The organism is Micromonospora sp. NPDC049047, assembly GCF_040649135.1.
Taxonomy (GTDB): domain Bacteria; phylum Actinomycetota; class Actinomycetes; order Mycobacteriales; family Micromonosporaceae; genus Micromonospora.
The window spans coordinates 475,679-524,344 of sequence record NZ_JBEZEY010000003.1; the positions used below are offsets into that span (position 1 = coordinate 475,679).

39 protein-coding genes, 2 tRNA genes and 1 pseudogene are annotated in these 48,666 nt (G+C 69.2%); 20 read left to right on the forward strand and 22 right to left on the reverse strand.

Annotated elements, in window-relative coordinates; all coding sequences use genetic code 11:
• Positions 1 to 55 precede the first annotated feature (55 nt).
• Positions 56 to 187 (forward strand): annotated as a pseudogene (locus tag AB0B86_RS07900) (haloacid dehalogenase); the annotation flags it as partial.
• A 220-nt stretch (positions 188 to 407) separates the two neighbouring features.
• Here AB0B86_RS07900 and AB0B86_RS07905 read toward each other — a convergent pair.
• The 3 genes from AB0B86_RS07905 to AB0B86_RS07915 all read right to left on the reverse strand — a co-directional run bounded on the left by AB0B86_RS07905 (position 408) and on the right by AB0B86_RS07915 (position 2,872).
• On the reverse strand, positions 408 to 1,649 hold the full coding sequence (locus AB0B86_RS07905; RefSeq protein WP_357416663.1) for a hypothetical protein: 1,242 nt from the start codon (positions 1,647 to 1,649) through the stop codon (positions 408 to 410).
• A 684-nt stretch (positions 1,650 to 2,333) separates the two neighbouring features.
• Positions 2,334 to 2,654, reverse strand: a complete 321-nt coding sequence (locus tag AB0B86_RS07910) for a hypothetical protein (protein ID WP_357416664.1) — start codon at positions 2,652 to 2,654, stop codon at positions 2,334 to 2,336.
• Positions 2,651 to 2,872, reverse strand: coding sequence for a hypothetical protein (locus tag AB0B86_RS07915; RefSeq protein WP_355004433.1), 222 nt, complete (start codon positions 2,870 to 2,872; stop codon positions 2,651 to 2,653). Before AB0B86_RS07915 ends, AB0B86_RS07910 begins: the two co-directional genes overlap by 4 nt.
• A 434-nt stretch (positions 2,873 to 3,306) precedes the next feature.
• Between AB0B86_RS07915 and AB0B86_RS07920 the strand changes: the two genes are divergently transcribed.
• Positions 3,307 to 4,518: a helix-turn-helix transcriptional regulator gene (locus AB0B86_RS07920; protein WP_357416668.1), complete on the forward strand. Its 1,212-nt coding sequence runs from the start codon at positions 3,307 to 3,309 to the stop codon at positions 4,516 to 4,518.
• 639 nt (positions 4,519 to 5,157) lie between these two features.
• Here AB0B86_RS07920 and AB0B86_RS07925 read toward each other — a convergent pair.
• Positions 5,158 to 6,348, reverse strand: coding sequence for a low temperature requirement protein A (locus tag AB0B86_RS07925; RefSeq protein ID WP_357416671.1), 1,191 nt, complete (start codon positions 6,346 to 6,348; stop codon positions 5,158 to 5,160).
• A gap of 53 nt (positions 6,349 to 6,401) precedes the next feature.
• A complete protein-coding gene (locus tag AB0B86_RS07930) occupies positions 6,402 to 6,554 on the reverse strand; it encodes a hypothetical protein (protein WP_357416673.1) in 153 nt (50 codons plus the stop codon).
• A gap of 137 nt (positions 6,555 to 6,691) precedes the next feature.
• Between AB0B86_RS07930 and AB0B86_RS07935 the strand changes: the two genes are divergently transcribed.
• Positions 6,692 to 7,234 carry a YbhB/YbcL family Raf kinase inhibitor-like protein gene (locus AB0B86_RS07935; RefSeq protein ID WP_357410046.1) on the forward strand — a complete coding sequence of 181 codons (543 nt, stop codon included), beginning with the start codon at positions 6,692 to 6,694 and terminating at the stop codon, positions 7,232 to 7,234.
• Positions 7,235 to 7,296: 62 nt separating this feature from the next.
• On the opposite strand, the gene AB0B86_RS07940 is transcribed toward AB0B86_RS07935, so the two are convergent.
• Positions 7,297 to 8,007, reverse strand: a complete 711-nt coding sequence (locus AB0B86_RS07940) for a class I SAM-dependent methyltransferase (protein WP_357410044.1) — start codon at positions 8,005 to 8,007, stop codon at positions 7,297 to 7,299.
• 212 nt (positions 8,008 to 8,219) lie between these two features.
• On the opposite strand from AB0B86_RS07940, the gene AB0B86_RS07945 reads away from it, so the two are divergent.
• Complete coding sequence (locus AB0B86_RS07945; RefSeq protein ID WP_357416676.1) at positions 8,220 to 10,055, forward strand: hypothetical protein; 1,836 nt, start codon at positions 8,220 to 8,222, stop codon at positions 10,053 to 10,055.
• Positions 10,056 to 10,067: 12 nt separating this feature from the next.
• On the opposite strand, the gene AB0B86_RS07950 is transcribed toward AB0B86_RS07945, so the two are convergent.
• The gene (locus tag AB0B86_RS07950) at positions 10,068 to 10,844 is read right to left on the reverse strand and encodes a hypothetical protein (RefSeq protein WP_357416678.1); all 777 of its coding nucleotides are present in this window, start codon (positions 10,842 to 10,844) and stop codon (positions 10,068 to 10,070) included.
• Positions 10,845 to 11,174: 330 nt separating this feature from the next.
• On the opposite strand from AB0B86_RS07950, the gene AB0B86_RS07955 reads away from it, so the two are divergent.
• Positions 11,175 to 12,704: a peptide deformylase gene (locus AB0B86_RS07955; RefSeq protein WP_357410038.1), complete on the forward strand. Its 1,530-nt coding sequence runs from the start codon at positions 11,175 to 11,177 to the stop codon at positions 12,702 to 12,704.
• A 68-nt stretch (positions 12,705 to 12,772) separates the two neighbouring features.
• On the opposite strand, the gene AB0B86_RS07960 is transcribed toward AB0B86_RS07955, so the two are convergent.
• A complete protein-coding gene (locus AB0B86_RS07960; RefSeq protein ID WP_357410036.1) occupies positions 12,773 to 13,888 on the reverse strand; it encodes a globin domain-containing protein in 1,116 nt (371 codons plus the stop codon).
• 145 nt (positions 13,889 to 14,033) lie between these two features.
• Here AB0B86_RS07960 and AB0B86_RS07965 point away from each other — a divergent pair, with 145 nt between their 5' ends.
• On the forward strand, positions 14,034 to 14,804 hold the full coding sequence (locus tag AB0B86_RS07965; protein ID WP_357416682.1) for a CPBP family intramembrane glutamic endopeptidase: 771 nt from the start codon (positions 14,034 to 14,036) through the stop codon (positions 14,802 to 14,804).
• A 4-nt stretch (positions 14,805 to 14,808) separates the two neighbouring features.
• Here AB0B86_RS07965 and AB0B86_RS07970 read toward each other — a convergent pair whose 3' ends face one another.
• A complete protein-coding gene (locus AB0B86_RS07970) occupies positions 14,809 to 16,200 on the reverse strand; it encodes a hypothetical protein (protein ID WP_357416684.1) in 1,392 nt (463 codons plus the stop codon).
• A gap of 263 nt (positions 16,201 to 16,463) precedes the next feature.
• Between AB0B86_RS07970 and AB0B86_RS07975 the strand changes: the two genes are divergently transcribed.
• Together AB0B86_RS07975 and AB0B86_RS07980 are read left to right on the forward strand one after the other, a co-directional pair.
• Positions 16,464 to 16,554: transfer RNA gene (locus tag AB0B86_RS07975), tRNA-Ser, on the forward strand.
• A 35-nt stretch (positions 16,555 to 16,589) separates the two neighbouring features.
• Positions 16,590 to 16,662, forward strand: a tRNA-Arg gene (locus tag AB0B86_RS07980).
• 554 nt (positions 16,663 to 17,216) lie between these two features.
• Here AB0B86_RS07980 and AB0B86_RS07985 read toward each other — a convergent pair.
• Both AB0B86_RS07985 and AB0B86_RS07990 read right to left on the reverse strand, forming a co-directional pair.
• Positions 17,217 to 17,876: a dihydrofolate reductase family protein gene (locus AB0B86_RS07985; RefSeq protein ID WP_357410028.1), complete on the reverse strand. Its 660-nt coding sequence runs from the start codon at positions 17,874 to 17,876 to the stop codon at positions 17,217 to 17,219.
• 58 nt (positions 17,877 to 17,934) lie between these two features.
• The gene (locus AB0B86_RS07990; RefSeq protein ID WP_357410026.1) at positions 17,935 to 18,678 is read right to left on the reverse strand and encodes an AraC family transcriptional regulator; all 744 of its coding nucleotides are present in this window, start codon (positions 18,676 to 18,678) and stop codon (positions 17,935 to 17,937) included.
• 60 nt (positions 18,679 to 18,738) lie between these two features.
• On the opposite strand from AB0B86_RS07990, the gene AB0B86_RS07995 reads away from it, so the two are divergent.
• Positions 18,739 to 18,918, forward strand: coding sequence for a DUF4241 domain-containing protein (locus AB0B86_RS07995; RefSeq protein ID WP_357410024.1), 180 nt, complete (start codon positions 18,739 to 18,741; stop codon positions 18,916 to 18,918).
• Between the two features lie 161 nt (positions 18,919 to 19,079).
• Positions 19,080 to 20,033: a hypothetical protein gene (locus tag AB0B86_RS08000; RefSeq protein ID WP_357410022.1), complete on the forward strand. Its 954-nt coding sequence runs from the start codon at positions 19,080 to 19,082 to the stop codon at positions 20,031 to 20,033.
• Positions 20,034 to 20,091: 58 nt separating this feature from the next.
• Here AB0B86_RS08000 and AB0B86_RS08005 read toward each other — a convergent pair whose 3' ends face one another.
• Positions 20,092 to 20,550: a hypothetical protein gene (locus tag AB0B86_RS08005; protein WP_357410020.1), complete on the reverse strand. Its 459-nt coding sequence runs from the start codon at positions 20,548 to 20,550 to the stop codon at positions 20,092 to 20,094.
• Positions 20,551 to 20,553: 3 nt separating this feature from the next.
• Positions 20,554 to 22,989, reverse strand: coding sequence for a molybdopterin-dependent oxidoreductase (locus AB0B86_RS08010; protein WP_357410018.1), 2,436 nt, complete (start codon positions 22,987 to 22,989; stop codon positions 20,554 to 20,556).
• Between the two features lie 672 nt (positions 22,990 to 23,661).
• Here AB0B86_RS08010 and AB0B86_RS08015 point away from each other — a divergent pair.
• On the forward strand, positions 23,662 to 25,206 hold the full coding sequence (locus tag AB0B86_RS08015) for a non-reducing end alpha-L-arabinofuranosidase family hydrolase (protein WP_357410016.1): 1,545 nt from the start codon (positions 23,662 to 23,664) through the stop codon (positions 25,204 to 25,206).
• A gap of 132 nt (positions 25,207 to 25,338) precedes the next feature.
• On the opposite strand, the gene AB0B86_RS08020 is transcribed toward AB0B86_RS08015, so the two are convergent.
• Together AB0B86_RS08020 and AB0B86_RS08025 are read right to left on the reverse strand one after the other, a co-directional pair.
• Positions 25,339 to 26,397 carry a hypothetical protein gene (locus AB0B86_RS08020; RefSeq protein WP_357410014.1) on the reverse strand — a complete coding sequence of 353 codons (1,059 nt, stop codon included), beginning with the start codon at positions 26,395 to 26,397 and terminating at the stop codon, positions 25,339 to 25,341.
• A gap of 121 nt (positions 26,398 to 26,518) precedes the next feature.
• The gene (locus AB0B86_RS08025; RefSeq protein WP_357410012.1) at positions 26,519 to 27,001 is read right to left on the reverse strand and encodes a class I SAM-dependent methyltransferase; all 483 of its coding nucleotides are present in this window, start codon (positions 26,999 to 27,001) and stop codon (positions 26,519 to 26,521) included.
• A gap of 569 nt (positions 27,002 to 27,570) precedes the next feature.
• Between AB0B86_RS08025 and AB0B86_RS08030 the strand changes: the two genes are divergently transcribed.
• Positions 27,571 to 28,326, forward strand: coding sequence for an SDR family NAD(P)-dependent oxidoreductase (locus tag AB0B86_RS08030; RefSeq protein WP_357410010.1), 756 nt, complete (start codon positions 27,571 to 27,573; stop codon positions 28,324 to 28,326).
• Between the two features lie 71 nt (positions 28,327 to 28,397).
• On the opposite strand, the gene AB0B86_RS08035 is transcribed toward AB0B86_RS08030, so the two are convergent.
• Positions 28,398 to 31,628, reverse strand: a complete 3,231-nt coding sequence (locus AB0B86_RS08035) for a S8 family serine peptidase (RefSeq protein WP_357410008.1) — start codon at positions 31,626 to 31,628, stop codon at positions 28,398 to 28,400.
• A 181-nt stretch (positions 31,629 to 31,809) separates the two neighbouring features.
• On the opposite strand from AB0B86_RS08035, the gene AB0B86_RS08040 reads away from it, so the two are divergent.
• The gene (locus AB0B86_RS08040) at positions 31,810 to 32,310 is read left to right on the forward strand and encodes a sigma-70 family RNA polymerase sigma factor (protein WP_357410006.1); all 501 of its coding nucleotides are present in this window, start codon (positions 31,810 to 31,812) and stop codon (positions 32,308 to 32,310) included.
• Positions 32,303 to 33,046, forward strand: coding sequence for a hypothetical protein (locus tag AB0B86_RS08045; protein ID WP_357416688.1), 744 nt, complete (start codon positions 32,303 to 32,305; stop codon positions 33,044 to 33,046). The genes AB0B86_RS08040 and AB0B86_RS08045 overlap by 8 nt, the downstream gene beginning before the upstream one ends.
• 24 nt (positions 33,047 to 33,070) lie before the next feature.
• On the opposite strand, the gene AB0B86_RS08050 is transcribed toward AB0B86_RS08045, so the two are convergent.
• Entirely contained in the window at positions 33,071 to 35,671 is a 2,601-nt protein-coding gene (locus AB0B86_RS08050; protein ID WP_357416691.1) for a hypothetical protein, read from the reverse strand.
• A gap of 534 nt (positions 35,672 to 36,205) precedes the next feature.
• Between AB0B86_RS08050 and AB0B86_RS08055 the strand changes: the two genes are divergently transcribed.
• Positions 36,206 to 37,858, forward strand: a complete 1,653-nt coding sequence (locus AB0B86_RS08055; RefSeq protein ID WP_357416693.1) for a cellulose binding domain-containing protein — start codon at positions 36,206 to 36,208, stop codon at positions 37,856 to 37,858.
• 82 nt (positions 37,859 to 37,940) lie between these two features.
• On the opposite strand, the gene AB0B86_RS08060 is transcribed toward AB0B86_RS08055, so the two are convergent.
• Entirely contained in the window at positions 37,941 to 38,603 is a 663-nt protein-coding gene (locus AB0B86_RS08060; protein ID WP_357413700.1) for a hypothetical protein, read from the reverse strand.
• 20 nt (positions 38,604 to 38,623) lie between these two features.
• Between AB0B86_RS08060 and AB0B86_RS08065 the strand changes: the two genes are divergently transcribed.
• The 4 genes from AB0B86_RS08065 to AB0B86_RS08080 all read left to right on the forward strand — a co-directional run bounded on the left by AB0B86_RS08065 (position 38,624) and on the right by AB0B86_RS08080 (position 44,463).
• A complete protein-coding gene (locus tag AB0B86_RS08065; protein ID WP_357416695.1) occupies positions 38,624 to 39,991 on the forward strand; it encodes a HupE/UreJ family protein in 1,368 nt (455 codons plus the stop codon).
• A 144-nt stretch (positions 39,992 to 40,135) separates the two neighbouring features.
• Positions 40,136 to 42,109 carry a metallophosphoesterase family protein gene (locus AB0B86_RS08070; protein ID WP_357413704.1) on the forward strand — a complete coding sequence of 658 codons (1,974 nt, stop codon included), beginning with the start codon at positions 40,136 to 40,138 and terminating at the stop codon, positions 42,107 to 42,109.
• A 91-nt stretch (positions 42,110 to 42,200) separates the two neighbouring features.
• Entirely contained in the window at positions 42,201 to 43,268 is a 1,068-nt protein-coding gene (locus AB0B86_RS08075) for a DUF916 domain-containing protein (RefSeq protein WP_357413706.1), read from the forward strand.
• 223 nt (positions 43,269 to 43,491) lie between these two features.
• Complete coding sequence (locus AB0B86_RS08080) at positions 43,492 to 44,463, forward strand: NADP-dependent oxidoreductase (protein WP_357413708.1); 972 nt, start codon at positions 43,492 to 43,494, stop codon at positions 44,461 to 44,463.
• A 4-nt stretch (positions 44,464 to 44,467) separates the two neighbouring features.
• On the opposite strand, the gene AB0B86_RS08085 is transcribed toward AB0B86_RS08080, so the two are convergent.
• From AB0B86_RS08085 to AB0B86_RS08100, 4 genes are all read right to left on the reverse strand, one after another.
• Positions 44,468 to 45,061 (reverse strand): HAD family phosphatase, encoded by a 594-nt coding sequence (locus tag AB0B86_RS08085; protein WP_357416699.1) that lies wholly within the window; start codon positions 45,059 to 45,061, stop codon positions 44,468 to 44,470.
• Between the two features lie 105 nt (positions 45,062 to 45,166).
• Positions 45,167 to 46,354: a low temperature requirement protein A gene (locus AB0B86_RS08090; protein WP_357416701.1), complete on the reverse strand. Its 1,188-nt coding sequence runs from the start codon at positions 46,352 to 46,354 to the stop codon at positions 45,167 to 45,169.
• 93 nt (positions 46,355 to 46,447) lie between these two features.
• Positions 46,448 to 47,506, reverse strand: coding sequence for a tryptophan--tRNA ligase (gene trpS, locus AB0B86_RS08095; RefSeq protein ID WP_357416704.1), 1,059 nt, complete (start codon positions 47,504 to 47,506; stop codon positions 46,448 to 46,450).
• 272 nt (positions 47,507 to 47,778) lie between these two features.
• Entirely contained in the window at positions 47,779 to 48,234 is a 456-nt protein-coding gene (locus AB0B86_RS08100; protein WP_357413716.1) for a PRC-barrel domain-containing protein, read from the reverse strand.
• 167 nt (positions 48,235 to 48,401) lie between these two features.
• Here AB0B86_RS08100 and AB0B86_RS08105 point away from each other — a divergent pair, with 167 nt between their 5' ends.
• Positions 48,402 to 48,656: a hypothetical protein gene (locus AB0B86_RS08105; protein ID WP_357413718.1), complete on the forward strand. Its 255-nt coding sequence runs from the start codon at positions 48,402 to 48,404 to the stop codon at positions 48,654 to 48,656.
• Positions 48,657 to 48,666: the final 10 nt, after the last annotated feature.

A 48,666-nucleotide genomic window follows, 5' to 3' on the forward strand; every position in this document is an offset into this window, starting at 1 on the left:
GCCGGTCGTGCACCGGTGGCGTTGAACATCCGCCCGCTGGTGTCTCGGCAGTGCTGCACGGGCGGCGGGTGTGTTAGTGATTGGCTTCGCGAACCGGCCGGCCAAGGTCGACGCGTTCCGGACCAACGGGGCGGACGTGGTGATCACCAGCATGGGGGAAATAGCCAGCGTCCTGATCAAAGGTTGATCGTTTAGAACGGGAAGCTCTCGCCACCTTGGTTGCGGTAGACCGTCCCACTCGCCATTCACTCTTAGAGCCGAGCACGCCGAAACCCGATACAGGGATGCCCGAATGTGTTGTCAAGGTCCGCCGGACCCGCGCCGAGCACTCCGGGCGGAAGCAGCTGGGGGTTGCCGTTGCTGGTACGAGGACTATGAGTGCAGCAATCGGTGTCTAGGAGTCCGTCTTAGTCCCCATGCGCTTGATCTGCTTTCCAGAGGAAGTACATTCCGGAGCCCTCAATCTGCTGTCGGTCGTCATACGCTTTTACGACCTGTGACATTGGGATCGAAGCCGCAGCAGTGCCCACACCGATTAGCCACGGCAGGTTTGCCACATTTCCAACCGCCGCCGCCAATCCGCCGATAAGGGCAGTCGCGGTAAGCTTGCGAATGATCGACTTATCGCTGGCCTTGATCTTTCTTTCAATGTCGGCGACCTCGGGCTTGACTTTGTAGCGCCAAACCATGTCAGCGATTTTCTCCGGGGAATCAGTGTCGGCCTTGCTGATCGTTTCCGCTACGGCCTCCCTCAACAACTGCCGAAACTTTTCAAAGTGTTCGTACTCGTTGTCCCTAAGCTCGATTATCTCCCGCGTGTTGAGGCCTTGCAGGACGGGGATCCGGATTCGAGCAGCAACATCGTCTACCGAGGACTTGCCTGAGTCGGAGTGGTAGTCGAACAACGATGTGGGTCCGTGTGCAGTTAAGGGGGCGCTGATCTCATGCGCAGTTGCGGCATCGAAAACCGCAGCAGTAAGCCACTCTCGGAGGATGCTTTCCGCCGCTGCCACCTTCTTCGGCTTTGTCTTGCCTTCTATGAAAGCGCCTGCGGAACCGGCGAAAAGTGGACTTGTGAGCCGGATGTACCAACTCCGAGGTCCGTCCTGCGTTATGTGGACGCCGCCCTCGCGGCTCGTCTTTACGGCCAAATCCCTTACGGCCTCGTCGTTGACCAGGTGCCCGAGGCCCAGCAACTTGGCATTCTCCTCGACATGGTGCGAGCAGTAGCACTTCTTGCTTTTGAAAATAACGTGGTTGGCGAGGCCGATGGAGCGAAGGTGGGCGAGCAAAAGCACGTCCTGCACTAGCGTCCATTCGAAGTTCAGGTGATCCTTCTTGGACTTTAGATTGTCGAGGCGATGCAAATATCCCCGCGCATACGGGCCTTGTAGGACCACGTAGTCGTAGTAGTGCAGTAGCTTTCCGTAGTTGGTGTCAGCATTTTGGGCCTGGCAGGAGAAGTCGGCGCACATTCCCGGCGCATCGAATTCCAAGCCAGGACCGGCTACGGTCGTTGCATTGGGCGGTACGTCGGAATAGTCCGACCTCTGGCCCTGGTTGGCAAGCTCATGGACTCTTGCAATGGCGGCAGGGTACCTCAGTCGATCCTTGACGGCAGCCTCGTCGCTCGCTTCGTACTCGTCCATCCACTTGTAGAGCCAGTGCTGACCCGTAGGGGCTTCGTCTCGCATACCTGATCACTCCCGCATATGCACTTACGTAGCCTTCGATTGAATCAACTCGCCACAAGCAGCGTGGCGCAGCGGCTGCCCCGGGCCAAGACGGACGCGAGGCGGCAGGCTTGGGAAGCATGTGGGCAGAACCCCTGACGGAGATCCCACGCGGGCCAGCCAACCCGGGTGTCGCTCACGCGAAGTTGAGGAGCCGCCGCGAATCTCGGACGCGAGACATCAAGCGTCTAGCATCTTGGGGATCGTCCATGTCGTCCAGGCTCGTGTCGCATCTCTGTCGCAGGGTGGGCGATGGCTCGAATACCAGCAGGTCAGTGCGGTGAGCATCGTGGTCTTGAAAGCCGGTAAGGCAGCGATGTCTTCGTGGGTTCGAATCCCACACCCTCCGCCTGCTGGTGATCTACGTTGACGCAGCTCAGCCCTCGTTTCCCGATGGGGGCTGAATGCTGCTGGGGGGCTGGTGGGGGTACTACGCGGCGCCGTTGCCGTTGATGGATCGAAGCATGGCGATGGGCTGGGTCTGCTCATCGTGTGCGTTGGCTGCCCCGGCGGGGGACGGCCGTAGCGCCACCCGATGTGTCGGTAGACGACGAAGCGCCCCCAGCCATCACAGCCGAGGGCGCATAGTTGGGCGCTAGATCATGCCTCTTGCAGCTCCCGCAGGTTGCGGTCGGTCGCTACGTACTGCGGCCAGTCGTCAGTGTGGCACTCGGCCGCGTGTAGAGCTGTGCGGATCTGGACCAGCAGGGCGTTGGCGGCGCTCTCGAAGTCAGGGGCCTCGATGCTCGTGGCGAACTCGACCGTGCGGTCAGCGAGACTCGCGGCCATTTGCACCTCGTGCTCCAGCTCGTCCAGGTGCTCCTGGACGGCGTCGAGGAAGTCTTCGTACTGCGCGTCAGTCCCGTGAGGGTCGCTTTCGAGCGTCATCTGGATCGCGATGCGATGCTGCCGCATGATCAACCTTTCTCCCAGCATGTAGCCCGCTTGAGCTGCCCGATCAGGTCTCTCAAGTAGTTCGCCCCCGAGGGGGTGCACTTCACGGTCTTCCAGTGCTTCTCCGGACAGGGGCAGTACATCTTGAAGTAGCTCTTCCCACCGCCGGTGATCCTCCAGTCCTTGCGCTCGGCGTCCTGGAGAACGTCCTCAAGTTCTTTGTACCTGTGCTTGGGGCGTGACACTTGGTAAACGCTCCTTGCCTCTTGAGGTTACATACCCAGAAGATCGACTAACAGGCGCGATCGGTCACAGCCACGTCAACGGGATCAGGCCGAGAGTGAGCACGGTATGGAACAGCTGCGGCGAAACGCCCTACTCGGGTCGTCAATGCGACAGTCCAGGAGTTCATAGGCATAGCGCGAAGCGCCCCCGGCCGGTATGACCGGGGGCGCTTCTGTGTGTCGGTGGTGGCGGTTACCTCCCGCACCCTCCGCCAACCCGAACGCCGAGCTTTGATCCACTCGGCTTCCCGGAAGCCGGGGTGTTCGGTGCTCAGGAATACGCCGACACCAGTGAATGCGAGTGGATCAACTACCGCAGCGAGTAGGCATCGACGGGTGCCCAATCGCGGCGTACGGTCGGGGTACACGGTGTACCCCACACGGCGAGGTGCCTCATGGCGGATCAGCAACCCACCCCCGGTCAGCGCGTCGAGCGGCTGCGTCGAGCCGCCGGCCTCTCCCGCGAACAGCTCGCCGGCCTTGCCGGGCTGTCTCCGACCACCATCAAGTTCGTGGAGAACGGGCGTCGCAGCTTGACGCTGCGGGCCGCCCAGCAGGTCGCACCGCACCTCGGCGTACGTGATCTCGGTGATCTGTTCGGGCCGCAGGTGACCCTGTCCCTGGATGGCCGACCCAGTCATCCCGCGATCGGCGATGTCCGTCGGGCACTGACCGCCTGGCACATCTCGGTCTCGGGTGAGCCGGATTCCCCCGACTATCTGCGCGGTGCTGTCGAGTCCGCCTGGCAGACCTGGCACACCTCTCGGCATCAACGCACCGAGGTGAGCGTCGTCCTTCCCGGGCTGCTCGACGCTACTCAGCGCGCGGCTCGGCTGCACACCGGCGAAAATCGGCGCGACAGCCTCGCTCTGCTCGCCCAGGCGCATCACCTTGCGCAGGCTTACCTCGCCTGGCACGGTGACCGCGAACTGTGTTGGCTGACCGTCGACCGCGGCATGACGGCGGCCCTCGATGCTGACGACCCTCTCGCCATTGCCCAATCCACCTGGTACGCAGCGCACCTGTTGCGGGCCGTCGGCCGGGGTGACGAGGCGTTGGAGCGCTTGCGGGAGGCTCGCGATCTGATTGAGCCCCGGGTCGCCGATGGTGGCAGCGAGTGGGCCGAGATGCTGGCCGACCTGCATCTCTGTACCGCGTTGACGCGGGCTCGCACCGGTGACCAGGGTGCCTGGTCCGACTGGGATTCCGCGCGTCGAGTGGTCGAGCAGGCACTGCCGACTGGTTTCGTCGGCCTTCGCACTCGGGTGTCGCGGCCGTTGGTCGACGTGTACGCGGTGATGTGCGCGGTCGACCTGGGCGATCCTGACGAGGCGCAACGGTGGGCGCATTCACTCGATCCGGCGTCGATCCCGTCGACTGAGCGGCGGGGTCGGCACTACGTGGAGTTGGCTCGCTCTGCCGACCTGGAGGGGGCGCAAGAGGCGACGCTGCACCTGTTGGGCCTCGCTGAGGCCACCTCTCCCGAGACGGTCCGATATTCGCCAGCGGCTCAGGAGTTGGCGGGCCGACTGGCCCGGGAGGCGCTAGCGGCCATCCGTGCCGAAGCGATCCAGTTGGAAAGCAGGATCGCGGTGCCGGAGCTGTAGGGGTACCTCCTGTCGCTGGGTACGCCGCGTACCCTGCCCGTTCTCTGCCGCTGCTTAGCGTGTCCTCACGATTGCAGCGGGTGCGCGATCGCCCTCGGTTGGGGGTGAGCCGTCGCCCCTGAGACGGGAGGGCACCGCGATGATGTGGCCGTTCAACCTGCTCCGTCGGCAAGTCAGGCGATTGGCGGCTTTTGTGCCGATCGGTGCTGCCGGTCCGGCGATCCAACGCGCAGAGCAGGACGCTGCCCGGGAGCGGTTGTTGGCTCAAGCTCGACGCCACTCCGCCGGCCAGGGCGGCGGCGGTGCTGGCCGATGATGGGTGAGGTCCCCATCACGGTCAGAGCGGCCATGGACGCCCGATCGGCACAGGGCCAACGTGCTGTCGCCGTCTTGGCGAGCCGCCTCGCTGACCAGCACATCTCGCGTCGGCCCGAGTGGACATGTCGTAGCTGTGAGCAGGACACGCCCTGGCCCTGCGCTCCGGCCCGAGTACGGCTGTCTGAGGCGTACGGCGGTGACCGGGTCGGCCTGTCCATGTACCTGGGCAGTTTGCACGTGGTGGCGGTAACCGAAATGCCCGCCGTCCCTGCGGCCGAACTGTTCGAGCGCTTCGTTCGATGGGCGCGTTGAGCGGCCCGGTCACTCAGCTCCGCCGATCGTCGCGGATCGCCTGGTCCAGGTCTCATAGCTGAGCAGTGCGGCGAGGCAGGTGGTGAGCAGGGCGAGGGCGGCCAGGCCGGGCAGTTGCCGCCCGACGGGAATCACCAGCAGCGCCGCGGTGGGAGCGACGAACTGTCCCGGTCGTATGCAGCGGACGCTGAGACTCAGGAACGTCGCCCGGCCCGCGAGGAATAGGGCGGTCCCGCCGAACAGGGCGATCGCCGGCATCCAGGCCGAGGTCCCGTAGGACTTCTCGTCCGCCAGGCCGGCGAGGACCTGCTCGACTCCCAGCGCCACGTAGATGGTCCCGGCGAGCAGCGGAAAGTGGGCAAGGGTGTAGGCGTTGGCACCGAGGTGGGCCCGCCGTAGCCCGGACTCCATCCGCAACGCTTCGCCGGCGGCCATCGCGCTTGACGAGTACAGCCAGTACAGGCACACCGTGACGGCCAGCGTGAGGATCGCGGCCAGCAGGATCGGCCCACGGATCCGCTGTACCCCGACGCCGGCGCCTACCGAGATCAGGGACTCGCCGAGCGCAATGATCACCACGAGGCTGTGCCGCTCCGCGAAGTGGCTCGGGCTGCGCACCGGCCACCCGCTCCACACCGAGGAGACCACCCCGCCGCCCATGTCGATGGTGAGGGCCACCGCCCAGAGTAGGAGTTGTGCGGTGCCGCCGAACACGGCGCCGAGGGCGAGGGGGACCCACGACAGCACGGTGGAGAGGGCGTAGAGACGAATAGTCCTGCGCAGCTGTCGGTTGCCCGCCGAGGCCCAGTAAAAGACGGCGATGGCGATGACCCGGAGCGTGACGTAGGCCAGCACCAGGATCAGTCGTTGTCTCGTCGTACCCGGCCCGGTCGCCCAGGCGTCGGGAATGACAAGTGCGACGAGGAAGACGGCTGCCATCGAGACTGTCACGCAGGCACGGACCAGCCCGACGTCGATGCGGACGTGGTTACCCAACCAGGAGTAGACCACCCAGGAGATCCACAGCAGCAGGAGGACGAGGAAGCCCTGCGTGAGGGCCACCGGCGAAGGCCGTTCACTCATGAACGTGGTGACCCGGATGAGCCCGAAGACGAACACCAGATCGAAGAAGATCTCGAAGAGGGTGGTGCGATGCGTCTCCGTTGTCGCCACCGGCCGCGACCGGAAGATCCGCCCCATCGGGTCATCTTTACCGGATGCCCGGTGCCGAGTCCGGACACCCGGCGTCGCGGTCACTCCGGCGGGTCTGCGGGCCGCTGTTCCTCGCGGATCGTCTCTTCGGCCAGTTTTTCGACAGCGCGTCGGCGTTCCCGGGCGAGCGACTGCTCGTCTGGCTTGCGGAGCGCGGTGACGACGGCGACCAGGAAGTCACGCCAGATGCTCAAGAGTCTCCCCCGTGAACGATGCGGCGATGATCATATGCACGCGGGCGATGCACCGACAGGGCCCAACCGGTCGTCGACAGCCCGGGAACGGGGTAAGAAGAGGCTGATATCTCCGCACACCGGAAGGACGCGTTCTGATGACCCTGGAACGACCGATCGCCCCGGACCCGTACGAGCTGCTGCCGACGCTGCCCTCGTTCACGCTGACGAGTGACGACGTGCAGAACGGTGAGCCGATGGACGCCCGGCACGCGCATGGCAGCACCGGGGGTGACAACGTCTCGCCACAGCTGACCTGGTCGGATTTCCCCGCCGAGACGAAGAGCTTCGCGGTGACCTGCTACGACCCCGACGCACCGACCGGCAGCGGGTTCTGGCACTGGGTGTTGGTGAACGTGCCGGTCGAGGTCACGCAGTTGCCGAGCGGTGCCGGTGGCGCGGGCGGTGTCGACCTGGGTGGGGCGTTCGCGGTCCGCAACGACTACGGCGAGCAGGCGTACGGCGGTGCGGCGCCGCCGCCCGGCGACCGCCCGCACCGGTACGTCTTCGCGGTGCACGCCGTGGACGTGGACCGACTGGACCTGACCCCGGACGCCAGCCCCGCCTACGTCGGCTTCAACCTCACGTTCCACACCCTGGCCCGGGCGGTGATCCGCCCGACCTACCAGATCAAGGACTGATCCGTGCCCCGCGATCTCGCGCCCGACCAGGAGGGCGGGTGCGAGATCGCGGGATGGGCGGTTCAGGACGGGACGCGGGCCACGGCGAAGACCGACTGGCCGAACGGAGGGCGGACCAGCTGCTCGGCGGCCTTGGTGGCGGGCAGGACGACAGTGTCGTACACCTTGACCATCGGGCCCTCCTTCGGCATCAGCCGGAAGACCTTGGTGGCCATGAAGTAGCCGATCAGCCCCAGCGCGTTGGCGTAGTGCATCTTCTCGACCGTCAGGCCGGCCTCGGTCATCGCCGCGTGCAGTGTCTTCTTCGTGTAGCGGCGGACGTGCCCGGTGGCGATGTCGGCAGGGCTCATCGCGAACTGGAATGCCGGCACGATGATGATCACGGCACCGCCGGGTCGGACCAGGTCGCGCATGCTGCTGAGCGCGCCCACGTGGTCCTCGATGTGCTCCAGGACGTTGTACGAGACCGCGGCGCTGTAGTCGCCCCGGTCGCTGTGCGGCAGCAGCATCTGCCGGACGTCGATGTTCGGCCGGTCGGCGAGGCGCTCCTTGAGCTGCACCAGCCGGTCCGGGTCCGCCTCGGTCGCGGTGAACCGGGGCAGCAGCTCGGACCACTCGAGCGCGTAGTCACCGAGGCCGCTGCCGATCTCGATGGGGTCGTCGCCGAGGTACGGCACGGCCAGCTCGATGAACCAGCGACGGTGGTTGACAGCGGTCGCCAGGCCTTCCAACACCTCGGACTGAACGCGCTGATCCCCAGTGATTTCTGCCATGCGTCGATTCCTCACGATATGAACTCGACCCGTGCCTGGACCGACAGAGTGAATCATCCGCTGGGACGGCAGAAGAATCGGGGCATCGGGGGTGGCCGAATTGTGGTCGGGGGTGGGTTCGTGATCGGCGGTCGGCGAACCCGGCACATAGTACGGCAGTACCCCGAAACATGTCACGGCAGCGCCATCCGCTGACTACTCTGTGAATTGTCATGACTACTCCTGAGCCGGACTCGCCAAGCGGCAGCGACAGTCCGGTCGGCGCGTCGTCGGTGCAGGAAGAGGCTGGTCGCGCTCGGCCTTCCCGTCGGGGGAGGTGGGTCGATCTCGCCGCCGTGCTGAGCTTCGTGGTGCTCGCCCTGTGGGTGACCGCCCGGCTCTGGTTGGAGCCGGGCAGTGGCGTACGGGACAACCAGTCCGATCAGTCGCAGTTCGAATGGATGATGGCGCACGGTGCGCGAGTCGTCACACACTTTGCGTATCCGTTCCATACCAATCAGATGAACGTGCCGGACGGCGTCAATCTGATGGCCAATACGTCCGTATTATCCATTTCGCTGCCACTGACGCCCGTCACCCTGCTTCTGGGGCCGAGAGTGGCATTCCTGGTCTTTCTCACCGTCGGCATGATTGCCACCGCCACCGCCTGGTATTTCCTGCTCTCCCGGGTCCTGATCGGCGCTCGCGGGCCGGCGTGGCTGGGTGGTGGCTTCTGCGCGTTCGCGCCGGCCATGGTGTCGCACGCCAACGGGCACCCGAACATCGTGTCGCAGTTCGTCGTCCCGTTGATCATCTGGCGGACCCTACGACTCGGTGAACCGGGCCGCTGGCTGCGCAACGGGGTGCTGCTCGCGCTCGTGATCGTCTGGCAGGCCTTCCTCAACCTGGAGATCCTGCTGATGACCGCGATCGGGCTCGGCCTGGTCATCGGCGTACTGGCCCTCACTCGGGCCGAGCTGCGCGCGCGGGCCCGGTCCTTCCTCGCCGGTCTCGCCGTCGCCGCCGGTCTCGCCGCGCTGCTGCTGGCGTACCCCCTGTACGTGCAGTTCTTCGGACCGGACGCGTACTCCGGGCTGTCCCGGCTGATCCGTGGCTACTCAAGTGACCTGGCGTCGTTCGTGGCGTACTCCCGGGAGTCCCTCGCCGGTAGCCCGCGCACCGCCGCGGGCCTGGCCAAGAACCCGACCGAGGAGAACAGCTTCTTCGGCTGGTCGTTGACGGTGCTGGTGATCGCCCTGGTCTGGTGGTTGCGACGCTCGGCCGTGGTGCTCGCGTTGGCCGGGCTCGGGCTGCTCTTCACTGTGCTGTCGCTGGGCCGGGAGGTCCGCTTCGACAACCGGGGTACGGGGGTTCCGGGTCCCTGGGCGGCGCTGGAGAACCTGCCGATCCTGCACTCGGTGGTACCGACCCGGTGGGCGTTGGCGATCACCCCGATCATCGGGCTGCTCCTCGCCTACGGTGCCGAACGCGCCCGCGAACTGGCCGGCGCGCACCCGGCGGCCCGGGGGCAGGTCCGCTTCGTCACCGCAACAGTGCTCACGATGGCGCTGCTGCCGATCGTCCCCACTCCGCTGCCCGTGACCCACCTCGATCCGGTCCCCACGTTCGTGACGAGTGGGGCCTGGCGTCCGTACGTGACGGGTGGGCGCAGCGTGGTGACCCTGCCGTTGCCGGACAGCACCTACGCGGAGCCGCTGCGGTGGGCGGCGGCGACCCGGCTGGACATGCCGCTGGCCCGTGGCTACTTCCTCGGTCCGGACACCCGGCCGAGCGCCGACCCGCCGCGCGTCGCGTTGTTCGGTGCGCCACCCCGACCCACGAGCAGCTTTTTCGCCACCATCCGGCGGACCGACGCGGTGCCGCCGATCACCCCGCAGGCACGGGTCCGAGCGGTTGACGACCTGCGGTTCTGGCGGGCCGGCGTGGTCATCCTCGGGCCGCACGAGAACGAGACAGCGCTGCGTCGGGGAATGACCGAGCTGACCGGGATCCAGCCGGTCCACACCGGTGGGGTGTGGGTGTGGGACGTCCGGTCGTTCACCGACTGAACCGTCGGGGGCCTAGCGGACGCAGCAGCCCTGGCAGACCTTGGGCCGGGGCAGGGTGAAGGCGAGGCAGCAGGTGCGCCGCTGCACGCTCGGCTCACCTGTCGGCCCCGGCACCAGCTCGACCAAATCGGCCAGGTCGAGCGCGCCGAGCAGTGTGTCGATGCTCTGCACCGTCGAGCCGGGCAGGCCGTCGGCGGCCCGCAGGATGCCGTGCGCGATGCCGGAGGCGACCGAGCCGAGCAGCGTCCGGGTGCCCACCCGGACCTCCGTCTGAATCGCCGCGATGAGCGGCATGAGGTGCGCGTCGAGCAGTGCCGCGCGCAGGGCGGCCAGCAGCTCCGCCTCGTCGGCGACGACCCGCACCTGCGGCAGGCCGGCGAGCGCCAACGGGTCGTTCGGCAGCACCGCGACGGTGGTCCGACGGCGCAGGCCCATGGTGAGGAGCTGCCGGTGGTCCTCGAAGTGGATCAGCAGGTCGGCCGGATCGAGCAGTGGGACCCGGCGGGCCGAAGCCCAGCCGAGCACTACCGGCAGCGACGCCCAGTAGCTGTACGACTTCCAGGCCAGCGCGGCACACGCGTGCGGGGTGCCACCCCAGCGGACGGCGGCCCGGCGCAGCAACTCCGGCAGCCGGCTGCCGTCGATCAGCGTGGTGGCGGGGGCCCAGCCGAACTCGTCCTCGACCACCAGGCCCCGGGCCAGCCCGGGAACGTCGTCGGTGCCGAACATGGCCCGCAGCGCCGCGGTGACGGGAGCGAGCGGCGTGGCGACGGCATCCCGCCTCGGCATCACCGCTGTCACCTGAGTCGTCCCCCGTCCGCGTGGCCGGGGAGCGCCCCGGCGGACGACACATGCCGTCCTGAGCTAAGGCTAGCCTAACCAGATGCGCGGGTCTAAGGGAAGCCTCACCTAGGTGCTGGCTGCGAGGCCCCGGTCACTCGCTCAGGTCACTCGCGCGGCGCTCCGCGCTCCGCGTACTACCCGCCCTGGGCGCCCGGAAACGGCTCACACCATCGATGGTCGTCGGTGAATTGTCAAGCGGTGTGTCGAAAAGATGCCAGATGCGTGTGTGACCGTGCACTGAAAGTGAAACTTAATGCCCCGGCCGCGAGGAAGCTGATGACGACCTCACCCCTCGAACGGGCTGCCGACTCCTTCGCGGCCGAACTCGCCAGGCAACGCACCGGGCGCGGGCTGTCCAAGAAACAACTCGCCGTTCTCATGGGGTTCGACCCGTCCTACGTGAGCCACGTCGAAGGGCGCCGACACCGCCCGACCGAGGACTTCGCCCGCCGGGCCGAGGCCGTCCTGGAAGCCAACGGTGCGATCTGGCAGCGCTTCCGGGAGTACGACGACCTGCGGCACGCCCGCGCGGGCCAACCGCACCGCGAGTCGTACCTGCCCGGCCAGTGGCTGCCGCCCGGCACCGGCCTCGTCGTGGAACGGGAACTGGCCGTCCTCACCCACACCGACGACGGTTACCGCTGCATGATCCGCCGGGAGCTGTACAACGCCGGGACCGAGCCGGTCACCCGTTACCTGATCCGGGTCGCCGTCGACCGCTACCCGAACGATCCCGGCCGCTCCAACCGGCACCACCGCGACCACCAACTCACCTTCGCCGAGCTGCAACTACAGGCCCGCCGGGACGACGGCAGCGGCGACCCGGAGCCGATGCACTGGCGAGCCAAACACGATAGGGACGCGTTCAAGGAGATCTGGCTGCTCTTCGAGAACGGGGAACGGCGTTTCCCGCTCTATCCGGGCGACCGGGCCACCATCGAGTACGCGTACTGCGTCGGGCACGAGAAGTGGGGTCCCTGGTTCCAGCGGGCCGTCCGACTACCCACCCGGCAACTCGCCGTACGCCTGGACCTGCCCGCGGCGCTCGACCCGCAGGTCTGGGGCGAGGAAACCTCGCTCTCCGCGGAGGAGGGCCCGCTGCGGACCGCTCCACAGCGCCACGACGAGGGTGACCGGGCGATCTACGAGTGGCAGACCGACGACCCACCGCTGAACGCCCGCTACCGGATGCAGTGGCGGTTCCGGGCCCAACCGGAACCCGAACCGGACAGTGGCCCAGGCGGTGTCCGGGTGCGCCCGAGCGACCGGATGCGCGGCCTCGGCATCGTGCAGCGCGGCGACGACCTGCTCCGCCAGCGCGTCCGACAGTTCGACCTGCCGGGCGAGGAGCCGGTCGCACGGGATGTGGTCGACCGGCTCACCATGGCCCTGGCCCGACTCGACGAACTGCACCCGTTCAACAAGGGGGTGGGCGTCGCCGCCCCACAGCTCGGCATCGGCCGGGCGGCGGCCGTGGTGCGGCCCCCCGACCGGTCGGCCGAACCGGTAGTGCTGCTCAACCCCCGAGTGGTCGACGCCGCCCCGGACACCGACGAGCAGTACGAGGGCTGCCTGTCCTTCTTCGATCACCGAGGTCTGGTGCCCCGGCCGCTGCGACTGGACGTGGAGCACGCCCAGTGGGACGGCAGCCGGATCATCACCTCGTTCGAGTTCGGCATGGCTCGGCTCGTCGCACACGAGATCGACCACCTGGAGGGCCGGCTCTACGTCGACCGGATGGCACCGGGCGTGCCGCTGGTGCCGGTCGAGGAATACCGCGAGACCGGGCGCCCCTGGCGCTACTGACCAAGAAGGGACCGGGGCGCGTGCCCCAGGGGGCAGGGGCACGCGCCCCGGTGTGGGGGGAGGAACGTCTAGAGGTCACCGAAGGTGTCGTAACGGATGTGCGGCGGCGGCACCTCGTCCGCGGCGAGGACCCGCAGCGCGGACCGGACCATCCGGGCCGAGCCGGAGACGTAGCAGTCGTGCGTGGTCCACGGGCCGTACCGGGCCACCACGTCCGGGATGTCGCCAAGCTCACCGTCGAAGTCCGGGTCGTCGCTGCACGCCGCGGTGACCGACAACCACGGGTGCGCGGCCACCAACTCCTGCAACCCGGCCAGGCCGTACAGGTCCGCCGCCTGCTGGGCGCCGTAGAAGACATGCACCCACCGGGTGCGGTTGAAGGTGGCCAACTCCTCGACAAGTGCCTTGATCGGTGCCAGGCCGACACCGCCGGCCACGCAGAGGATGTCCCTTTCCGAGGCGCGGTCCAGGGTCATCGACCCCATCGGCGCCGCCAGGCGAAGCAGGTCACCAGGCCGCACCCGACGCACCAACGCACCGGACACCCATCCAGCCCCCGGCGACCGGACGTGGAACTCCAGCACGTTGTCGTCATTGGGGGCGTTCGCCACCGAGTAGTTCCGCCACTCCCGAGGGTGGTGGCGCGGCACCTCCAGGCTGACGTACTGGCCGGCCTGCCACCGCAGTGGGTGCTGCAACGCCTGGCAGGTCAACACGGCGGTGTCCGGGCCGTGACGCTCGTGGGTAAGCACCTCCGCGTGCCAGAACGGCGGCCCGTCGTCAGCCGCCGCCCCGGCCACCATCAGGGCGGCGACCGCCTCGTACGCCTCCCGCCACGCCTGGTCGTACTCCAGGTTCCAGCCGTCGCCGGCGATGCGGCGCAGCGCGTCGAGCAACGCGGTGCCCATCGTCGCGTAGTGCCGTTCGTCGACGTGGTACTTGCGGTGGTCGCGCCCCAACGCCCGGAGGAACTCGGCGAAGCTCTCCGGGTCGTCGACAGTGTGGATCGCCGTGACTATCGCTTCCAGCAGCCGATCGCCCTGGCCGGTCATCTGCACCGGGAAGAGGTTCCGCAGGGCGGGGTCGAGCAGGAACATTCGGGCGTAGAAGTGGTCGGTCAGTCGGGCCCGATCGTCCTCGACCAAGGTCCAGCTCTCCTTCAGCAGCCGTGCGAGGTTGTCCACGGGGCGCTTCTCCTCCAGTCGGCAGCGGATCGGGCGCCCATAGAATCTCCACGGAGAGTGTCGACTGGTCGCACAGAATGTGCGATCGGCTCATGCTGGCCGGTCGGTCGTGCCACCGATGTCCCTCGTCGGGCAGAGTGGTGCGGTGACAGTTGAGCTGACCCGGCCGGTGTCCCGCCGTCTGCTGGGCACCGAAACGCTGCTGGTCCTCGGCCTGTCCCTCGGCCAGTCGGCGGTCTACGCGGTCGTCTCGATCATCGCGAAGCTGACCGCCGAGGGTCCGCTCTCCAAACAGACCGCCTCGCTCAACACCTCGGCATCGCCGCGACCCTGGCTGGACCTCACCTACCAGCTCCTGGGCATCGTGTTCGCGCTGCTGCCGGTGCTGCTCGCCGTACACCTGCTCAGCCGTGACCCCGGCGACCCGGCGCGGACCCTCGGCGTGGACGCCCGGCGACCCGGCCAGGACCTCGCCCGGGGCACCGGTCTGGCCGCGCTCATCGGCCTACCCGGCCTGGCCCTGTTCTTCGTCGCGGCCCAGCTCGGCCTCAACGCCACGCTGGTGCCGGCCGCGCTACCGCCGGTCTGGTGGGCGGTCCCCGTGCTGATCCTCGCCGCCGTGCAGAACGCCGTGCTGGAAGAGGTGATCGTGGTCGGCTACCTGGTCACCCGGCTGCGCCAGCTCCAGTGGCGGCTCGCCGCGATCATCGCGGCCAGCGCCCTGCTACGCGGCTCGTACCACCTCTACCAGGGCTTCGGCGCGTTCGTCGGCAACGCGGTGATGGGCGTGATCTTCAGCCTCTTCTACCTACGCACCCGGCGGGTGCTGCCGCTGATCATCGCGCACACCCTGCTCGACGTTGTCGCCTTCGTCGGCTACGCGTCGCTGCCCCGAGAGTGGTTCGACTGGCTCTGACCGGTCAGCGCCGGACGGCGCGGTAGACAGCCACCGTTCGAGCGGCCAGCCGGTCGGCCGCCGCCGCGTCGCCAAGCGTCGCCGCCAGCACCGCCGCGCCCGGTAGCAGCCGAGCCACCAGCCGCAACGCGACCGAGCCGCCGGCCTGCGCGGTCAGCGGCGCGGCCAGCCGCCAGGCGGCCTCCGCCGCCCGGGGCCAGGCCCCCTCGACCGGATCGTGCGCCGCCTGCGCCGCGCTCAGGGCCGCCCGGGCGCTCACCGCGTCCGGGTGCACCTGGGTCAGCACCAGCAGCTCGACGGCCCGGTCGGGATGCGCCGGATCCTTGCCGTACACCGCCGCCAGGTGCAACACCAGGTTCGCCTGCGTCCACAACACCGAGGCCAACTCGGCGAGCGGCGCGAAGAAACCAGCAAGCGCCGCGGCAGCCCCACCCGCGCCCGCTGCCCGCACGTACCGCCGGGTCACCAGCCGAGCCAGGCCGTCCGCCGGGGCGTCCGGATACCGGCCCCGCAGCCGCGCGGCCCACTCGGCCGCGCCAGGTCCGAGCGACCGCACCGCAGCCAGCGCCAGCAACTCCGGCGCGAAACCCGGGTGATCGAGTACGCGCGCCGCGACCGCAAGCAGCTCCGATTCCGGGGTACGCCCCGAAGTTGGCACCGGGTCGCTGACCTGCGCTCGGACCGCCACGGGCTGCGGTGTTGGGGCGGCTTCCTCGGACGTGGCGTTCCGGCGTGGGGTCCCCGCGTGCTCGGCCGTCGAGGCGGTCTGCCTGGCCGGGACGGCGGGTGGGGTGGCCGCCTTCTCAGTAGGTGTGACCTTCCTGGTGGAGGCTGCTTTCCTGGTGGGAGCCGCTTTCCTGGTCGGCGTGGCCTTCTTGGCCGGCGCGGCTTCCTGGCTCGGCGCGGTCGTCGTGCTGGCCGGGGTTGGTGCCTGGCTGGCCGGGCTGGCCGTCGTGCTGGTCGCAGTGGGTGCGGCTGCGGCGGTTGGCTTCGTGGCCTTCCGGGCGGTGGCCTTGCGAGGGGTGGCCTTGCGAGGGGTGGCGCGAGTCGTCGGTGTGCCTGTCGACGGTGCGGTGGATGGTTGCCGGCCGCCGGCGGGTGCGTCGGCCCGCTCGGTGGCCGGTGCGGGCTCCTCCGACGGGCCGGACTTGTCGACGGCGGGTGCGGCCTCTTCGGGTGGGCCGGCCTGGTCGGCGGCGGGGGCGGCCTTCCTGGGTGGGTCGGCCCGGTCGGGGGCGGATGCGGCGTCGTCGGGTGGGGCGCTCGGCGAGGGTTCCGAGCGGAGCGGCTGCCGAGGCAGCGGGCGATCCGGCTCCGGAGGCTGGAAGATCACCGCCGGGGCGGCCTTGGCCCGCCGAGGGCGCGGGCTCGCCGGAGCGGCGGCCGATGGTGGCACCGGTTCCCCGGGCTGCTCCGCGGCGGGCGGCGGGGTGAAGGTGGGCCGCGGGGAGCGCCTGCGCGCTCTTCCAGCAGGCTCTCGACGGCTCGACTCGCTGGGCGGCTGCTCCTGCATATCGATGGAGCGTAGTCCCGATCACGCCGCCGCACAGCGCTGAAACCCGGGGACGGGCAGCCCCTGGTCGGCGTACCCCGGAAGTCGTTTTGCTCCCAGTGGGTGGCGACCTGTATCCTCGGGCGCGGTGGTCTGCTGATCACCGGGGAGACTTCGCCTAGTCTGGTCTATGGCGCCGCACTGCTAATGCGGTTGGGGTCTTAAAGCCCCTCCCGGGTTCGAATCCCGGAGTCTCCGCGCGAAAGCCGGGTGTGTAGACTGGCTGAGCACGAGCGCCCGTAGCTCAATGGATAGAGCATCTGACTACGGATCAGAAGGTTAGGGGTTCGAGTCCCTTCGGGCGCACAGCGGTTGAGTAGGGGAAACGCCTCTTTGGCTATCGGCGGAAGTCGACCATAGGGGCGTTTTTTCGTGCACCCATGGGTGCACACCCGGCCGCTGACGCTGGCTGACCGTTACGGAGAATTGCCGAGGGTGACCTCTGGAGATGGTCCACCTACGTCGGCGGCTAGCTAGGCACTGAGGCGATACGCACTGTTCCGCCGGGGGCAGCGCAACGGGAACTGGCAGCAGATCCTCACCGCGCTGCGAGCCCTCGCCGATGCGGCGGGCCGGATCACCTGGGACATGTCCCTGACTCGACCAGCGCCCACGCCCACCAGCATGCCTAGGGCGAGAAAGAGGCGCTGGCCCGCAGGCCGGAACCGCCCTGGGACGTCACCGTCTAGCCTGCTGATCACGCCCTCGGCCGGTCCTGCGTCGGGTTGGCCACGAAGCTGTGCCTGGCATATGAGCGGCCGAGCACCATCCAGTTCGCCGCTATCAACGAGTGGCTGTGACCGACTTCGACACCGGCCCTAACGGGCGACCAGGACCTCGAAGCCGGTCGGGCGCCGTTGTCAGTCGAGGACCGTCGCCGAGCGTCCTTCGTTGACCGTGTACGAGCCTGCGGAGATCGCGCCGAGGCTCGTGGGGTGGAGGGTCAGCGAGACGACGCCGCCGGGCAGTACGCGCGAGTCTTCTTCGATGGTTGCGAACTTTGCGGCCGTCGATCCGTCCGGGAACAGGCGCTTTCCCGTGCCGACGATTACCGGGTATTGGAGTAGCCGGTAGACATCGACGAGTCCTGCCTGGTGCAGCGTCTGCACGAGTTTCCAGCTTCCGTGAACTTGGAGTTCCTTGCCCGGGAGCTCCTTGAGGCGGCGTACCTCATCGACCGGGTCACCGCGGAGGACGGTTGTCGGGTTCCAATCGGCTTCGTCGTCGGTCAGCGTGGAGCTGACGACATACTTTGGCAGCGTGTTGAGCTTGGTGGCGATCAGGTTGCCGGGTTCGGTGACCTTCGGCCAGTACCCGCCGAGCAGGCCGAAGCTGATACGGCCGAAGAGGAACGCGTCGGCCTCACGGAACCAGCTCTCGACGACCTCGTTGGTGTGCGTCGAGGCGTGCGGAACGAGCCACCCGCCGCGGTCGAAGCCGCCGGAGCGGTCCTCGTCGGGATTTCCCGGTCCCTGCATGACACCGTCGAGACTGACGAAGATGTTGACGCTGAGTAGCACGGCTTTCCTTAAAGGTCTGGTTGCGGACAGCCGGCCAGGGCTGGCTGGCAGACGAACGCTAGCTGCCGGGCCCAGGGTGGGTCTTGTACAGGAACGACATCGCGGCAGAGTGGCCTGCCTGCAGCTCGCGTGCGGTGTACCCGACGTAGCGACGCAGCGCATGCGCGAGGTGGGCCTGGTCGAAGTACCCCAACGTCTCGACGACTGTGCGCCAGTCAAGGCCGTCGCGCAGCATCGTGGCTGCGGCGTTCGCGCGGTCGATCTGCCTTACGGCGGTTGCCGACAGTCCGATGATCGCTCGATGGCGACGCTGCCGGGTTCGCTCGGTCGGGCTGGCTTCGGGATGCTCGGCGATGGGCTCCTCGTCCCCGAGATGCGATCGCACCAGCAGACCCGCGTCCTGCAATCGCCGGACGAAGTGCTCGACGTTCTCAAACGTCGGCGCCTCCCAGCTTTCGCCGCCGATGACGATCCTGCCCGATTCCGTCACGGGGAACGGTACGTACCCATCGACGATCGAGGCTGCCGGATGCGGCCGGAGAACCGCGCCGAACGCGAACCGGATCCCGAGAAACTCGGTGCCCGGGGGGACCGGTGCCGTGGTCGCCCTGGTCTCCGGCCCGCGCAGGCTGGCGAGTAGGCGTCCCTGCGCCTGCGAGAGGATCAGCTGCCAGCAGGTTCGTGCGGCGGACGTCATCGTCTCCTCCGCGTCAGAGCGGGTGCGCCACACGCGGTCGACGAGGCTCACGTCGATCTCGGTTTCGCGATGCTCGAACCGCAACGCCATGGCCTCCGTCTTCAATGTGCCGAGGTTCCCTCCTGAGGCTAGGTGCCGCCGGCACCTGCTGCTGTCGATGCGATCATGGACCTGGCGACCGGAGCGAACGTGATCACCGTAAGTTCCGGGTGGGGCGACGGCATCTACCCGACGTTCGTCGGTTATGCCGCCGATGGCGAGGTGACCAGCTACGTCACGGACTTCCTGGTGATCCCATTGTTCTGCCAACCAGATGCCGTCGGGCACCCCATTGGCCGGACGTAGACCACTGTCGCTCGAACCCGTCAGCCGTGATCTCCCACCCGGTCGTCGAACTCGTCGCCCCGCGACTCGTCCCACTCGCGGGAGACCGGCCCTTGATCTTCCTGACCTCTACGCAGGTCGGCTTGCTTGTGGTTCGAGGTCGGGATGGGGATCATCGTGCCGTGGAATGGACGGACGACCTGACTGTGCGCCTTGCTCGGGGCACATCGTTACGCGCCCTTGTCTTGTATCTCAGGGCTGCCGACGAGGAGGGGACGCGCCGTCGCGATGTCCTTGCCGTCTTGACCGAGCGGTTCGCGCTGTCGTTCGATGATGCACGGCTCGCGATGGACCGTGTCGGGGGCGGAGTCGTCCGTGCCGTGTCCGGCAACTCCGCGAACGAGCCGGACCCCGTCAAGGACCCGGTGGCGTGGACGTCATACCGGCTCGAGCTCGGACTGACAGTCGATGATGGAGCTCCTGGGCCATCGCCCGAGGAGCGGGCGCGAGCGCAGGCTCTCCTGGAGCGGGCCGGGCGTGGCGAGCCCACGCACGGCACCGAGGACGTCGCCGTGGCGCTCGAGGTCGCACGGTTGGCAGTCGCGTCGCAGGAGACGGGCCGGATACGCCTCCACCTCCTCCTCGAAGCGGCGACGTCACTATCGGTCGCAGCCGAAGCGTGCATCGTCCGGTTGGGGCAGCAGCCTTGTGCCCCGGAGGGTTCCCAGGAGTGGGTCGACGGTGTCGCGCTCGCCGCGGCGGCCCGTCAGGTCACCACGCAGTTCGCTGCCCAATCCGAGCCGGAGCTTGAGGAGCGTGGCCTCGCGCTGGTGGGACGCATCGTCACCCGCCTGCTGGGCCAATCTCACGCCTTCGTCGGACGAGCGATGATCGAGTCGGCCCGCTGCATCCAGCGCAACGGCGATCCCGACCGAGCCGCCACTCTCGCCGATGCGCTATTGGCCGACTTCGAGGTTCTGCTCGATCAGTTCGAGGTCGACGCTCCATTCGACGAGCACGTCATCGCCCTGGAGTACCTGCAGGCCGCCATCGAACTCCTCATCGAGGTGAGAGGCAGCTCCGCCGAGCTCGATGCCCTTCGCAACCGGACCGAGCAAGTGCTTGCCCGCTCATGACCGACTGAACCCGAGCGATACGAGCACCAGCGGGTTCCCAGTCGCGGCACTCCGGCCGTCAGCCGGCGACCACGAGCGCCTGGGGCGCGGCGGCCTTCATCCGGGTACGCAGCCACTTGAGCTGGATCGCTGTCTGCCCTTCGCAGCGCCGCACGACCGCGAGCAGGTCCTCGTCGCGGACGCCGTAGGCGGCCTGGCCGACGACGGTCCAGGTGATGTCGCACTCGGCGGCCATCAGGTAGAGATCCTGGAGGTCCCGCAGGAGGCCGATGCCGCCGGTACGGGTACCGGTGAACAGTTGGGAGTGCAGCCGGTCGGGTTCGTCGGGTGCGTCCTCGGAGTAACGGGCCACGAACGGGTGCAGCTGTTCGGCGTACGTGTCGCAACGCTTCGCCTGCTGCTGGCAGAGGTGCTGGATGTCAGGTTCCTCGGCGTGCGCGTCGGCGACCTGGCGGAACGCGTCAGCGAGGTTGGTCTGCGCGCGGTGCAGCAGTCCGAGATAGTGCGCGAGGTGCACGGCTCATTCCTTCCCGCTTGTGGCTTCGGCTGCCGGCCCGCCAAGGGTGGGCGGTACGTGGGCGTCCGCCGGCGGCGCGCTGCCACCGACAGTGGGTGCTGGCGAGGGTTGGCCCCGCCCGTCGGCGAGTTTCGTCACGGCGACGGCAGCGACCTTGAAGAGGGGCTGTTTGGAGACCGGATCCCAGGCGGTGATGGTCAGCTCGTTTGCCGCCCGGGGGGTGCGGTCGGCGGGATCCTGGTCGAAGTAGCCGTAGTGGAAGGGCAGGAACACCACGCCGGGGCGGATGCCGCAGAGCCGGGCGCGGGCCTGGATGGCGCCGCGCGCCGAGGAGACGCCGACCAGGTCGCCCTCGGCGATGCCGAGCCGATCGCCGTCGGCCGGGTTGAGTTCCACCCACACGTCGGGGGCCGCCTGGTTGAGCTGGGGGGCGCGGCCGGTCTTGGTGCGGGTGTGGAACTGGTAGACGGTGCGGCCGGTGGTGAGCAGCATCGGGTGGTCGTCGTCGGGGACCTCGGGCGAGGGTTGGTAGTCGACGATGTGCAGGAACGCCCGGCCGCGCGGCTCCTTGGCCCGGTATTCGGGCTCGGTGAACTCCGCGCCGGTGGCCAGGTCGTGGCCGTACGTCTCGCAGTAGTCCGGGTCGGTGTTGAAGATCCCGTCGGTGTAGAGGCGCTCGGTGCCGTCCGGGTGCTCCGGTGTGCAGGGCCACTGGATGCCGGAGCCGCCGCGCAGCTTGTCGTAGCTGATGCCGGTGTAGTCGCAGGGCCGGCCCCGCGTGCACTCCTTCCACGCCTCGAACACCTCCTCCGGCCCGGTCCACCGGATCAGCGGGTTGCCGTCGCGGTCGCGGAAGTCCATCCGGCGGGCGTAGTCGAGGAAGATGTCCAGGTCCGGCTTCGCCTCGCCCGGCGGGTCGACGGCCTTGTCGGAGATGTGCACGGTCCGGTCGACGCTTGTGAATGTGCCGGTCTTCTCGCCCCAGGTGGCGGCGGGCAGCACCACGTCCGCCAGTTCGGCGGTCTCGGTGCGGAAGAGATCCTGGACCACCACGAGCAGGTCCGGCTTGGCCAGGATTCGCCGGATCCGGGACAGGTCCGGCAACGAGACGGCCGGGTTGGTCGCGGTGATCCACAGCAGCTTGATCGAGCCCTGCTCCGCGTACCGGAAGATCTGCATGGCGTGCGTCGGTGGCGCCCAGTGCGGGATCGTGTCGACCTCGACGTTCCAGAGCCGGGCCAGTTCCTCGACGTGCGCGGTGTTCTCCCAGTTGCGCAGGCCGGGCAGGTCGCCGTCGGCGCCGGCCTCCCGGTTGTTCTGTGCGGTGGGCTGGCCGTTCATCTGGTAGAGCCCCGCGCCCGGCCGGCCGATCATGCCCCGGATCAGGTGCAGGTTGTTGACCGCGCAGGCGGCGGCCGTCGCCTGGTTCGACTGGTAGAAGCCCTGCAGGACGGTCGACAGCAGCCGCTGTGCCGAGCCGAGCAGTTCGGCGGCGCGCTCCACGTCGGCGGCCGGCACGTCGCAGATGTCGGCGACCCGCCGTGGTGGATAGCCGTCGACGATCCGGCACAGCTCGTCGAAGCCGAGGGTGTGCGCGTCGACGTAGTCGCGGTCGTACCAGCCGCGCCGGATGATCTCGCGGAGCAGGCCGTTCAGCAGCGCCATGTTGGTGCCGTTGCGGACCGCGAGGTGCAGGTCGGCCTCCCGGGCGACCGGGGTGGCGCGCGGGTCCACCGCCAGCATCGCCGGCGGGTTCGGGCCGCGCCGGCGGTCGAGCATCCGCATCCACAGCACCGTCTGGGTCTCGGCGACGTTGTGGCCCCACAACGCGATCGCGTCGCAGTGGTCCACGTCGGTGTACGACCCGGGCTGGCCGTCGGTGCCGAAGCTGGCCTTCAACGCCGCCGCGGCGGTCGCCGTGCACAGCCGGGTGTTGCCGTCCATGTGCGGCGTGCCCAGCCCAGCCTTTCCGATCACGCCGAGCGCGTAGTACTCCTCCAGGAAGAGTTGCCCGGTGGTGTAGAAGCCGAAGTTTCCCCACCCGCCGGGTTTGGCGAGCAGTTCCTCGGAGCGGGTCACGATGCGGCCCATCGCGGTGTCCCAGTCCGTCTCGACGAGGCGGTCGCCGTCCCGGACCAACGGTCGGGTCAGCCGGTCCGCGCTGTGGTTGGCCTGCCAGCCGTACAGGTCCTTGGGGTCGAGCCGGCCCCGGTTGATCCGGTCCACCGCGCGACCGCGTACCCCGACGATCCTGCCGTCGGCGACCGCGATGTCCATGGCGTCGCCGTTCGAGTGCAGCACCGACGCCGACTGGACCCACCGGTCCACGTCCGCCTCGCTGCGGCCACCGTCGAGGAAACGGTCCACCCGCACCGGCCACTCCTGCCCCGGCCCGTACGGGGTGCGCTCACCCCACGGGTCGGCGATCCGGTCCACCATCACGCTCTCCTTCCGCGAAGTGTTCGGGTGCCGCCCACAGTGGCACGGGTCGGCCGGACAGCCGCCCGTATCCCCGGTCCACGATGATGACCAGCACCACCGCGGCGGCCGCGACGAGCAACTGAGTCGGGGTACGCAGCAGACCCAGCTCACGGTCAGTGTCGTCGCGCCGGCCGGCAGATGGGACGCCTTCAGCAACACCAGCACCAGTAGGGTCGCGGCCGCCGCGACGATTCGCAGCCCAGTTACGCCCTCCGGCCGATCACGCCGGGCCCGGAGATTGCTCCCAAATAATGGGCAAACGTCGATGTTAGCGCCAACGCAGCGGCACCTCAAGAGCCGCCGCTGCGGTCGGTGCCGGCGAGCTGGCGGCGATGCCCGCGCAGTGCTTGTGGGGAGCGGCCGAACCCTGGGTCACGGCCCGTCACCGCCAGATGTTCCCAGCACGTTACGTCTTGACGAACGGCATGTTATCGCTCACAGTCGATGGCTAAGGACGACGACATCCATGGCTTACCGGGGAAGCCTGCTTCGTCGACCCTCGAATCGGTCGTGCGCCAGGGCAGTCAGGCGTGTTGTTAGCGCTAACTTTCCCGACGCTTCGCCCGGACACGTGTCGCGGTGCGCCCATCCTCGGGCAGGCCGTTCGGCTTTGGTCATTGAAGGAGGATCATGTCTGCCCTCGATAGGTCTCCATCGATCGCGCCGCCGTCGCCGCGGCGACGTTGGTGGTTGCCCCGCATTCTCGCCGCCGGCGCGGCGGCGGTGCTGGTCGGCGGTGCTGCCGTAGCGGTGGTGTCGTCGCCCGCCGCCGCGGCGACTGTCGACACGAGCGCGTGGTACGTGTTGATCAACCGCAACAGCGGCAAGGCCCTGGACGTGTACAACCTGGCCACGAACGACGGCGCCCGGATCACCCAGTGGGCCCGTAACAACGGCAACCAGCAGCAGTGGCAGTTCGTCGACTCCGGCAGTGGCAACTACCGGGTGAAGTCACGGCTGTCCGGCAAGGTGCTCGACGTCTCCGGCTTCTCGACCGCCAACGGCGGGGCGATCGTGCAGTGGACCGACAACAACAGCACCAACCAGCAGTTCCGGTTGGCCGACTCGGACAGCGGCTACGTCCGGCTGATCAACCGCAACAGCAACAAGGTGATGGAGGTGCAGGGCGCCTCGACCGCCGACGGTGGCAACATCGTCCAGTACGACGACTGGAACGGCACCAACCAGCAGTGGCAGCTCGTCCGCGTCGACGGTGGCAGCAACCCCACCACCCCGCCGCCGACGACTCCGCCGCCCGGCGGCACCTGTGACCTGCCCTCGTCGTACCGGTGGTCGTCGACCGGATCGCTGGCGAACCCGAAGTCCGGGTGGGTGTCACTGAAGGACTTCACCGTGGCGCCGTACAACGGTCAGCAGTTGGTCTACGCGACCACGCACGACTTCGGCAGCAGCTGGGGTTCGATGAACTTCGGTCTGTTCACGAACTACTCGCAGATGGCGTCGGCGAGTCAGAACGGGATGAACTCGGGGACTGTGGCGCCATCGTTGTTCTACTTCGCGCCGAAGAACATCTGGGTGTTGACCTACCAGTGGGGTGGGCCGGCGTTCTCGTACCGGACCTCGACTGATCCGACCAACCCGAACGGTTGGTCGTCTCCGCAGACGCTGTTCAGTGGCAGCATCACGGGTTCGGGGACGGGTCCGATCGATCAGACGGTGATCGGTGACGGGACGAACATGTACCTGTTCTTCGCCGGTGACAACGGCAAGATCTACCGGGCCAGCATGCCGATCGGGAACTTCCCGGGCAGCTTCGGTAGCAGCTACACGACGATCATGAGTGACACGACGAACAACCTGTTCGAGGCGCCGCAGGTGTACAAGCTGCAGGGTCTGAACAAGTACCTGATGATCGTCGAGGCGATCGGTTCGCAGGGTCGGTACTTCCGCTCGTTCACGGCGACCAGCCTGAACGGTTCGTGGACGCCGCAGGCCGCGTCGGAGAGCAACCCGTTCGCGGGTAAGGCCAACAGTGGTGCGACCTGGACCAACGACATCAGCCACGGTGAGTTGCTGCGGACCAGCGCCGACCAGACGATGACTGTCAACGCCTGCAACCTGCAGTTGCTCTACCAGGGTCGCTCGCCCAGCTCCAACGGCGTCGACTACGGCCTCCTGCCGTACCGGCCGGGTCTGCTGACCCTGCAACGCTGAGCCGGATCTGCTGATCCCGCAACGCTGATCCATGGAAGGTGGGCCCGCGACGGAGTCGTCCGTCGCGGGCCCGTCCGTGCGGGACGGACAGTTGGCGGTCGTCGAGGGCCGCTGCCGTCCGGCGCTCCGCGTTCAGCAGTGCGCGACGTAGTTCTCGAGTGGAGTGCCGTCCTCCGCCCAGCGCTGTCGACTGAGCATCCTGCCCTGGTCGTCGAACTCGACCCGGGCGGCGGGGCTGCCGTTGCGGTGCCACTCCTGGTGGACGCCGACAGCCGTGCCGTACCGCACGTTGCCCTCCGACTTACGCTCGCCGGTCGGGTACCACTCGGCGGAGTGGCCGTCCTCAATGCCCCTGAAGTACGTGGTGAGAGCGATGAGCTGACCCTGCGGCGAGCGTTCGACCACCTCGCCGGTGAACAGCTCGCCCTGGTAGGTCACCCGCAGGTCGTCCTCGGTTTCGACGTCGTCGTACTCGAGTCGCACGGTGCTCACTGCGGGAAGCTGTTCGTGTGCGCGGTCGATGAACGAACGCACACTCTCCGCCTCGGCGCGGGTCCTCTCGTGCAGGCCCGGTTCGTTGGCCAGCCGATCGAAGTAGCGGTGCTGATCGGAGCCGCCGAGATCAAGAATCGTCGGCACGGTGATGATCGCCAGACGCCACTGCAGTCGAGGAGTGGCCGCCTTGAGCAGGTCGACCACTCGGGACCGTTCCGAATCGTCAAGGTGCTCGGGCCCGATCTGGCGGAGCCACCGGAGCAGGCCCTCCGTCGCCCCCTGCACGATGAAGAAGGCCCAGGACCGGCCGATGCGGTCGACGACCTCGTCCGGGGGCGTCGGCCAGGCCGCGCCGAAGACGTCCTCCGCGTCCAGGTACGCCTCGGCCCAGTCACGGACCCTCCCGGGCGTCACGTCGGCGAGGGTCGGCATCGACTGCTTGAGCCTCGGGTACAGGACGAACCAGTAGTCGTCGAAGAACGCACTGGGCAGTCCCCAGTCGGTCTCGTCGCCGTAGGTGTCCCTGACGTCCACCAGGTAGGCCAGACACAGCTCCAACGCGCGTACGGCCTCCGCCCGCCGTTGCGGGTCGGGCGGTAGCTCCTGCGTCGCCCTGCCCCGCTCGACGGGATCCGCCAGCTGCCACGGAACTCGCAGCGCGGCGAGCAACTCGGGGGCAACCCACGGACCGGTCACCGGAAAATCAACTCCACAGGGCCTGGGGAAATCACGCGCCACGCGGCGCCCTCCACCGCCTGGTGCCGCGCGGTCAACTGCTGCCCCGACAAGATACGCCGATCGTTCCGGTACGTCGGCCCTACTCGATGGGGGTGCCGCTGACGCAGGTGAGCACCCGGCCCTTACCGCGGACGGCGCTCGATCTGGTGGTCGTGAAGCCGTGTGCTCGGAGCAGCAACTCGGTAGCGGTGAGATTCGCCGTGGCGTGGGCTGCGGTGGGCCGCTCGGCGAAGACGTAGAGCCGCCCGCCGGGTGCGAGCAGGCTCCGCACCCGGTCGATCTGTTGCGTCGCGTCGCCCAACCAGAACAGGCTGACGTTCACCGCGAAGATCTTGGTGAAGCGGTGCCCGGCGAGGTCCGCCGACTCGAAGCCGGCACACCGGATCTCCGCCCTACCGGCGTCGATGTGGCTCGCGTTCCGCTTGATGGCGAGTCGGACCATCGTCGCCGAGCGGTCGAGGGCGATGATCCGGCCGCTGTTCAGTTGGTCGGCGACCAGGGAGACTGCGGCTCCTCGGCCGCAGCCGATCTCCAGCACCTGGTCGTCAGGTGCGACTGCCATCGTCCGCACCGCCCAGCGCTGTCGGTGCGCCGCGGTCCCTCGCACAGGTTCGTCCGGCGCTGGGGCGTCGTCGCCGCGGGTGGCGACCGGATGGTGATGGGGCAGAGCGCGCCGCCCGACGGCACTCGTGGTGTGTGCTCTGCTCACGCATCTGATTCCACCCTGCCGGACGGTTCCGCGCACCGTGTCCTCGGTCACCGGTGGCGAATCACGCGGCTCGGTGCGTGGCCACCGGCGCGACCTCCGGGAGGTCGTTCGCCGACGCCGGGAGAGTGTTTGCTGAGCCGGCACCACGGCTATCCGCGTTATGGAACGATCACCACGGAATATCTTCCGCCAACAGCCCGGTCCTCCCGTTCGGCTGGGCCCTGCTGAACGTTGTGCGGCTACGATCCGAACAAATCCGGGTAATTGTGAGTCTAGTAACTTTGTCGATCGTTCCAGAAAAGGTTAGCGTTCCGCCTCGTGAAGCCCCTACGGCCGGCTGACGAGGTCTGAGACCTCTGGTGCCACTCCGTGGATCTTCAGCCCCGCCGCGCAGCGGCATACCCGAGTGAGGGAGAGACGAGATGTCTGGACGGTTGGATTCGAAGGTGCTGGTCGTGACCGGCGGTACGCAGGGCATGGGTCTGGCGTTCGCGCAGCGGGCGGCCAGGGAGGGGGCGCGAGTCGTCATCGGCGCCCGGGACAAGGCCCGGGGTGAGGAGGCGGCCGTGCAGATCCGCAACGAGGGCGGTGTCGCCCTGTTCGTGCCGACCGACGTGACGGTCGAGGAGGAGACGGCGCGGCTCGTCGAGACCGCGGTGTCGGAGTTCGGGCGGCTGGACGGCGCGTTCAACAACGCCGGCGGCGGCCCGATGGCGAGTGTCCGGGAGGCCGACAGCGACAACTGGCAGCAGTCGCTCGCCCTCAACCTGACGAGCGTCTTCTACGGCCTCAAGTACGAGATTCCGGCGATCATCGCCGCCGGCGGCGGCTCGATCGTCAACAACGCCTCCGTCTCGGGCGTCAAGGGCGACGCGACGCAGGCCGCCTACAACGCGTCGAAGCACGGTGTCATCGGCCTGACCCGCTCGGCGGCACTCGATGTCGCCCGTTCCGGCGTACGGGTCAACGCCCTGGTCACCGGCCTGATCGACACTCCGCTCTGGCAGGGCGTCGTCAGTCAGGCCCCGGAAACGGCGGAGCGCTACCTGTCGAGGCAACCGACCGGCCGGGCCGGCACCGCCGACGAGGTCGCCGCGCTCACCGCGTTCCTGATCAGCGACGAGGCCACCTTCATCAGCGGCGCGTCCATCGCCATCGACGGTGCCTTCACCGCCTGAGGCGCGAGGACGCCCCGAGTGCGGGACGGCGGTCGCCAGCGACCGTCCACCGCGCACTCGGGGCGGGCCCGTCAGGCGATCCGGTAGGCCCGCTGGATCGTCTGGGTGACAGTGTTGCCGACGGTGTCCGCCGCCGTCACCCGCAGCGACACGAAACCGGGCCGGCGGGGGTGCGCGATGAGAGCGACGCCCCGCAGCACCGGCAACGCGACCCACGTTCTGCCGTCGTCGAACGACGCGGAGACGCCGAGCGTCCGGTTGGCCGCCGCCGTCGAGCCCTCCTGCCGGTCCAACGCCACCGGGATGGCCATGACCTTGCCCGTCCGGGCCGTGTTGGTGTCGTCGAGCACCGGCGTCGGTCGGGCCGTCGTCAGCGGCAGCCGCTGCGGTGACGACGTGTGCGCCGAGGTGAAGGTCCACGCCACCGACACCGAGGTCGACAGCGTGTCCGGGGCGGCACGGGTGATTGTCGCCTCCAGCCGGTAGCTGGCCTTGTCGGCGGGCACCGCGAACTCCGTCCACGGGCTGTCCGAGCTGCCGATCTCCGTGCCGTTGCGCGACAGCCGGAACCGCACCGGCCGGTCGTCGCGGCTCGCGGGGCGACCGGCCGCGTCACCGAACAACGGCAGCGACGCGATCGAGATGGTGTCGCCGTCGCGGCCCGCGTACCCCAGGGCCGCCAGGCTCGGGGCCTGGGCCACAGTGGGGCCGAAGGGTGCCGCGTTCCAGGTCTGGGTGTACGTCCGGCCCGGCTGGAACGTGGAGTCCTGCGTGCTGGAGTTGTCGCCCTCGACGAACGTGGACGTCCAGGTGATGCCGCCGTCGGTGTTGTAGTACTCGGTGCCGTGGAACGGCAGGTCGAGCGGCGTGTTCGAACCGATCGGGCCGGACCCTCCGGGTGCCGACGCGCGGTGGAACCGCACGGCGGTCGCCGCCGTGGACTGGCTCCGGTAGGTAGTCCTGACTGTGGCGAGGTTCTTCGCCGACAGCTTCTGGGCGAGGCCGGTGAACATGTCGCCGGGGCGGACGTACGCCAGGTCGTACGTGTAGGGGCTGTTCCGGAAGGTCCCGTCCGCGCCGGGGCGGGCGAGCCCGACACCCAGCGTCGCGGTGAACTCCGGCGCGGCGACGGCGGGCCCGATCCGGCCGAAGAAGACGTCAGTGAACGACACCCCACTGAGCTGGACACCCGGGTAGCGGAAGCCGTCGTCCCAGTTCGCGCTCACGTTGATCGCGATGGGTGCGGCGTCCCGTTGCGGCACCGTCAGCGCGACCGGCTTGGCGGTGCGGGCGTCGACGGCCTCGGTGACCGGACCGCGTACGTCCAGCACGGGCTGGACGAGCAGCGTCGACGCCGCATCCTCGTGGATGGTGCTGTAGAGCGCGTACCGGCCCTTGGGCAGCCGCAGGATGCCGCCGCCCGGTGCCCCGTCGAGGGTGCTGAACTCGCCGGTGGCCAGGCTCGCCGCCACTGTCGTGTACCCGGTGGCCGGTCGACCGTCGCGTCCGGTGTGGATGAGCCGTACGTCGTAGCTCTCGACCTCGCGGTTGAGCGCGAACGGCGTGCGTACCCGCAGGTCCCCGGCCGCGGTGGCGGTCAGCGCGCCCTGGTAGAGGCCGTCCGCGGCGTCCACCCGGGTGTCCACGGTGATCGTCGCCTCGGCGCGACCGCCGGCCGGCACCACGAGTGTTGTCGGGCTGACGGTGAGCATGCCGGCTGGAGCCGGGGCGATGCCCAGCGTCAGGGTGACCGGCGCGGTACCCGTGTTGCGGTAGCCGACGACCTGGGTGATCGGGGTGTCGTCGGCGTGCGGCCAGCGCTGGACCGGGAAGTCGATGGCGGCGACGTCGGCGGCGACCGGCTGGGCGACGGCGCGGGCGATGTCGACCCGGCCGGCGCCCTGCTCGTAGAGAGTGTCCTCGCCGGTCGGCTTGGCGGAGTCCATCAGGGCGGCCTTGAGCTGCGGGCCGGTCCAGTCCGGGTGCTGCCCGGCGAGGATCGCGGCGGTGCCGGCCACGTGCGGAGTCGCCATCGACGTGCCCGACATCGTGGCGTAGTCACCGCCGGTGGCGGCGGCCACGATGTCGACGCCGGGCGCGCTGATCTCCGGCTTGATGTGGTTGTCGCCGATGCGCGGCCCCCGGCTGGAGAAGTAGGCCCGCTGGTCGTCGGCGTCGACGGCGGCGACGGCGAGGGCGTCGTCGGCCGAGGCCGGGGAGGAGACCGACTTCGGTTTGCCCTCGTTGCCGGCCGCGACCACGAAGAGCGTGCCGTACCGATCGCTGAGCTCCTGAACCGCGGTCTCCAGCGGATCGAGACCGGGAGCGTCGTCGCCACCCACACTCAGGTTGACCACCCGCGCCTGCGGCGCGAGCCACTGCATGCCGGTGATGATGTCCGAGTCCTGGCATTCGGTGGTGGCGCAGACCTTGCCGACGAGCAGCTTGGCCCCCGGTGCCACGCCGCGGTACCTGCCGCCGGAAGCAGCGCCACTGCCCACGATCGTCGATGCCACGTGGGTGCCGTGGCCGACCGCGTCGCCGGGGTCGTTGCCCCCGGTGAAGTCCCGGACCTCGGTGAGGTGCCCCGCGAAGTCGGGGTGGCTGGCGTCGATCCCGGTGTCGAGCACGCCGACTGTGACTCCGGTGCCGTCGAAGCCGGCCTGCCAGGCCGTCGGGGCGCCGATCTGCGGCACGCTGCGGTCGAGGGAGACAGTGCGCTTGCCGTCCAGCCAGATGTGGGTGACCCCGGCCGCGAGGGTGCGCGCGGAGGCCGTCCCACGGGTGAGGGACCCCCAGAGCGTGATCCGGTCGTCCCGTTTCGCCCGCACCGCCAACGCGTGGGTGGCGGGCAGGTCGGCCCGTACCCGTGCGGCACCCCCGACGGTCGCGGCCCGCGCCTGCGCCGCCGCGTTCTCCGGGTACGCGACAAGCAGCGGCAGCTCGGCGGCCCGGTCGTCGTAGCCGAACCCGCCGAGCACTGTGAGGTCGAACAACCGACGGTCGAGGCGGCCGTCGCGCAGCAGCGGCATCGCGTCCACCGGGATGACGAACTGGTGGCCGCCCTCGCGGCTGGTCACGAACCGCATGCCGGCCCGTCCCGGCCCGCGCTTGATCGTCGGGTGGCCGTCCGCGTCCAGCGCGACCTCGTCGCCGGTGATCAGCGTGAAGGTGCCGGGTCTGCCGTCGACAGTGGCCCCCGGCTTCACCCGCGCGCTCGCCGGGGTGGCGGTCAGGCCCGCCGCCACCAGCGCCGTCGCGAGTACGCCGGCTGTCAGCGCGCGTCGTTGCCGTCGTCGCACATCGTCCTCTCCGCCACGGGCGTCTCCCGGGACGGCACGATGACGCCTGGCCTGGGCGTTAGGTTGATCACTGCGCTGTGACGGTCGTCACAAAGCTGCCCCGCGCCGGGGTGTCCGATTCCCCCGGACGGGTTGCATGCGGCGGTGACCAGCGGACGCGGCAGGAGAGGGCACCGGTCGGATGCGTGATGCCGAGGAGTTCGACGCCTTCTACGCGGCCTGCGCGGGTCGGGTCGTGGGTCACGTGTACGCGCTGACCGGTAACCGTGCCGAGGCGGAGGACGCCGTCGCCGAGGCGTTCATGCGGGCCTGGCAGCGCTGGCGGACGGTACGGGAGGCGGACAGCCCGGAAGCGTGGGTCCGCCGCGTCGCGTCCAGGATCGCGGTCAGCAGTTGGCGCAAGACGTTCAACCGGGTACGCGCGCATCGCCGGGCCGCTGTCGACCAGGGCGTTCCCGGACTGAACGAGGACCACGTCGCCCTGCTGCAGGCGTTGCAGCGGCTGAGCGCCAACGAACGCCGGGCCGTGGTCCTGCACCACCTGAACGATCTCAGCGTCGCCGAGGTGGCAGCCGAGATGCAGGCCCCCGTCGGGACCGTGAAGACGTACCTCGCCCGAGGTCGGAGAGCGATGGCCGGGTGGCTTACCGATGCGCACCAGGAGGAGACGTCCCATGGCTGATCCACGCGACGAGCTCACCGCGATCGTCGACGAGGTCCGGCGCGTCATCACGCTTCCCCCCGCGCAGACGTTGCGGCAGCGCAGCGACAGGCGTCGGCGGCATCGGGTGACGGTCGTCGCCGCCGGGCTGGCCCTGCTCGCCGGCACGGCGGGTGTCGCCGTCCTGACGGCGGGTGTCGCCGTCCTGACGGCGGGTGTCGCCGTCCTGACGGCGCCGGGCGAGACGCCGGACCTGGGTGTCGGCCCGGCGAGTCCCGTCCCGTCGTCGATAGTTCCGTCCGAGACCGCGGCGGCTGGACCGCAGGACATCCTCGCTGGCCGCCGTCAGGTCCGGATCGTGCTGCCCGGCATGCGCGGGGCCGCGTTGGCGATCGACGACGGCGGCGATCAGGTGCGGGCCAGCACCGACCCGGGCAGCGACGAGCGGGCGCTGTGGATGCTGCGCCCCGACGGGGACAGGTTCCGGATAGTCCTGGCCGCCCCGCCCGGCGCCGACCAGGTCTGCATGACAGTCGTGCACGACACCGCGCCGGGCAGCGTACGCGGGCGCTCGTGCGATGCGGCCGCCTCGACGCAGCGCTTCCGGATCGAGCAGGTCGCCGACGGCAGCTACTCGATCTTTCAGGGGAAGCGCTACGTCCAGGTGGTCGACGGCACCAACGCCCTGGTGCCCGACCTGCCCGAGGGCCTCACCACCACGTACGAGTTCGAGGACCGTGGGCCTGCCCCACGCTGAACCGCGTCCCCCGTGGTTCGCTGATCAGCCGGTCGGCTGGCTGGACGGCGCGGATTCGACAACGGCTGGGCTCGGGCGGACGATCGGCGGGCGCGGCGGGGGACGCTGCTCACGGTCCGGTTGGACGATCGGCGGGCGCGGCGGGGGTCGCTCCGCAGTGCCCCGGACCACCGCCGTCGTCGCGGCCGATACGGCGGAGGCTTCGGCGTAGCCGTCCCGGCTGGCCGTCACCGTCACGGTGAGCCGCTTCCAGAGCAGCGCCTGGGAGATCTGCAACGTCGCACCTGTCGCACCCTCGATCGGGACGCCGTCGGCCGACCACTTGTACTGGTAGGTCGTCGTCGAGGGTGTCCACGTGCCCGGGGTCGCCGTGACGGTGCTGCCGATCTCCGCCGCTCCGGTGATCGCCGGCGGGTTGACCGCGCGGATCGCCAGGGGCGGATTGATGGTGAAGGCGTCGTCCAGAACCACAGCCTTGCCGGAGTCGTACGCGTACAGCGTCAGGCTGGCCGGGCCGGCCGGCGCGGAGCTGAGGTCCACCTCGACGGTCATGGACGTGCCGTCCGACGAGACCGTCTTCACCGTGGCGGTGATCGGCTCCCCGGCGGCGGGGGTCACCTGGACCCGGTCCTTCGGGTTCAGCCCGTTGCCACTGATGGTGATCGTCCGAACGGCACCCGGCGCCACGACGGCCGGCGCCACCGAGGAGACCGTCGCCGACTCGACCTGGAAGTTGTACTGCGTGAGTCCGGAGCGGGTGCCGCTGGCCGTGACGCTGCGAACGGTCAGGTAATACCAACCGACGTCCGGCGGTGTCCAGGCCAGGGTGGCGGTGCCGTCGGCCCGGGCGGCGAGCGTGGTGTACGGCGCGTAGTTGACCGAATACTCGTAGGCGGTAGTGCTTGGCAGGCGCGGCGTGAAGCTGAACGTGCCCGGAGCCAGTCGGCCGTTGCCGTTGGTCGGGAAGTCCGTCGAGGTGACCCGAGGTCCGTCAAGCACCGACCAGTACGTGCCGCCCTCGTCGCTCTGCACCCCGTCGGCGTTACGGGCGACGACGCTGACGTAGGTGTAGCCAGCCTTTGTCGGCGTGTAGGTGAAGGTGGCGCTGCCGTCGGCGGCCGGCCGGACGACCTGCTTCGTTGCATCGTCGCCGTTCAACGTCGTCACGTACTCGGTGACGTTCGCCATCCGGGTGCGGGCGGTGAAGGTGACCGGCTTGCCCAGGTCGGTGTCGCCGGGGCGGTTCATCGTCGGCGCCGCCCCGTCGACAGATATGTAGTTCCAGCGCGGCACCGACAGGGTGCCGTCGGCGCTTCGGCTCTGGATGCGCAGACCGTTGACGTCCGTCTGCTTGGCGACCCAGGTGAGGTCGGCGGTGCCGTCCGCCCGCGCCGGAATGGTGATCTTCTCGATCGGCGGTGGGAACAGCCCGGAATGCTCGACCCAGTAGACGTAGGCCTGCACCTGCGGCGACCGGGGGGTGAGGTGGAAGTTGAGCGACGAGCCGATCGTGACACCGCGGTCGACGTCACCGGTGAGCCTCGGGCCGTCGTCCACTGTGAACTGGTAGGCGCGGGCGGCGTGCGCCGTGCCGTCCCGGGTGACGCTGTGGACGTAGAGGGTCTGCTGGCCGGCGCGGGTCGGCGCGATCATTGCCGTCGCCGTCCCGTCGGCGGCCACCGGCACCGTCCCCGACGGGCCACCCCCGTCGATCCGCCAGGCCAACGACGCCGTGTTGGCGACGCTGGAGCGCAACTCGAACGCGCCGGGCACGCCGATGTTGTAGTCCAGGTTCGGCGTTCCCTCCGGGTACGCGGAAGAGAAGATCGACGGACGGGTCTCCTTGACGTAGTACACGTAGTGTGCGGGCTCGGAGTAGTTGCCGGCCCGGTCGATCGCATAGACCGCGACGGAGTGGTATCCCGCCGCGCGAGGCGTCGACTCGACAGTCGCCGGGCCGCCGAGTCCGTCAGCGTCCACAAAGGCCGGAGGAATCGGCTCGCTCAGTTCGCTCTCGTAGAACTCGTACCGGTAGCGGACGGTGTCGGCGCTGGCCGAGGTCAGCGTGAACGTGCCGGGGACACCGATCGCGCCGCTGGCGTTGTCCCAGTCACCGGACGGGTACTGGGCGGAGGCGACGGTCGGCGCCGGGCCGCCGGTGCGGTCGACAGTGAAGTAGCACGTGCCGCTCCACGACGTCGCCGTGGCACCGTCGAGGACGCGCACCCGCCAGGCGTACGTGACGCCGTCGAGCTGCCGCGAATCGTCCTCAAGTTGGATGTAGACCTCGTCGTTGCTCGGGGCCATGCCGGTGAGCCACTGTTGCGGCTGCTCCGGGTGGGTGACGTCCCAGACCTGGAAGTCGGCCTGCAACTCGGTGCCCTCGTCCGCGCCGGAGAGGGTGCCCTTCAGCACCACGGCGCCGGCCATGTTGAGCCGGTCCGGGCTCAGGTACGGCCCCGGCGCCGTGGTGGCGCAGGGCTGGTCGGCGGTCTTGAGATCGGTCGGCGCCGACAGTGCCGCGGCGGCCGGAGTGGCAGTGAGGCCCAGCACTGCCGTGCAGGTGAGCGCCGATGCCGCGATCCCCGCCGTCAGCCGGCGACGAGCACGCGAAGGTGTACGCACGTTGTCTCCCCATGATGAAACGAGGGCCAGAGGCCACCCGCGCAGAGAGGATCGCACGCGGGTGCCGCCGGCGTGGTCCCAGTTTGGTGTCAGCGGTCAACTGATCAGCCGGCTGTCGGAGGGACGATCGGCCGGCGCGGCGACGGTCGCTCGTCGCTGTCGGGGCGGACGATGGGCGGGCGCGGCGGGGGTCGCTCCTCGCTGCCCCGGACGACCGCGGTCGTCGCGGCTGATGCGGCGGACGCTTCGGCGTAGCCGTCCCGGCTGGCCGTCCGCGCGGTCCTCGAAAGGTTTCCGATATTCGGGGCGCTGCCGCTGCTGCACAGCTGGTGCGCGTCCGAACCCCCGCCGCCCACTGTCGCGCGGAGTCGCGCCATGCTGGTTGGCTGTCGACCCCCCCCCATGAGCTGCCGAAAGTTTCGGAAAGTCATTGACTGGTGGCGATGGCCTTGCGCAGACTTGGCGTGGCTGGCATTCGTGATCATCGATCACGTTTCGTTCCTTCCCACCACCACCCTCGGAAGGAGAGCCCTGGTGACAATCCACTCGGGCCGTTCAGGGATCCGGCCCACCGTCGTCGCGCTGGCCATAGCAGCGCTCACGGTCGCCGGATCCGCATCCGTCGTAGCAAGAACGACAGTCGCGCAGGCCGCCCCCGGCGTCATGGCCGCCGCAGCGGTGGAGGACGAGGGCACCGACTGTGCCGTCTCCGGCCTGCCCGACCTTGGTTCGCTGCCCACCAACGCCAAGCTTCCCGATCCGTTCCGGAGGCTGAACGGGACGACAATCACCACCAGGTCCGACTGGCGCTGTCGCCGGGCGGAGATCAGGGAGTTGACGGAGAAGTTCGTCTTCGGCGAGAAGCCAGCCAAGCCGGCCACCGTCACGGGGACGGTTTCGAACACCACAATCAACGTGAACGTGTCGCACAACGGCCGGAGTTCCAGCTTCTCGGCGCGGGTCGAGCTGCCGAGCGGCACCGGCCCGTTCCCGGCCGTCGTGGTGGTAGGCGGCTTCGGTGCGGACACGGCCACCATCAAGGCCGCCGGCGCCGCCGTCATCAGCTACGACCCGCTGGCCGTCGGCCGCGAGGGCACACCACGGAACAACAAGCAGGGCGCGTTCTACAGCATCTACGGCTCGTCGAGCAGCACCGGCCTGCTCGCCGCCTGGAGTTGGGGCGTGAGCCGGATCATCGATGTGATCGAGCAGTCCGGCAACGGGCTCCTCAAACCCGACGCGATGGGCGTCACCGGCTGCTCGCGGTACGGCAAGGGAGCCTTCGCGATCGGCGCGTTCGACCAGCGCATCGCCCTGACCATGCCGATCGAGTCAGGCAGCGCGGGCGTGCCCATCTTCCGCGGCATACCCGGGGAGGGCGCCCAGAGCCTCAGTAGCGCCTACGGCGAGCAGCCGTGGTTGGGTGACGCGTTCGGCTCCTTCACCGGCAACCCCAACCGACTCCCGGTCGACACCCACGAGATGGTCGCGATGGTCGCGCCGCGCGGGTTGTTCATCATGGACAACCCGCACATCGCCAACCTCGGCCCCCGGTCGGCGAGCGTGGCGGCCCTGGCCGGCGCGGAGGTCTACCGGGCGCTCGGTGCCGGCGACAACATCACCTACTGGTCCGACGTGCAGGACGGCAGCCACTGCGCGAACCGCCCCGAGTGGCGTACCCCGCTCCAGAACAACATCCGGAAGTTCCTGTTGAGGACGGGCAACGAACCGGGTGTGATGCGGATTTCCAGCAGGGCGCTCGGCCGGTTGGCCGACTGGCGGGACTGGCCGACCCCGGTGCTGACAGACGGCCCGACGACGCCGCCTCCGACGACGCCGCCTCCGACGACGCCGCCCCCGACCACGCCGCCTCCGACCACGCCGCCCCCGACGAATGGTGGCTGTACGGCGACGGTGTCGATCAACCAGTGGACCGGCGGCTTCGTCGCCACGGTGCGGGTGAGCGCCGGCGCCACGCCGGTCAACGGGTGGACCGTCACCATGACCCTGCCGTCGGGTGCCGGCATCACCGGCGTCTGGAGCGCAAACCGCAGCGGCGACACCGGCACGGTGCGGTTCACCAACGTCGCCTACAACGGCTCCGTCGCTCCTGGGCAGTCGACCGAATTCGGCTACCAGGGCACCGGCAGCGGTGCGGGGATGACGCCCACCTGCTCAACCCCCTGACCCACGGGGCCCGGTGCGGAGGTCGCACGACCCCGCACCGGGCCCTGCCGACAGCGGGGCGGACAGCCCCGATCCTCCGCCGTCAGAGCCAGACCACGATCCCGGTCAGGTCGTTGAGGACCGCTGCCACACCCGCCCGGATGGCCGCCGCGCAGCGCTCGGCGGTGAACGACTTCGGGTCGTACGTCGAGGACATGCCGAGCCCTTCCCCGCGGAACGACGCGCCTTCCCAGTCGACAGATGTGACGTTGTGGGTGGGCTCGGCGAGTTCGGCGCCCACCACGAGGAACTTCTCGTCCAGGTGGTTCGGGGTGACCAGGGCGAGGGGATCGACGAGGTCACCCCCGGCGCTGACGATGAGATCCGGGTTCATCTCCATGGCCTTGGCGATGCTGGGAACGGCATCGTGGGCGTTGCCGACGACGATCGTCCGGAGATCCGCGTGCTCGTCGTCGGCCCACTCCCGTACGGCCGTCACGAGCGCCTTCGTCGGGTCGTCAGTGCCGGCGGTGAGGAGGACCACCCGGTAGTCCCTCGGCGGGTGGACCCCCGCCCACGAGCCGGGCTGCGGCGTGATCGTCGCCTCCGGAGCGGGGGTGGTGGAGGGGGCGACGAATCCGGGGCCGAGAGTCCCCACGGCGCTGGGCGCGGGGTGCGGCTGTGACCAGTCGTCGCCGGAGTTGCAGGCGGTGACCAGCGCGGCGGTCGCGGCCAGCATGGCAACGGCCCGAAGCGGGGGGCGCAAGGTGGTCGTCCTTTCGAGCGGTGACGGCAGCCTCGTATTCCTATCTCAATTCCCTGCGCCGTTTATCTGCGTACGACCGTTCGAGGTCTTTGTTTTCCGGCGGTTCGTCGGCACGCGGGCTGGTGTTCACCCGCGCCATGCAACGTGCACTGGCCAACCGAGGGAGTCGCATGTTCGGGCGCGTCCGCCGTACCGTTATCGTCACCGCTGTCGGGATTGCTGCGGCGGTGGTTCCATTTTTGGGCGCAGGAACGGCGTCCGCGCACGGGTTTTCGTCGACTGTGTACGCGAAAATAACGGCCGGAGACGAGGGTCACATCCGGACGGCGCTGGACCTCGAATACGACCTTCTCGTCGTGTCCGCCGCGGATGCGGTCGACGACGACCCGCTCTTCCAGGTGGGCACCGCCGCATTCGAAGCGGGCGACGGCGACGCCCAGGCCGCGGCTCTGGAGAGCCATTCGTCGACGGTTCTCAGGTACATCTCCGACCGGTTCTCGGTCACCGCGCGTGACGCGGCCTGTCGGCCAACCCAGGTGGGCGACCCGACGATCGGCCAGCGTGAGGGTGTGCCGTACGCGAATCTGCTGTTCGACTGGACCTGCCCCGAGCGGGCAAACGAGCACGAGGTGCGCAGCACGCTGTTCCCGGACGGCGAGGACTACGTCAAGGGCACCAAGACGATCGTCACCTACGAGATCGACGGCCGTTCGGGCAGCGCGGCGCTGGACAGCGCCAACCCCACCTTCTCGACCGCGCAGGCCTGGTACGAGCGGTTCGGGGAGTTCTTCCTGCTGGGCGCCGAACATCTGCTGTCCGGGATCGACCACATCCTGTTCCTGCTGGCGCTCATCGCCGGCTCGCGGCGGCTGCGGGAGATCGTGCTCGCGGCCACCAGTTTCACCCTGGCGCACTCGGTGACGTTCATGCTCGCGGCCCTCGGCTTGGTCGAGGTGCCGGGGGCGGTGGTGGAGCCGGTCATCGCGTTGTCGATCGCCGTGGTCGCCGGTTGGCACCTGTGGGGGATCTGGCGACGCGGCGCGCACGCTACCGACCTGGAGACGGCGGGGCACGGTCACCTCAGCCTGGACCGGGCCGGCTGGATCCGGCTCGCTGTGGTGTTCTGCTTCGGCCTCGTACACGGGCTGGGCTTCGCTGGCGCGTTGGGCATCGACGAGGCCTGGTCGTGGACCCTGCTGTGGTCGCTGTTGGTGTTCAACATCGGCATCGAGGTCGTTCAGTTGACGATTATCGCAGTGGTCTTCCCGCTGCTGCTCGTCCTGCGCCGTCGTGCGCCGAAAGCCGGCATCTGGGCGACCGGCGGTGTTTCCGCAGCCGTGTCCGTCATGGGGCTGATCTGGTTTGTGCAGCGCGTTTCCGGGTCCTGAGTGGGGCTAAGTAGTTCGCGAAGTGCAGGCTTTCGCAAGATCACGTTCATGGTCGGTTCATCAGGCGGCGAAAGCGTGGATTTACTTCCCCGGCGTCGGGTGAAGTCACCATCCATTTCTCTATTTGAAAAGGGAACAATGTCGATGACATTGAGCACCTCGACACGGGCCCCCGGGCTTGTGCGGCGGCGCGTGGTCGCCGGGGTCGCAGCCGGCTTCCTGGGAATGGGCGCGGCCCTCGGTAGCGGCCTGACGGCCACCGCCAGCGCGGCCGAGTCCACCACGATCACCGGCGTGATCCTCGGCGTCGGCGCCAACGAGACCCAGCGGATCGTGAGCTGGTACTCCTCCGCGGACACCGCGCAGAAGATCCAGCTGGCCCCGACCGCCGAGATCGTCAACGGCGAGTTTCCGGCAAGCGCCGTCAGCTTCGAGGCCGTCGGCGCGGCGAACACCTCCACCACCGGTTTCAACAGGCACGCCACGATCAGCAACCTGCGCGAGAACACGGCGTACTCCTACCGGGTCGGCGCCGAGGGCAGCTGGTCCCCGGCGTACGCCTTCAAGACGCGGGCGTTCGAGGGCGACTACGACTTCCTCTTCTTCGGCGACCCGCAGATCGGCTCCTCCGGTGACCGGCTGAAGGACCAGGCCGGCTGGGAGGACACGCTGAAGGTCGCCACCGCGGCCAACCCGAACACCGAGCTGCTGGTCTCCGCCGGTGACCACGTCGAGAGTGCCAACGACGAGGGCCAGTGGGACTCGTTCCTGGCCCCTGAGCAGCTGCGTCAGTACCCCTTCGCCGCCACCATCGGTAACCACGATGTCGGCGGCAAGTCCTGGGAGCAGCACCACTTCACGCCGAACACCGACCGCTCGGCCCAGTACTACTCCGGGGACCAGGCGACCCGCTCCGGCGGCGACTTCTGGTACATCTACAAGGATGTGCTGTTCATCGATCTGAACAGCAACAGCTACGTCAACCCGGCAGACGGCTCCGCCGGCGGCGACGCGGCGCACGTCTCGTACGTCACCGACGTCGTCAACAAGCACGGCTCCGAGGCCAAGTGGAAGGTGCTCGTCTACCACCACTCCATCTACTCGGCGGCTACCCACTCCACCGACGGGGACAACGCGGCCCGCCGGAAGGACTTCACGACGGCGTTCTCCGACCTCGGCATCGACATGGTGTTGCAGGGGCACGACCACGTCTACACCCGTAGCTACTCGATCAAGAACGGCCAGAAGGAGAACCCGGCCGAGCAGCCCGGCGCTGCCGACGTGTTCCCCGGCCCGGGCGGCGTCATCTACGTGACGGCGAACTCGGCCTCCGGCTCGAAGTACTACGACATCAAGAAGCCGGGCACCACCGGCACCGGTCCCACCGGCCTCGGCCCGGACCCGCTGAACCCGAGCAACTACTGGTTCAACTCGGCGCAGAACCAGGAGCACGTCCGCAGCTACGTCAAGGTGCAGGTCAAGGCCGACAAGCTGGTGCTCCAGAACATCCGCAGCGGCACCTGCGCGGCGCCGAACGCGGCGGTCGAGAAGGGCCTTTCCTGCACCAACACCGCCGAGGGGCAGCCGGTCGGCTCGATCGTGGACAGCACCGCGATCCACCCGTACCACGGTGACGGTCAGGCCATCCAGGTCAACGTGCCGAACCCGGCTCCGGGCGAGTTCGGCTGGACGATCGACGGCTACAACGGCCTTGTCGACCTGGGCACCGCCCAGGAGCGCAACGGCACCTTCTTCGAGGCGACCGGCAAGATCAACCCGATCCTCGTGTCGGACAGCCGCCGCTCGCTCGCCCCGTGGTCGATCTCGGCCAACGTCGGCGACTTCCAGGACGCCGACAAGAAGTTCTCCGGCTCCTACCTGGGCTGGACCCCGTACCTGCTCGACGGCGGCGCGGGTGCCGAGGCCGGTGCTCCGGTGCTGTCGTCCCTCGACGACCAGGGCAAGGGCCTCTCGGTCTCCAGCGCCCTCGCCGCGGCCGCGCAGGGTCACGCGCGGGGCGGCGCCCGCCTCGGTGCCGACCTGGATCTGAAGATCCCGGACAGCATCGCGATGGGTAGCTACCGCACCACGCTCACGATCACCGCACTGAGCAGCTGATCCAGCTGTTCCACCGGGCGGGGTAGGCACCTTCGGGGGCCTGCCCCGCCACCCATTTGCCGCCTTATCAAGATCACCTCAAGGATCCGACATGTACCCGTCCGTAACGCGCTGGAAGAAGCTTGCTCGTACCACCACGCTGTCTCTGCTCGCCGCAGTCGCGACCGTCGGCGTCGGTGCCGGCCCCGCTCTGGCGGCGGACGGCAACGTCGCCTGGACGGTCCGCACGGCCTCCAACAGCTACGGCGAGGCTCGGTCCAGCTACAGCTACACCGTCAACCCGGGAAGCGCCGTCGAGGACGCCATGGTGGTGGCCAACCGCGGCCCCGCGCCCCTGACCCTGTCCGTGTACGCCGCCGACGGCTTCACCACCGACGCGGGCCAGCTCGACCTGGTCACCAGGGACGCCAAGTCCGTCGGGATCGGCGCCTGGGCGAAGCCGAAGGCCGGCAGTGTCGTGGTCCAGCCCGGCAAGACCGCACAGGTCCCCTTCACGGTGAGCATCCCGGCCAACGCCACGCCCGGTGACTACGTGGGTGGGATCCTCACCGCGCTCACCCAGGCCGACCAGGCCGAGGGCATCAACGTCGACCGGCGCCTCGGCATCCGGATCAAGCTGCGGGTCGGTGGTGAGCTGAAGCCGCGCCTCGCGATCGAGGACCCGCACGTGACGTACGGCGGCTCGGCCAACCCGTTCAGCAAGGGTGACGCCACCGTCACGTACAAGATCCACAACGTCGGCAACGCCGCGCTCTCCGGGCAGCAGGCGGTGTCGGTCTCCGGGCCGTTCGGCGTGCTGCGGGTCCGGGCGAAGGACATCGCCGCGCCGCCGGAACTGCTCCCGGGCGAGAGCTGGGACGTGACCGTGCCGATCGCCGGGGTCGCCCCCGCCGTCTCGTTGGCCGCGACAGTGACCCTCACCCCGCTCCTCACCGACGCCTCCGGCTCCACCACCTCGCTCAAGCCGGTCCAGGTCACCGCGCACGGCTGGGCGTTGCCGTGGACGCTGGTGCTGGTGCTCGTCGTAGTTGTCGCCGCGGTCGTCGGGGCGTACCTGTACCGGCGACGCAACCGGACGCGGCGCAAGGTGCGCGAGGACGCCCGCGTAGCCGACGCCGTCGCGCAGGCGTTGCGTGGTCAGGAGCCGCAAACCTCCTGATGGCGTAGCCACCGCCGGCGAACGGGAGCACCGCCGCCGTCGTCGCGGCCCGCCCGCCCGGAGCCGCCGTACTCCGGGCTGGCGGTCATGCCTGTTGGGCCCGCTCGGGACACACCCGGCATGGCCGGTCGCCCTTGTGGGTGAACGGCGCTCAGCTCCGGAGCACGCCCGTCCCCGAGCCGGCATGCTGCGACGGTGACGCCGGCACTGAGGGGGAATCCACATGGTTGACGGGGATGTGCCAGAGCGGATGCAGGCCGCGGCCCTGGACGAGTTCGGCGGGCCGGAGGTGATCACCCTGCGGAAGCTGCCGATCCCGCAGATCGCCGACGACGAGGTGCTGATCAAGGTCTTGAGCGCTGGCGTGGGGGTGTGGGACGTCTACGAGCGGCAGGGTGTGCTGGTGCCGGAGGGCTCCGCGCTGCCGATCGTGCCGGGCTCCGACGGTGTCGGCACCGTCATCGCGGCTGGCCGCAAGGTGTCGAACGTCGTGGTCGGCGAGCTCGTCTACGTCTCCGCCACCACCCGCCCGAAGGGCGGCTTCTACGCCGAGTACGCGGCGGTCAAGGCGGACTACGCGGCGAAGGTGCCCGACGGCGTACCGGCCGAGCACGCCGGAGCCATGCCCACCGACGCGCTTACCGCGCTGGCCGGGCTGGACACCCTCAGCCTGTCGGCCGGCGCCTGGTTGCTGATCTTCGGGGCGAGCGGCGGTCAGGGCCACCTGGCCGTGCAGTTGGCCAAGCGGCAGGGCCTGAACGTGATCGCCGTGGCGTCCGGCGCGGAGGGCGTCGCGCTGGTGACCCGCCTCGGCGCCGACGTGTCCCTCGACGGCCGCGGCGACCTGACCGACGTGCTCGCCCGGATCCGGGACGCGGCACCGGCCGGAGTGGACGCCATCCTGGCGATGGCCGGCGGCAAGACGCTGGACCGGCTCACCGAGGCGCTCACCGACGGCGGAGTGGTCGCCTTCGCCCACGGCGTGCGGCCGGAACCCCAGGAACGGCCGGGTGTGACGGTCCGGGCGTACGACGGCGAAGCCAGCCCCCGCCAGTTGCAACGCCTCAACGAACTCATCGAGGCCGGCCCGTTCGTGGTGCATGTCGCGCAGACGTACCCGCTGGGCAAGGTGCGGGAGGCGCACAAGCGCCTGGAGACCTCCTACCCGGGCAAGCTGCTGCTGACGGTGGCGTGAGACCTCAACGCGGCGTGCGCTGTCGCGGCACGCGTACCGATGCCATGCCGGCCGCGGTCGCGGCCCGAATGCCCAGGTCGGTGTCCTCGAAGACCAGGCACGACCCCGGGGGTACGCCGAGGTGCTCCGCCGCGAGCAGGAACGCCTCCGGGTCGGGCTTGGCCCGGGTGTAGTCCTCGGCGCAGACCAGCACGTCGAACCGGTCCAGCAGGCCGAGCGCGCCGAGCGAGGCGGTGACCGAGGCGCGGGTGCTGCCGGAGACCACGGCGAACGGAACCCGCCGGTGGGCGTCGTGGATGTGTGCCACCACCTCGGGTACGGCGGCGAGCTGCGGCAGCAACTCCTCGTAGTAGCTCTCCCGGCGCTCGACGACAGTCGCGACCGGCATGGCCAGACCCTGCTGCTCGTTCAGGGCGACGATGATGTCGGCGGTCGGCCGGCCACCCCAGGCGTAGAAGAGATCCTCCGGGAACTCGCAACCCCACTCCTGGAGGGCCCGCTGCCAGGCCAGGTAGTGCAGCGGCATCGAGTCGACGATGGTGCCGTCGCAGTCGAACAGGTACGCCGCGAACTCACCGGCCGGCAGAGGCAGAGTCATCGAGGCAGGGTACAGCGGCACCTGCGTTCAGGCTTCGCCGACGGACGCCAGCCGGCGCAGCAGGTGGGCCCGTTCCGGCTCGGTGAGGTTTCTTCGGTCGCGAGTTCACGACACCAGGTCACGGCGGTCCACCCGTCGCTCGAACCAGGTGATCCCGATCAGGAGGACGGTCAGCAGTGCGAGCGCCGCCAACGGAGCCACTGATCGGCCGACCGGCAGCAGGGCGAGCGGCAGCAGCGCGGTGACGACCTGCGTCGGGTCGACGGCACCAACTGTCAGTCGGCGGAAGATCAGCCTGCTGAGCAGGTAGAGGGCCGCGCCCCCGTACAGGGCGGTGGCGGCCTCCCAGCCCAGCGGGCCGGCAGGGGGCGCCTCCCCACTGAGCCGGTCGATCACCTCCTCGATGCCGAGCGCCACGTAGAGGGCACCGATGATCAACGGTGAGTGCCCGATGCCGTACGCGTCGCCGGCCACCCCGGCCCGGCGGTCGCCCGGCACCGCACCGATCGCCCCCCGCGCTGCGGGCGCCAGCCGGTCGAAGTACAGCCACCACAGGCAGACCGTGCTGGTGAGGCCGAGCAGTGCGGCCGCCATCCCGGCGCCGGCCGGTGCCATCGTCCGCGGCCCCGCACCTGCCGAGATCAACGACTCACCCAGCGCGATGATGAGCACCAGGCCGAACCGCTCGGTGAAGTGGTCCAGGCTGCGCAGTGGCCAGGGCCGGAAAGCCGACGCGATCCGCGCGCCGCCGATGTCCACGAGCAGCGCGACCGTCCAGAGCACCGTCTGGGCCGCCCCGCCGAGCAGTGCGCCACCGATCAGCGGAAGCCACGCCAACACCACCGGCACGCTGAAGAAACGCAGCGTCGAACGCAGCGGCGGGTCCGTCGCGCTCACCCAGAACAGGATCACCAGCTGTACCGCCCGGACGACCACGTAGGCCAGGGCCAGGGTGAGCGGCGGGTCGAGGACCTCCGGTTCCTGCCGCCACGCGTCCGGTAGCACCAGCGCGGCGACGAAGGTCGCCGCCATCGCGACAAGGGTCGCCGCGCGGACCAGGCCGACGTCCGCGCGGACCAGGTTTCCCAACCAGGTGTACGGCCCCCAGGAGTAGAGCAACAGCAGGAGCAGGAGCAGCCCCTGGGCCAGGGTGAGCGCGGTCGGCGAGCCGGCCATGAAGGTGATGACCCGGGTGAGTGCGAAGACGAAGACCAGATCGAAGAAGATCTCGAACATCGTGGTCCGGTGCGTCTGGGCGGCCGGCACCGGACGAATGCCCGAAATCCCCTTCATCCCCGCATTCTGCGCCAGATTGATCGGCGATTCATCCGCTCTCCCGCCGGCGCCTGGCGAGGGAGAGCGGACAGCGCCGCCCGGGTGCCGGCCTCAGGCCGAGGCGTCGGTCCGCCGCCGGCTCCGCTCAGCCCGTCGCCGCACCTGCCGGTACGCGCCGGTCAGCCCCATCGCCCGGCGTACCTCGACCAGGGTCTGGCGGACCTCCTCGCGGGTCCGCTCAGTGCCCTCGACGATCAGCCGGTCCACCAACCCCCGGTCCGCCTCGATCTCGGCCCGGCGCTCCCGGATCGGCGCGAGAAACCCCTCGAGCGCGACGATCAGCCGCTGCTTGACCTCCACGTCGCCGACCCGGCCGGCCCGGTAGCGCCGGGCCAGGTCGGCCACCTCGTCGCGGTCCGGATTGAAAACTTCGTGGTACGCGAAGACCGGGTTGCCCTCCACGGTGCCCGGCACGTCGGCCCGCACCCGGTTCGGATCGGTGTACATGCCGAGCACCTTGCGACGTACCGTCGCCGCATCGTCGGAGAGAGCGATGGTGTTCCCTCGGCTCTTGCTCATCTTGGCCGCCCCATCGGTGCCCACCAGACTCGGCGTGTCCGCCGCGATCAGCTCCGGCACCGGGAAGACCGGGCCGTACAGGTGGTTGAACCGCCGGGCGATCTCCCGGGTCACCTCGACGTGCGCGGCGTTGTCCCGACCCACCGGGACCACCTCACCCTTCACACAGAGGATGTCCGCGGCCTGGAGCACCGGGTAGCCCAGCAACCCGTACGGCATCTCTTCCTTGCCGGCATCGCGGGCCATCTCCTTGAGCGACGGCACCCGTTCCAGCCGGGGCACCGTCACCAGGTTCTGTAGCAGGGTGTTGAGGTCGCCGACCTCGGGAATCGCCGACTGGAGGTAGAAGGTGGCCCGTTCCGGGTCGACCCCGGTGGCGAGGATGTCCGTCACCATCTCCCGGGCGTTGCCGGAGACCTTGTCGATGTCCTCGCGGCGGTTGCGGGTGGTGAGCATGTGCAGGTCGGCGATGATGAAGAAGCTCTCGTAGCGGTGGTGCAGCCGTACCCGGTTGGCGATGCTGCCGACGTAGTGGCCGAGGTGCAGGCGGCCGGTCGGCCGGTCGCCGGTGAGCATTCGTGCGACGGACATGGTGATGCCTCTCGTATCCGAAGGTGGGTCACGCGTGGGCGCGCGCCGAGCGGGGCGGGTCAGCCCCCTCGGTCAGCGGGATCGGCTCAGCGAGCCGTCCGCCATCGCGCGCCGGCGCGGAACCGCAGACCACCGGCACGGAGGACACTCAGAATCTGCTCACGGCCATCGCCGGAGCCGGTCGGAACCCCGGGCAGCGCACCGAGCTGGCGGCAGTCGACCTGGTCGACCGCCTCCGGTGCGAAATTGCCCGTCCGGACCACGACCTCACTTTACCCGCGAGGCGGGGCCAGGTGGTTGTCGGCGTAGTAGGCGCCAACGCGCTCCCGGTACTCCGGGTCGGCCGAATCCGCATCGAACGGCGGTGCGTCCTTGATCTGTTGCTTGGCCCGGTCGACGTGCACGACGCGTTCCTGGTGGTCCACCCGCTCCACCGTGCCGGCAGGCAGCAGCACCTTCCGCCCGAAGATCCAGTGGCCGGTGTCCACCACCAGGTACCCGGCATCCGCCTCGTTGCTCGCCTCGTCGATGGTGCCGATGCGCCCGTCACTCGCCTGCACCTGGTATCCCACCAGGTCCAGTGGGGTGCCGGGACCGGGGGCGTCCGGACCGTCGTGGCCGCCGTCCTGCCCTTCCGGCGGGGTGACCGACGGGGTGGTCTCGGTGTATCCGCCAGCCAGGGCGGCCGGGTCGCGCCAGGCCCAGGGATTGAAGATCGAGGGTTGCACGGGGCACCTCCGGGGGGACGGTCCTCAGCTGTCCTGTTTCGAAGTGCCCAGCGCGTCGGGGTGAGAAACGGACCGATGGCCCGTCACGTCTCCCGCACCGGTGTGGCGTTGCGGCGGGGTGTCCGTTGACGGCCAGGTGGACCGGTGCGCTGGCATACTCGGCTGCCATGGTGCTGTCGCGAGGGTGGGCTGCCTTCCTGGTCGGAGTCGGGGTCTGGACCTGGGTGATCTGGCCGCGGTTCGCGGTCGCCATCTGGCAGGACCCGCGATCGTGGACGTCGGGCACCGTCGCCGAGGGTCCGGCCACCAGCTTTCTGTGGGTGCACGCGCTGCTGATCGCGGCGTCTCTGGTCATCGGGACGACAGCCGGCGTCCTCGGCGTCCGGGCCTGGCTCGCCGCTCGTCGGCCCCGTTCGTCGTGATCGGCGCTCG

Coding starts and splice junctions, on each gene's coding strand:
- AB0B86_RS07905 (WP_357416663.1), bottom strand. CDS start 1,649: ATGGACGAGTACGAAGCGAGCGACGAGGCTGCCGTCAAGGATCGACTG.
- AB0B86_RS08030 (WP_357410010.1), top strand. CDS start 27,571: ATGTCTGGACGGTTGGATTCGAAGGTGCTGGTCGTGACCGGCGGTACG.
- AB0B86_RS07950 (WP_357416678.1), bottom strand. CDS start 10,844: ATGCCGAGGCGGGATGCCGTCGCCACGCCGCTCGCTCCCGTCACCGCG.
- AB0B86_RS07935 (WP_357410046.1), top strand. CDS start 6,692: ATGACCCTGGAACGACCGATCGCCCCGGACCCGTACGAGCTGCTGCCG.
- trpS (WP_357416704.1), bottom strand. CDS start 47,506: ATGTCCGTCGCACGAATGCTCACCGGCGACCGGCCGACCGGCCGCCTG.
- AB0B86_RS07920 (WP_357416668.1), top strand. CDS start 3,307: ATGGCGGATCAGCAACCCACCCCCGGTCAGCGCGTCGAGCGGCTGCGT.
- AB0B86_RS07995 (WP_357410024.1), top strand. CDS start 18,739: ATGGACCTGGCGACCGGAGCGAACGTGATCACCGTAAGTTCCGGGTGG.
- AB0B86_RS08040 (WP_357410006.1), top strand. CDS start 31,810: ATGCGTGATGCCGAGGAGTTCGACGCCTTCTACGCGGCCTGCGCGGGT.
- AB0B86_RS07945 (WP_357416676.1), top strand. CDS start 8,220: ATGACTACTCCTGAGCCGGACTCGCCAAGCGGCAGCGACAGTCCGGTC.
- AB0B86_RS08010 (WP_357410018.1), bottom strand. CDS start 22,989: ATGGTGGACCGGATCGCCGACCCGTGGGGTGAGCGCACCCCGTACGGG.
- AB0B86_RS08015 (WP_357410016.1), top strand. CDS start 23,662: ATGTCTGCCCTCGATAGGTCTCCATCGATCGCGCCGCCGTCGCCGCGG.
- AB0B86_RS07940 (WP_357410044.1), bottom strand. CDS start 8,007: ATGGCAGAAATCACTGGGGATCAGCGCGTTCAGTCCGAGGTGTTGGAA.
- AB0B86_RS08045 (WP_357416688.1), top strand. CDS start 32,303: ATGGCTGATCCACGCGACGAGCTCACCGCGATCGTCGACGAGGTCCGG.
- AB0B86_RS07925 (WP_357416671.1), bottom strand. CDS start 6,348: ATGGGGCGGATCTTCCGGTCGCGGCCGGTGGCGACAACGGAGACGCAT.
- AB0B86_RS08080 (WP_357413708.1), top strand. CDS start 43,492: ATGGTTGACGGGGATGTGCCAGAGCGGATGCAGGCCGCGGCCCTGGAC.
- AB0B86_RS08075 (WP_357413706.1), top strand. CDS start 42,201: ATGTACCCGTCCGTAACGCGCTGGAAGAAGCTTGCTCGTACCACCACG.
- AB0B86_RS08025 (WP_357410012.1), bottom strand. CDS start 27,001: ATGGCAGTCGCACCTGACGACCAGGTGCTGGAGATCGGCTGCGGCCGA.
- AB0B86_RS08090 (WP_357416701.1), bottom strand. CDS start 46,354: ATGAAGGGGATTTCGGGCATTCGTCCGGTGCCGGCCGCCCAGACGCAC.
- AB0B86_RS08105 (WP_357413718.1), top strand. CDS start 48,402: ATGGTGCTGTCGCGAGGGTGGGCTGCCTTCCTGGTCGGAGTCGGGGTC.
- AB0B86_RS08085 (WP_357416699.1), bottom strand. CDS start 45,061: ATGACTCTGCCTCTGCCGGCCGGTGAGTTCGCGGCGTACCTGTTCGAC.
- AB0B86_RS08070 (WP_357413704.1), top strand. CDS start 40,136: ATGACATTGAGCACCTCGACACGGGCCCCCGGGCTTGTGCGGCGGCGC.
- AB0B86_RS07955 (WP_357410038.1), top strand. CDS start 11,175: ATGACGACCTCACCCCTCGAACGGGCTGCCGACTCCTTCGCGGCCGAA.